The following is a 57,671-nucleotide window of genomic DNA, read 5'->3' as shown; positions in this document are numbered from 1 at the left end:
TGCTGGAACACACGGATGTCTTTTTAACCCATGGTGGGATGAACAGCGTGAATGAAGCCATTGATAAGGAAGTTCCGATGGTTGTTCTTCCTCGTGATAAAGATCAGCCCATGGTGGCAGCGAGGCTTGCGGAGCTGCATGCCGGTTATCCGATTTTCCCTGGAGACGTATCGGAAGAAACCCTGCACCAAGGAGTGGATCAAGTCGTGAATGATGGAACCTACCAGGAAGGCATCCGGAAGATTAAGGAAAGTTTTGATCACTGCGGCGGCCCGCAGGAAGCTCTCGCCGTAATCGATCGATACCTGGAACAAAGGATATAAAAAAGCCGGGACTCAAAAGAAGTCCCGGCTTTTCTCGTTCTTATTTTTTCTCTTCGGCAAATGTCTTGATGCGGTCAGCAATCTCATCACGGACACGCTGGAATACCGCCCATTTTTCTTCCTCTGTCCCTTCCGCTTTCGCCGGGTCATCGAAGCCCCAGTGGAAACGTGTGACGTGAGGAGGTGTCATCGGACATTTATCATTGGCATCACCACAGAGGGTGATTGCATAAGCTGCGTTAGTAAGGACATCGTTATCAATGATTTCAGACTCTTGGCCACTGATATCAATATCCACTTCATTCATCGCTTTCACAGCATTCGGGTTCAAGCCATGAGCTTCGATACCAGCTGAGCGGACATCAAATTCCTCTCCCAGGTATTCTTTTCCGAATCCTTCCGCCATTTGACTGCGGCAGGAATTTCCTGTGCATAGAAAGTAAATGACTGGTTTGTTAGACATAAAGCATTTCTCCTTTTTTAAATGGTCGTTATAAGATGAGCAGCCATACATAGAGACCGGCTAATGTAATGAATAAGGTGGGAACGGTAAGGATGATTCCGATCTTAAAGTAATAGCCCCATGAGATTTTCACACCTTTTGTTGAAAGGACGTGAAGCCATAATAAGGTGGCCAGGGAGCCGATCGGGGTTATCTTCGGTCCAAGGTCGGAACCGATGACGTTGGCATAGATCAAGGCTTCTCTCATCGTTCCCGTTGTATTCGTCTCAGCAATCGCCAGGGCATCAATCATCACTGTCGGCATGTTATTCATAATGGATGACAGGATTGCCGCAATGAATCCCATTGATACAGTACCGACAAACAAGCCTTGGTCCGCTGTGGCCTGAATCACATCAGCCAGGACGTCCGTCAAGCCGGCGTTACGCAGGCCGTAGACAACGACATACATCCCAACCGAGAAGAAAACGATGGCCCATGGGGCTCCTTTGATGACTTCTCCTGTTTTTACAGCGGCACTTCTGCGCGCCATTAACAAGAAGAAAATGGCCACAATGCCGGCAATAATCGATACTGGAATACCGAGCGGCTCACTCGCGAAGTATCCAACTAACAGAATCACCAGGACGGCCCACGATAAGCGGAACATTTTATGATCCTGGATTGCATCCACAGGCTTCTTCAGCTGAGCCAGATCATACTGCCCCGGAATACTCTTACGGAAAAACAAGAATAAAACGAGGATACTGGCCGCTAAGGAAAACAAGTTCGGTACAACCATACGGGAGGCGTATTCAATAAAACCAATGTCGAAAAAGTCCGCAGAAACAATGTTGACGAGGTTACTGACAATCAGCGGCAGTGAAGTCGTATCTGCAATAAATCCACTTGCCATAATAAACGGAAGAACCATCGCTTCCTTGAAGTTCAAATTTCGTACCATCGCCAGGACAATCGGCGTCAAAATCAACGCCGCCCCGTCGTTGGCAAACAAAGCAGCCACAACTGCACCAAGCAGGGTGACATAAATAAACATGCGCCGGCCATTTCCTTTAGCAGCACGCGCCATATGGAGCGCCGCCCATTCGAAAAAGCCGATTTCATCCAAAATCAGCGAAATGATGATAATCGCCACGAACGCAAGGGTGGCGTTCCAGACGATATCCGTCACAGCGAGAACATCCTGAAAATCAACGACACCAAAAATCAGAGCAAGTATGGCACCCGCACAGGCGGACCATCCAATCCCCAGATTTTTAGGCTGCCAGATGACAAAGATCAGGGTAAGTATAAATATAATCGTTGCTATCCATGCCAAATCCGAACAATCCTCCTACTAGTCACACTGGATGCGTCTGCCCGCTTTCTCCAATGCGATTAACTTTTCTTTTTGATCAGGTATTTGATTCAAAACTTCCTCAATAATCGGGTAGGTCTCATGACTGGTGTTCAAGGAGTAAAAGATCCACTGCCCTTTGCGCTTCTCCTTGACTAAGCCGGCATCCCGCAGCTTTCGTAGATGCTGGCTGACCGAAGGCTGACTCATCTCCAGGACATCTACAAATTCGCAGACACAACACTCTCCATCTTTCAGCAGTCCAACAATTGTCAGACGGGTTTTATCTCCAAGAAGCTTCAGCGTTTTTGCAGCTTCTTCCAACGTCATTATGGTTTTCTCCATACCATCACCTCAACCATCAGTGTATAAGTATATGCTTATATTTGCAACATAAAATTAACCCCTCTCCTTTTCATTATGCTTCCATGGGTGCCACATGTCCTCCATATATTTCGACCGGACGGGCCCACCGGCAAAGCGCAGCAGCAAATAGCTGCCTATCAGAACAGACCATAAAAACAGGAGGGAATAAACAGGAATCGTCATGATCTTTCCATCCCGCACTGTCCGGGATGATCGCACCACATACGCTCTTCAACTTCAGTGACATCCATGTTCAATCCATCAGCGATTCTCCGGATAAAGGATGATGATGGATAAAGCACCTCTTTTTCGAGGCGTTCAACAGAAGCAGCATCTGTACCAAGAACCCAGGCCAACTCTTCTACACTCATGCCCATTCCTTTTCTTCTCTGCTGCAATTCCACCCCATAACCCTCACAAGGTTTTTGAGTTACCATATACAGCCTCCTTAAAATAGTTATATAAGTATATACTTATAAGTTAATGAAAATATGTTAACTCAACATATATAGAAAGTAAATATTGAGTTAAGAAGGAACTTCCATAGAAAAACCCCTTCGGCATTCATTATGTGGCGAAGGGGTTGGTTTAGAATGAAATCCTTTTATCAAAACGGAGGGCTGACTGGAGTCACATAGTCAAATAAGACTAACTAAAACACATCTGTCATGACTTTCAATCCTATTGGAGTCTTTCCGTTTTATGAATCTTCCTATTGTAACTCCGTAGGAATGGTGATAGTATACTAGTCATAAATAGTATGTCACATTAACACTAAATACTTAATTAGTGTGTCATAATAAGTCGCATTCTCGAAAAGAACGGCGAAATCACTCGTACACCCCCGGGTTTTGCGGCCATCACAAAAACAAACAGGGAGAGGTCTTGTGACTAAACAAATGACTGTGTACATCGTATCGGACTCCGCAGGTGAATCCGCTGATCTTATGATCAAGACAATTATGAGCCAATTCACCGGACAAGACATCATCATCAAGCATTTTTCCTATGTACAGGATCATCAGGAAATGAATAATGTCATCACATTAGCCAAATACAACCCTTCCATCATCGCCTACACGATCGTGACCCCTGCTCTCAAGCAGTACTTGGATCAACGAGGGGAAGAAGAAGGCCTTACAGTTGTCGATTTGATGAATCCGCTCATGGATGTGTTTTCTCAAAAGTTTCAAATGGAACCCACCTGTGAACCTGGGCAGATCAGAAAACTGGACGAAGACTATTTCAAAAGAATCGAAGCGATTGAATTCGCTGTGAAATACGATGATGGGCAGGAAGCCAGAGGCCTGAACCAGGCAGACCTTGTTCTCGTCGGTGTTTCCCGGACATCCAAGACTCCTCTATCGATGTATTTAGCCAATAAGAAAATTAAAACGGCCAATGTCCCGCTGATTCCGGAGATTCCGCCACCACCGGAACTTTTTTCGATTCCGGGAATCAAATGCATCGGCCTGATCATTACTCCTGAGAAGTTGAACGACATCCGTAAAGAACGCTTGAAAAACCTCGGCCTTACCGGTCCTGCTAATTATGCGTCTCTGAACCGGATCCTGACTGAACTGGAATACGCTCAAAATATTATGAAACGTATCGGCTGTCCAATTATCGATGTGTCCAACAAAGCCATCGAAGAAACCGCTGATATTATTTTAGATCTTTATAACAAGAGGGGGAGTTTTGCGTGATGGATAAGACGTTTGTTTTCATGTTCGATGAGCTTAAACATGCAGGGAAAGAATTATTGGGTGGAAAAGGAGCCAATCTGGCCGAAATGACGAAGATCGGTCTGCCGGTTCCCTACGGGTTTACGATTACGACGGATACATGCCGCTCCTACTACGACTCCGGACAGCAGCTTCCAGAAGAAGTTGAGGATCAGGTTCTGGATGCACTGAAAAAACTGGAGGAGACCACAGGTAAGGAGTTGGGCAGTCCATCGAATCCCCTCCTCGTCTCTGTCCGTTCAGGCGCAGTTCATTCAATGCCCGGGATGATGGACACTGTTTTGAACCTGGGAATGAATGATGACACGGTCAAAGGCATGGCCGAACTGACCGGCAACCCTCGTTTCGCCTATGACTCCTACCGCCGCTTCATTCAAATGTTCAGTAATGTTGTGTTAAAAGTGGACCACTATCATTTTGAGCAGCGTCTTGAAAACGTTCGTTCTTCAAAAGGATACACATCCGATACACAAATCACCGCTGAAGATTGGAAAGGAGTGATCGAAGAATTCAAAGCCATCGTACGCACGCAGTCGGACCGGATCTTTCCGGAGGACCCGAAGGAACAGTTGTTTCTCACCATCCGTGCTGTCTTCGACTCCTGGAACAATCAACGCGCCATTTTATACCGCCGCATCCATCAGATTCCAGGTCACCTGGGCACAGCCGTGAATGTGCAGAGTATGGTGTTCGGAAACACGGGCGAAGATTCCGGTACAGGTGTAGCGTTCACCCGCAATCCGTCCACCGGAGAATCTGAGTTGTATGGAGAATACTTGATCAACGCTCAGGGCGAGGATGTGGTCGCCGGCATCCGCACCCCTCAGCCCATCGCAAGTCTGCACAACGACATGCCGGAAGTCTATCAACAGCTGGTGGACACGTGTAATCTGTTAGAAAATCATTATAAGGATATGCAGGATATCGAATTCACGGTGGAACGCGGAAACCTGTTCATCCTTCAGACCCGGACGGGTAAGCGGACGGCTCAGGCGGCCATTAGAATGGCTGTTGAAATGGTAGAGGAAAAGATTATGAATAAGCGTGAGGCGCTGTTACGTGTCGACCCCGATCAGCTCCACCAGCTTCTCCACCACCGGATTGACCCGGGGCATGGGAAGACACAGATCGCCAAAGGACTGCCGGCTTCCCCGGGCGCTGCCTCCGGACAGGTCGTTTTTGATGCCGATGAAGCCGAAGAACTGGCCGGAAACGGAAAGAAGGTTATCCTCGTCCGCCCGGACACGACACCGGATGATATTCACGGCATCGTAGCAGCCCAGGCCGTCGTAACGAGCCGCGGCGGTATGACAAGTCATGCGGCCGTTGTCGCCAGAGGGATGGGAAAAGCCTGTATCTGTGGGTGCGACTCCATCAAAATTGACCTGGAAGCCGGACAATTTACAGCAGGATCTGTCACAATCCATTATGGCGACCTGATGACCATCGACGGAGCCACTGGTGAGATTTTCTCAGGAAATATCCCAATGATTGAGCCGGAACTATCCGATGAATTCCAGCTTCTCCTCCAATGGGCGGATGAGGAAGCTCAGATGGGTGTGCGGGCCAACGCCGACAACCCCGTTGATGCTGCCAAAGCTCTGGAATTCGGTGCAGACGGCATCGGGCTCTGCCGGACCGAGCACATGTTCATGGACGCTTCCCGGCTGCCGACGGTACAGAGTATGATTTTGTCAGAAACGACCATCGAACGGAAAGAAGCATTGGATAAGCTGCTGCCGATGCAGCAGGAGGATTACGAGAAAATCTTTGAAGTCATGCAGGGACATCCGATTACGATCCGCTTGTTGGATCCACCACTCCACGAATTCCTCCCTGATAAGGAAGAACTGCTCGTCGACGTAACAAGACTTTCCTACACGGATCCTGACTCGCAGGAACTGCAGACGAAGAAAGACATGCTGCGTAAAGTGCGGCTTCTGGAAGAATCCAATCCGATGCTCGGCCACCGCGGCTGTCGTCTCGGTATGATCCATCCTGAAATCTATGAAATGCAGGTCAGAGCCGTCTTCCAAGCCGCGGCCAATGTTATGAAAAAAGGAATCACGGTCATCCCCGAAATCATGATCCCTTTAGTAACCCATGTCAACGAACTGAAAGACATGCGCCGACTCGTCCTGAACATCAGCCGTCAGGTGGAAGAGCAGGAAGGAGAGGCGTTTCAATACTCGATCGGAACGATGATTGAAACGCCGAGAGCCGCGTTAACGGCCGACCAGGTCGCACAGGAAGCCGACTTTTTCTCCTTTGGAACGAACGACTTGACCCAGACCACATTCGGGTTCAGCCGGGATGACGCAGAAGGGAAATTCCTCCACCATTACGTCGAAAACGATGTCCTTCCACAAAATCCGTTCGTATCACTGGATCAGGATGGCGTCGGGAAATTGGTAGAAAGCGGCGTGAAGCTGGGCCGTCAGACGAAGCCATCTTTAAAAACCGGCATCTGCGGAGAACACGGTGGCGAGAAGACATCCATCCAGTTCTGCTTTAACCTGGGGATGGATTATGTCAGCTGCTCCCCTTTCCGGGTCCCTTCCGCCCGGCTGGCAGCAGCTCAGGCATCCGTTCGTCATTCACTCCACGTTCCGCAATATCAATAATAGAAGAATCAAGATATTTTCCACAAAAGAAAGGACGCTGAACCGCCCCTCCGAGGTGTTTGTTCAGCGTCCTTTTTCTATGAAATTACCAGGATACCTTTTTCCCGCTCAGCTTCTTCACACCGATTTCTTTGGTTTGCTTTTTCTTCTGCTGTTTACTGAGCCAGTACTGCTCGATTTCTTCGAGTGTCTTCCCTTTCGTTTCCGGAACGAGCTTCCAGACGAAAGCAAAGGATAGAACACACATCAGGCCGTAGAGACCATACGTGAAGCCTGCACCCAATTCAAGAAGAGTCGGGAACGTCGTTGACACGAGCAGGTTACTTCCCCAGTTCACCGCAACGGTCAAAGCCATGACCTGCCCACGGATTTTGTTCGGGAATAGTTCTGATGCGAGCACCCATGTCAACGGACCGAAAGATAAGTTGTAAAATGCCACAAACACCAGGATGGAAATCAGTGCGCCAATGCCCATCGATCCGGCGAATGACAGGGCAGCAATGCCGAACATCCCCACTGCCATTCCGACAGAACCGATAAGAAGCAGTCGCTTACGACCAACTTTTTCAACGAACATAAGAGCAATCAGGACGAAGATGAAGTTTACAACACCAATCATGATCGTCTGCAGCATGGAGCTGTCTGAAGATGCACCCATGTTGGCGAAAATACGCGGCGCGTAATAAAGGATAACGTTGATTCCGACGAATTGTTGAGCGATTGCCAGCAGCAGTCCTACAGAGACGACCAATTTACCATAAGAGAAGATGCTCGTTTTCGTCTTATCAAGCTTGTCAACGGCCTGTCTGATATTTTTATAAATCTCCCGAGCCGCTTCTTCAGAGCCGTTCACTTTCTTAAGAATATTCATCGCTTTTTTATCCTTATTTTTCATAACCAGATAACGCGGCGTCTCCGGTACGAGGAACAATAATCCGAAGAACAACAGAGCCGGTATAGCTTCTGAAGCAAACATATACCTCCAGCCAATATCATTGATCCAGCTCATACTTTGTCCTGCAACGATTCTCCAGTTAATAATGTATACAACCAGCATCCCGAAAATAATCGCGAGGTTATACAGAGTGACCAGCTTCCCTCGGATTTTCGCCGGTGCCGTTTCACTGATATACAACGGCCCCAGTCCGGATGCAAGCCCTACGCCGATACCACCAATGATTCTATAAATATTGAACATAATGAAAAGACCCATGGTCGGTTCACCTTTAGTAAAGAATAAAAACTCCGGTGAACTGGAAAGGAGTGCGGAAAAGAAAAACAGGACAGCCGCAACGATCAGTGAATTCCTCCGTCCAATCCGATCGGAAATCATCCCGCTCATCAATCCACCAGCAATACAACCAATCAAAGCACTGGAAACCGTCAACCCTTGAAATAATTTACTCAATCCTAAACTATCTATGAAGTAGACTTCCAGAGACTGTTCTGCACCAGAGATAACAGCTGTATCATAGCCGAACAGCAGCCCTCCCAACGCTGCAATCACAGATAAGAATATAATGTACGTCCGACTTCGTTTCATCTGCTTGGAACATCCTCTCTTAAAATTTCGATTAATCTAACAGTCTGAACCTGAATAAAATGAAATCCATTCCATATGGATTATCTATCGAATACTCCTATTCCCTCCTTCAGTCTGATAACTTCTATAATTAGGTAAATGTGAATTCTTAGCTGTACATTTCTCTGAATCACAACTTTTAAAACATCCCCCGCAAAATGAAAGGGTTTACAATTGAATCTTTTATACGCTGGATGTGCCCGCACGCCTGGGATATATAATACTTAGAAAAAATTTACTATTGGTTGCTATTTTAGAATTTATAATAAATTTATAACATTTATAAAAAGTTTAGTTCTTTACGGAGAACGCACGGTTGTGATCGTTTACATATAACAAAAAAACGAATCCCTTTTGTTTAGGAATCCGTCTTTTTTTCAGCTCTCGAATAAGTAGGAATCATAAGGGTCCCTGTGATGAACACCGCATAGGAAAGGATACGGATAACGTCATAATAGTTCCCTGACCTGAAGTAGATCAAGTTGATTACCATTGTGGCTGCACTTGCCACGACAAATAGGATTCCCCATTTTTGTTTGGTCAAAGCTACACCTCATTTCCTAATACAGTAAGATATTACCACAAAATTCTTTTTCATGGACAAAAACTGTTGCCGTTTAATTTTCAAAACTTTCGTTAAAATACACTGAATTGTTGCTACAATAGACCTTATATTCCCTTTATATGGAGGATTACATATGAAAAAGCTTTTTCGAGTTTCCCTGCAAGTGAAAATTCTCGGCTTGGTTATCGTTCTCATTCTCCTGGTATTAAGTTTAACCACTTTCCTATTCACATCGATGGAATCCCGGGAGGATGTGGAGAATGCAGAAGATCTTGCTCTTCAGTCAGCCAGGACGCTTTCTCTTATCCCTGTCGTTCAAGAAGCATTTAAGCGTAATCGAACGTCAGAAAACCTCAATAACATAGTCGAACAAATGAAAGACGAGATAGGTGCAGATGCGGTTAAACTCGTGGATCGAGACGGCCGTCTTTACAGCTATGCCGGGAACACGGAAACGAGGACAGTGGTACAGGAAGACTATTATAAGACTGTCGTGTTTGGCAGCCGCTACTTATTAACTACTAGTCAAGGCGACACTCAGACACTAAAAGCCTTCGCACCTATTGTGGTGGATTATGAGGACTACAAAAAAGTAGAAGGCGCTGTTGCTGTAGAGTTCCAAATGAATTCCATCTACAACGAGATCAAGACAGATATGAAGAACATGGTATCCCTTTCTGCCTCTGTATTTTTACTAGGAATCGCAGGTAGTTTTTTACTGGCCAGAAGTATCCGTAAAGACACTCTCGGCCTCGAACCGTTCGAAATATCTGCGTTATTCAGGGAACGCAATGCAATTGTGCAGTCGGTGAAGGAAGGATTGATTGCCTTTGACCATGCAGGAAAAATTACGTTGATCAATGTATCTGCTAAAAACTTACTGAATGTACAGGGGGAAATGAAAGGACGATCAATCAAGCATATGATTCAGTCTCCGGAACTCCTGCGCCTGTTGAGCTCTGAGAAGGGACTCATCAATGAGGAATTGGAATATAAAAACAAAACAGTCATCGTTAACAGCAGTCCAATCATTGAAGAGGGACGCCGGACTGGTACGGTGGTGAGCTTAAGAGATAAAACAGAAATTAAGGAAATGGTTGATGCCCTCTCTGATGTACGTCAATACTCAGAAGATTTGAGAGCACAGGCTCATGAATATACGAGCAGACTGTACGTTATTATGGGTCTGATCCAGCTTGAAAAATACGAAGATGCGATCAAGCTCATTAAAGAAGAAGCTAATGATCAAAAACAAGTCTCCGACGTATTTTTTAAAGACATTCTAGACGAAAAGATACAGGCTATCCTTCTTGGGAAATTTGCGAAGGCATCAGAGAAAAAAATAAACTTCCAAATTGAAGAAGGAAGCTCCCTGGATGTACTCCCTCCCCACATCCCTTTGTCCCCAATGATTACGATTCTTGGGAACATCATAAACAATGCATTTGAAGCTGTAGCCAATGAGCCTGAAAAGCAGGTCACTTTTTTTGTTACAGATTTGGGGAAGGATATTGTTTTTGAAATCGAGGACACTGGAAGCGGGATACCTGAAGAAAAAGTAGAGCATATCTTTGAAAAAGGCTACTCCTCTAAAGGGGGGAATCGAGGCCTTGGCTTAGCCAGCGTTAAAGAAGAACTTGAAAAACTCCGCGGATCTATTGAGCTCACCAGTGAACCTTATAAAGGGACCGTTATCTCGATCATTTTACCTAAAACCATGAAAGGAGCATCCACATGATACATGTACTAATTGCTGAAGATGACTTTCGAGTAGCCCAGATCCACGAGAATTTCATAGATAAAATAGAGGAAATGTCTTTGATCGGAAAGGCTTTAAATGCTGAAGAGACACTGACCCTGCTGAATCAAACCCATGTCGACCTCATTCTATTAGACGTATATATGCCGGATGTACTAGGCACAGATCTCTTACATAAGATTCGTGAAATCCAGCCTTCTGTCGATATCATCATGATTACAGCTGCTACGCAGAAAAGTTTTCTAGAAAGAGCTATTCACTATGGGGTTCAGGACTACCTAATTAAACCGGTCACGCTTGAGCAATTCACAACATCCATGAACAGATATCAAAAGAAAAAACAGATGTTGAAGGAAATAGACGAAGTGGATGAAAACCTTCTTCATCAAGTCTTTCGAACAGAACATAAAAAATCCGAAACCACTTCCCTCCCCACAGGTATTGATGGAAGAACATTAAGTAAAATTAAAGCGATTTTAGAAGAGGAACAGGCTGGAATCACATCTGAGAAGGCCGGTGATAGAATCGGCGCCTCCAGGACAACAGCCCGAAGGTACCTGGAATATCTTGTAGGAACGGAAGAAGCGGCGGTGGAGCAGGTTTATGGAATTGTAGGACGCCCGGAACGTAGATATTATTCTAAAACTTCTTCGTGAATTTAATGAACAAAATGTTTTTTAAGTATTAAAAACACAATATTTTGTAAACGTTTACAAAAATGCACCTCCACGAGTAGGCTGTTAAATAACACTTAGTTGAACTCAGTGAATAACCCAAATCAAAAGGAGTGTATGTTTCATGCGAAAACTCGGATTAATTTCGATTCTCATCCTTACAGTGCTTCTGGCCGCATGCTCCAGTAATGCTTCAGGAAACGGTGGTTTTCCCAGCAAGAATATGGAGATTGTAGCCCCTGCCTCTCCAGGGGGCGGATGGGATATGACTGCGCGTTCGATTGAAAAAGTCCTTAGTGATGAAAGTCTCGTAGAACAGAATATTACAGTTGTCAACAAGCCCGGGGGTGGTGGTGAAGTAGGCTGGAAGTATTTACAGTCAAAAGATGCTCATACGTTATCGGTAAACTCCAGCCTTGTCTTAACAAACAATCTTCTTGGACAAAGTGAACAGTCCTACAAAGATTTTACACCGATTGCTACCCTTGCCACCGAGTGGCAGGTACTCGCTGTTCCAGCGGATTCAAAGTATGAAACAGCTACAGAATTATTGGAAGCTGTGAAAAAAGATTCTACCTCAGTGAAAATCGGTGTTGGTCCGGGACTAGGGAACGATGACCACTTATCTTTAGTACAGGCGGCAGGTGAATACGGCATCAATCCTTCAGAGTTGAATTTCCTTGTTTATGAGGGCGGCGGTGATATTGTAACCGCCCTGCTTGGCGGTCATGTAGATGCTGTAACTACATCCTTGTCCGATGTGAAAGATCAGCACATCGCTGGTAAATTGAAGATTCTCGCTGTATCCTCCGACAAGCCGGTCGAAGGAATTGAAGATGTACCAACATGGCAGGATGAAGGCGTGGACATGGTATTTCCTCACTGGAGAGGAATTATGGGACCACCGGATATGACAGAAGAAGAAATTGCTTATTGGGACGAAAAAATAAGTGAAATGGTCGAAACCGATCAATGGAAAAAGATCCTCGAGAACAATGACTGGGAAGATTTTTATAAGAATAGTGAAGAATCAAAAGTCTTCATGGAAGAACAGAATGAACTTTATCAGGAACTTGTCAACGAATCCGGCATGATGAAATAAAACCTTTCCTGCTGCCTATCCTGGCAGCAGGTATTCCCTAATGCGAGGTGAATCATCAATGAAAATCATGAAACTCAGTCTTCCTATTCTCACAACCATTTTTAGTATAGTTTTATTAATTTCATCCTTCAACTTAGAGAAAGCCACCCTGGGTAACCCATACGGACCCATCTATTTCCCAGCAGGGATAAGTATACTCATGTTCATTTTCAGCATCATTTATCTCATACAGGAACTTAAAAATATCCATAAGGAAAATCCCGATCTTATACAAATGCTGTCAGGAAGAACGCCAAAACTCATCGGCATAACGATTGGACTCGGGATCATCTACTCCCTGCTGTTTATACCCCTTGGCTTTCTACCTTCCACGATCCTCTTTTTAGGTGCCCTGCTGTTCTTTATCAATGGCTGGAGAAAGTGGCTCGTGAACTCAATTGTCGCCGTAAGCTTTTCTTTTATAAGCTGGTATGCATTCAGTGAATTACTCGGAGTCAGTCTACCTTAGGAGGTGTACCTATGGATGTTGGAAGTTTTCTAGATGGATTGTCTATTGCTGTAGATCCCGCCAACCTTTTATGGATCCTTATTGGCGGTTTACTAGGGACTATAGTTGGTATGCTGCCAGGCTTAGGTCCAGCGACAGCAGTAGCCGTATTGATCCCTATTACATTCGGAATGAACCCGGTAAGCGCCATTATTTTAATGGCTTCCATTTATTACGGAGCCATGTACGGAGGCTCCAGAAGTTCGATCCTGCTGAATACCCCGGGGGATGGATCAGCGATTGCCGCCACCTTCGACGGGTATCCGATGGCGAAGAAAGGACAGGCCGGAGAAGCCCTCGCCATATCTGCTGTAGCCTCGTTCATTGGCGGGCTGATTGCCGTAGTGGGATTCATTTTCCTTGCAGAGCCTTTAGCGAATTTCGCCTTGGAATTCGGCCCGGCCGAATACTTCTTATTAATGCTGCTCGCGTTATCTGCGATTGTAGCTTTATCTATTGGAAAAATGGTCAAAGGTTTTCTTGCTATGATGATCGGCCTCAGTCTCAGTACTTTCGGAATCGATACTCAGACAGGTGTCTATCGCTTTACTATGGGGGTTCCACACCTCAGTGAAGGCATCGATTTCCTCATTGTAATCATCGGAGTGTATGCCATTGGAGAAGTGCTCTACAACTTTTTGAATATCGATAAACAAAAGAAAGATAAGAAAAAAGTCGGGAAAGTCTGGTTCACCAAAGACCAGTGGAAACGATCCAAATGGCCGATTTTACGAAGCGGACCGCTCGGATTCCTAATTGGTGTTCTTCCCGGTGCTGGAGGTTCAATTGCTTCCATGATCAGTTATACAACAGAAAAACAGATTTCCAAGCGGTCTGAAGAATTCGGCGAGGGAGCTCCCGAGGGATTGGCTGCACCCGAATCTTCCAACAACGCCGCTTCTGTCGGCGCGATGATTCCTTTACTTACAATGGGAATCCCAGGATCAGGAACAACCGCTGTCATGCTTGGTGCCTTAATCATGCTCGGATTACGCCCCGGACCACTGTTATTTGAACAGCAGCCTGAAACGGCGTGGGCCTTGATCAACAGCATGTTTCTTGGAAACATCGCCCTGGTTGTCATTAACATTTTATTAGTAGGATTGTTAGTCAAAGTGTTGGACACACCGGCGAAAGTCCTTTACCCCATAATTGTCCTGCTGGCGTTTATCGGAACGTATACGTTAAGTTACTCAACCATGGATTTCTTCCTGCTGCTTATTTTCGGACTGCTCGGTCTGATGATGAAAATTATGGACATTCCCATTGCACCATTAGTTCTTGCCCTCATCGTTGGAACCGATATGGAACAGAATTTCCGTATGGCTGTTCTTTCCTCGAACGGAAGCCTGGGTATATTCTTCTCCTCAGGGGTAAGTGTTGCACTCGTCATCCTGACTATATTGTCCCTTTTCTACCCTTTGATTATGAAGCTGATTAAGAAGAGAAGCGAAAAGCAGAACGAAGAACCTGAAAACGTCTATAAATCTTCTTGAATTTTTCGGATCTATTCATGAAAAAGCCACCTATTCCAACGGTGGCTTTTTCAGTCTATGTAAGGAGTATCGGTATGAAAAAACAAACAGGCATCCTGCTATCCACATTCATTATATACCTTCTTTTTTTCCAGCCTTTCATAGACTGGGATGTAAAAGTTCAAGCCGTTGCTGCCCTGGTCATTATCCAGATGCTGTGGATTGGCCGGGTCTTCCCTTTAGCATTCAGTTCTCTCCTCTTTATCCTGCTCCTATCCTTTCACTTCTTCAGCTTTGAAGAAACGCTGTCCTATATCAGTTCTGAAATTGTATGGCTCCTTTTTGCTACGTTTATTATTTCCCATGCCTTTATTGAAACCGGCCTTGCCAGCCGGCTTTCTCTCAAGCTGATGTCTGCTTCCAGAGGATCCGGGAGAGGACTTATTCTTATTTGTTATGGGCTCATGCTGGTTCTATCCATTCTCATCCCTTCCAATATAGGAAAAGCAAATCTCATCACTTCCGTGCTTGATCGATTATTAAAGAGCATTAAGGGCATCAATAATATAGAGAACCTCGGAAAATCACTATTCATAGGCGTCAGCTATTTGACGGCTATTGCTGGTGCCATGGTCGCTACAGGTGCCAGTTCAACCCTTTACACGTTTGGTTTGTTCACTGATATTTCGAGTTCTATCAACTATATGTCCTGGGTCGTCTACTTCTCTTTCCCCATTCTTTTGTTTCTGCTGACCTTATGGGGAATCATGATCTGTATGTTTCCACCCGAAAATATACAGAGACATCATTTAAGACAGTTGATAGAGGAAAGATTAGCAGAATTGGGACCGGTAAAGATGTCCGAGAAAAAGGTCATTCTTATCATGAGCCTCACTCTTGTCTTATGGGCATCATCAAGCTACCACAGCTTCTCCATTCCACTCGTCGGCCTTTTAGGTGCTGTTCTCACCCTCCTCCCTTATATAGGTGTGTGGGAATGGGACCAGGCAAAGAAATCAATCAACTGGGAAATGATGCTCTTTTTCGCAAGCACACTGATGGTCTCAGGAATGCTTATTCAAACAGGGACTGTGAAATGGACAGCCTCCTTCATTGTCAGCTCCCTGTCTTCTCAATCAGGACTTTCTGTTATCTTCCTGTTGATGGCAGGCACCCTGCTCATCCGGATCGTTTTTGTTAATGTTCTGGGATTCTTAACCATTATCATTCCACTAGCCGTTCAAATTGGTTACAACTTAGAGGGATTTTCTCCTTTAGCTGTAGGTATGACCGCATTCTTAACAGGGATTCCTGGTTTTTTCTTAATCACTCAATCCCCCGTCCATTTGATCAGCTACTCCTATGGATACTTCACCGATCGGGATCTGCTTAAAGCTGGCCTCCCTGCTTCCCTGTGCTGGGTAATTGTCATTCTTCTCTCTCTTCAGCTTTTTTGGAGATCAATATAAGGTACCTGAAGTGTTCAAGTACTCTTCAGGTTTCTTGAGTGGTTCTTAAGATTTTCTAATTTACAATAGTGAAGTAAATCAGCTCAATAACTTATGAGGACAGTAACCAAAGCTCTCCATCATGCTCAGCAACCCCTGTAATTAGTTGTTTTCCATTCTATGATTGATATTGATGTCAGGCAGACGTTTCTTTTCACGGCTCTAAACAAAGTTTCCCCTTCTTAATCTTCTTGTTTCACACTTCATTCACCCTCTTAAATTGTAATCAATACGAATGAACCTCACGTTTCTATCATATACATTTCTTGTATCTAGTATTGACAAAGTCTATGAAATTCCGGTTAATAATATAGGTATATAATCGAAACCATTACGATTTATTTGCGGAGTGTAAAGGAGGACTTTATTTGTATCAGGATCATTCTCCACCATCCAGTATGATTTATTTTTTATTAGTGATTTCTTTCGCTCTTTTTTTATTTGGGGATACCATCCCTTTTGAAAACATGTTTTCCATCCCGGCCTCTTTATTAGATTTAAATACGATGTTCATCAGCATTGTGTTGGAAGCCATCCCCTTCGTACTTCTTGGTGTATTTATATCTGCAGTAATCCAAACATTTTTAAAAGAAGAAACGCTTAAAAAATTCATACCCGCCAACCCTTATCTGGCTCTGTTCCCTGCCGTTGCCATTGGCGCTGTCTTTCCGGTATGTGAATGCGCGATTGTTCCGATTGTACGAAGACTGATTCAAAAAGGGATGCCGCTTCATGTAGGGATTGTCATCCTTGTCTCCGCCCCTGTCCTTAATCCCATCGTCTTTTTGTCGACGTTTTATGCCTTTCAGACGGACCTTAGTATTGCCTGGGCAAGAATGGGACTGGCCTTCATCGTTTCCTTGCTTGTGGGAGCTGTCATTTATCAATTTTTCGGCAATCGCTGGCAGCTGAATAAAAAAACAACAGAAGCTGCGAAGCACCAGCATACCCATGACAACGATCGGTCAGGTAAAATTGCCGAAACATTCCAGCATGCCAGTGATGAATTTTTCGATATGGGGAAATTCCTCATTATTGGAGCCTTATTCGCCGGGATCGTTCAAACTTATGTTGCACGGGAAACATTGATGGATATTGGGAATGGAGCACTGGCCGGACCAGCGGTGATGATGGGACTGGCCTACATTCTATCCTTGTGTTCAGAAGCTGATGCTTTTGTGGCTTCTTCTTTTAAAGGACTCTTTTCTTCGACCTCTATTCTTGCTTTTCTCGTTTATGGACCAATGACGGACTTGAAAAACACCATTTTAATGATGGCTTATTTCAAGAAAAGGTTTGTCCTTGCCTTTTTAGTGATCGTAGCGGTTGTCGTATACGCCGTGAGCCTGTGGTATGACGCATTCTTTATATAAAGGAGGAGGATCATGAACCGACCTTCCCATCAATTTCTGAGAAGCATTATTTTATTCGGATTTGTATTATTTCTTGTGAAGCTTATGATTTCCGGAGATATCCAAAAGTTTATTGCGCCCCGTATGATGCCTTACATGTATTTCACCTTAATTGTGCTGGGAGTTCTTGGGAGTATTCAATTCTTTAAAAGTGGGTTTGAAGAGCAGGATCATGACTGCGGATGCGGGCACGACCATGATTACTCCAAATCCAGACTCCGCTCCACTGTTATTTACTTATTATTCATCATCCCTGTGATGACAGGAATGATGTTTTCCGACCATGTGATCGGAAGTTCAGCAGCTTCCAATAAAGGATTCAAATATGAAATGCGTGCAGCCTCTGATCAGTCCAATCTGAATGATCCTTCTTCTATGAATGATACTGGCGAAGGAGAGGGTTTAAACCAGGAAGATGCGGGCGGAGAGGCTGAAAACACGGCCGTTCTGACGCCTGAGAAAAGATATCCCGAGTTATTTAAAGAGCTGCAGGAGACAGAACATCTCCAGATGACTGCCGACAACTACATTGGTTCAATTACATTAATGGAAGACGATATGGACCCTTACGCGGAAAAAAAACTGACGACCCATGGATTCGTATTCCGGGATGACAACTTTCCGGATGATTAGATCGTCGTAGGGCGGTTCGGAATCAGCTGCTGTGTAGCTGATGCAGGGATTTACGGCATTCTTGTTCAAGGGGAGAACCTTGGTCAGTACAAAAATGATACATGGGTGGAAGTGACAGGAACACTTGAAAAAGTACAGATGAACGGATGGGAGCTTCCTCTCATTCAACCGGAAGCGATCAAACCGATCGAGACACCTCCGGAACCGTACGTCTATGAAGACTTAGAATTTGGCGGATAACAAAAAGTCACAGCCCCTGACGGCTGTGACTTTTTATATCAGGCAGACGTTACAATCCGCTCCGCTGACTTTCTCGCACCAGCTATATTCCTCGCGGCCGGTCCGATTTCCAGTTCTGCAAGAGCCCCTGCAACATATAACCCTTCCTTCCATTCCAATGACGTCGACACTATAGGGAATCCGCAGGGCGCGCACGGCAGACCGCACTGTTCAATGAGAGGCTCCAGCCATTCCTTCCCAGGGAGACATGCTTCCGCTCCTGTAGCCAGAATGATAGAGTCACCTGACACAAGCTTTCCACCCCTCAATCGAAGATCGAAAATACGGCCCCCCGTCACAACTTCCTCTACTTCCCCTGTATATATTTTTAATCTGGAAGCGTTCACCTGCCGTTTCAACTGAACATGGAGATCTCTTGTAATAGAACCTTTATGTCTTGCCTGTTGAATGAACCTCCGGCGTTGGTCATAGCAGGTCAGTTTCTCATAGTCGTTTAAAAACTTCGGACCAAGCCACCCAGGGTCGCTGTCAAAGTCCTCTACCCGGAAGGGGTGACGCTTCACTAGAGAAACAGATGCTATCGAGGTTTTGTTGGACAATGTATTAGCCAGGTGAGCCGCCGTCATCCCTCCTCCAACAACGACAACGCGGCCTTCGTCAGGCACAGGGGTCTGCATATCAAACACGTGACTGACAGAAATCCCGTCTTCATGAGCCCATTCAGGATAATGCGGGGAGTGATTGACGCCCACAGCCAGTACCACCTTCTCCCCTTGGACGAGAGAACCATCTTCCAGAGACACATTCCAATGTTGATGTTCTTTGGAAATACCATTGACCATCCCCTGCTTCCAGCATTCTTTAAGGCGGACATCATCAAATACATCCATGCTGTGCTGATTAAACAGGTCCAATTGAGGTCGCGCACACCTCCCTCTGAAAGGCTGGGCAAAGTCATGGCCTTTGGAGTATTTGCTCAGACTATATGGATCTGTGTCCAGGTGGTGGACAGAAGGGGATCTTAAATGAGACATCCCAATCTTTTTCGTTAACGTCTGCCACACGTGCATAGGTCCGGGAAATGGATCAATCATTAACAATTCCTCATTCCCTGCTTTTTCTTCAAGAAGCCGCCGGGCCACACAGCAGCCCTGAACACCACCACCAATAATCACCCATTTGTACATAACCTTTAAGCTCCTTTATCTTACCAGCTGGAATTTTTCATGCCCAAGGACGGCTGATGTTGATGTTGAATAACAACAGCCGCCCATCTTCTGACTTTAATTTGCCAAAATTAAAACTCTCCTCTATATATAAATAGCATCACGAACAAAACGTAATGATTACTATTTATTGAAGGGTAAATTTTTTTGAGCCACTCTTTGATTCGCACTTATGCTTAAACCGTTCACTGATTAAATAGTAACGGTTACTATTTAATGGCGTACTGATATTAAATCACAGGATCAAAACGTTGGCAAGAAGAAAATGCAGGTTGGGGGCTCCCTACTCGTAATCAGTCCATACATAAAGACCCGGTTATAAAAATAACCAGGTCTTTATTCATTTCCTCCGAATACCGATCGTACGACCGGCCTGCTTCGGATGCTCCTGATCCGCATGCATCTGATACACAGAACGAATCCTCTGCTCCACTTCATCAGGAAAAACAGATGGGCGGCCTGTATTTTGATCCATACCCATCAGCATTTCTTCAAGCGTGGCAGTTATTTCACCATGTTGATTCATCATCGTTAGAAATAAATGAATACGTTTGGCATCATAATCCAGAACGCGGGCGGTGATTTCAAATGGCTCGTCCTCATGCATTTCCTTCAGATAGCAGATGTGCGTTTCCAATGTGAAGATCGTATACGCGTAGTGGCCTCGCGCTGTTTCGTCCAGTCCGATATAATCGATAAACGCATCTGTCGCTAAGCTGAAGGCGCGGTTGTATTCAGCATCGTTCATGTGCCCGTTATAGTCCACCCACTCCGGCAGCACGCGGTCTTTATAATGAAAGGATTGTTCCATGAATCCCCCTCCTTTACCGTTTGACAGCGGTCTGTTCTTCCGGCCAGTATTCCTGTACAAGATCATACAGCTTCACTAAAAATTCGTTGCGGTTCTGATCAAGTTCAGCCATCGACATGCCATTGGACTGATGCTCACACCCGGACACGACTTTGTCATACAATTCGTCCGTAAGTTCCGGTGCCTCAAGCTTTGTCCACGGCTTTTTCAAGGCCGGGCCGAACTGCTTCAGCATGTGACGCATACCACCTTCTCCTCCCGCCAGATGGAACGTCAGGAATGGACCGTACTGGGCATAGCGCATGCCCGCACCGTGGGTGAAGGCTTTGTCTACTTCTTCCGTTGTCGCAATCCCTTCATTAACGATATGAAGAGACTCTCTCCAAATCGCTTCAATCAGGCGGTCTGCAATATGACCTTCAATTTCATGGCGGACGAGCAGGACACTCATATTCAAGCTTTCATAAAAAGCTTTCGCTTTATCTACATTCTCGTCTGTTGTCTGTTTTCCTGCTACGACTTCTACAAGAGGCAGGATATACACAGGATGGAACGGGTGTGCCACGACAAATCGTTCCGGATGCTGTAGATTCTCTTGAAGTTCAGAAGGCATAATGCCCGACGTACTTGAACCAATAATCGCCTCCGGTTTGGCGTGTTTGTCAATCGTCTGCAGCACAGACTGCTTCAATTCCTCCACTTCAGGCACATTTTCTTGAATGAAGTCTGCGTTTTTCACCGCATCCTCTGTATCTTTTACGAATGTTAAACGATCTTTGGAAGCCCCCTCAGCAAGGCCGAGCGCTTCCACATAAGGCCAGGACTGCTCAACAGCCCGGCGCATCCGTTCTTCTGCTCCTTCTGCTGGATCTGCTGCGATCACATCATATCCTTGAGCAAGCATACGAACGATCCAGCCGTTTCCGATAACTCCTGTTCCGACAATGGCCGCTTGTTTAATAGACAACATTATTTCCCTCCATGTGGGTTTCTTAGATTGAGATATTCACGCGCTTCCTGCGGGCTCATCGGTTCAAGATCCAGGCCGCGGAGCATACCTACAGCCTTGTCGACCAGCTGTTCATTCGTTGCAGGAACACCTTTGGAAAGATAAATGTTATCTTCCAGGCCGACACGGACGTTTCCACCGAGCATCGCTGATTGAGAAGCCATCGGCATCTGCATGCGCCCGATTCCAAACGCTGACCAGTGCCCATTCTCCGGAATACGGTTCTTCATATACATCATCGTTTCTGCATCAGCCGCCGCTCCCCATGGAATTCCAAGACAGAATTGGTACATCGGATCGCCGTCGATCAACCCTTCTTGCACCAATTGATTGGCAAAACGAATGTGACCGGTATCAAAACATTCCAGTTCCGGCTTCACACCACTCTTCTGGATCATTTCGGCCTGATCTCGAAGCCAATCTGTCGGACTCATATAGATCATGTCTCCGAAATTCGTGCTGCCGCAGTCGAGCGTACACATTTCAGGAAGCAGTTCACCGACAGGCGCATGACGCTCGGTCGGCGTCTGGATATCTGTACCGTCTCCGCCCGCGGCAGGTGTGCTCAAGCTCGGGATGAAATCCCCGCCTCCACCGGACGTAATATTAATGATGACATCCGTTTCCGATTCACGAATCCGATCGACGATTTCACGATAGTGGTCCACATCATGACTGATGCCTCCCGTCTGCGGATCCCGTGCATGCACGTGGGCAACCGTAGCTCCCGCTTTAGCTGATTCAATCGCAGATGCTGCAATTTCCTTCGGTGTCACAGGGACGTGGGGGTTTTTCTTCATCGTATCTCCCGCTCCTGTGACCGCAGAGGTTAACAATACTTTATTTTTCATTCCAAAGGTCCTCCTTTGAATTGGTTTGTTTGATCATCCAGTTGAAACTATACCATCCGGACTGTTTAGTTTCAAATCCCTTTCAAGAATTCTCTTATCTATCAGGAATCAAAAATCCCCTTCCATCCCTTCTGCACCAATGATTCAATCGTACAAAAATTTCTTTATAAACTTTTAAAACTATTATCAAAGCACATACTAAATAAAAAACATCAAATAAACGGACCCAGATCGCCATTCCTTGAATATGTACGGACATTCTCCTTTATACGGCCCTATCCATCCATTGAAACAAAACCGTCTGGATTGTAAAGTTTACATCGGATTATCAAATTCATAACGGACTTTTTCTTAAGGGGGATTTCTATATGAAAAAACAAATCATGGATTGGAAAACATTCGGAGGGGCCCTGGCACTTCTGTTGTTCGTTTCGCTGCCTCTTCTGATCTTTCCGGAACAAGGAAAGGAAATCGTCCTGGTTGCCAACGAAATTGTTACCCAGCGGCTCGGTTTCCTATTCTTATCCGTAGGCTTAGTCATGCTGCTTTTCCTCTTATTTATAGGGGTGAGCCGCTATGGAGATATCAAGTTGGGAGATGCGGATACCAAAACAGAATTCAAAACCGGCTCCTGGGCAGCGATGCTGTTCACGAGTGGGATTGGAACAGGGATTCTCTACTGGGGTGTCATTGAGTGGGCCTACTACTATCAGGGACCCCCATTCGGAATTGAAGCGGGATCCAGCGAAGCGATCCAGTGGGCATCGACCTATGGTTTTTTCCACTGGGGACCGATCGCATGGGCAATGTTTGCCATACCCGCCCTTCCTATCGGCTACATGTTTTATGTCAAAAAAACCGATGTATTCAAAATCAGTGAAGCTTGCCGTCCCGTTTTAGGTAAGTATACAGACACATGGGTCGGCCGACTCGTGGATATTCTCTTCATGTTCGGACTGCTTGGCGGAGGGGGAACCGGTCTCGCTCTGTCTGCTCCAATCATTTCATCCGGACTCAACCATCTTGTCGGCCTGCCGGATACGATGATGACGAAATCCGTTGTGCTGGTGATTTGTACACTGATCTTCGGACTCAGCGCCTATTCCGGACTGCAGAAAGGAATCCGGGTATTAAGTGACATCAACTTATGGCTGGCCTTTCTACTTCTTCTATTCATTTTCATCGTTGGACCGACCACCTTCATCACAGAAACGACCGGCACCGCCCTCGGCCGCATGATGGATAACTTCTTCCTCATGAGCATGTGGTCGGAACCCTTTAATGACCTTGGCTCCTTTACACGGACCGGTTTCCCGGAAGGCTGGACCGTATTCTATTGGGCCTGGTGGATCGTTTATGCCCCATTCGTCGGCTTATTCATCGCCCGGATTTCCAAAGGACGGACCATCCGTCAGGTCGCTTTTGGAACGGTCTTATTCGGAAGCCTTGGAACGATTCTCTTTTTCGGGATTCTAGGAAACTACTCGATGTATCTGGAGCTGAGCGGGCAGTACCCTGTTATTGAAACGTTAAATAATGAAGGGGCACCTGCAGCCATCATCGGCACATTAACCGAGCTGCCATTAGACACATTTGCAATCGTTGTGTTTATTTTACTTGCGACGATCTTTTTATCGACAACCTATGATTCCGGTTCGTATGTCATTGCTTCCGTCGTCCAAAAACGGGTCGAAGGAGAACCACTTAAATGGAACCGCCTGTTCTGGGCTCTGGCATTGTCCATCCTTCCAATGATCTTCATGAATATGGGTGGATTGACGACACTACAGACCATCAGCATTGTCGGAGGCTTCCCACTGCTTGTCATCCTGCCGATTCTTGGATGGTCCTTTATCAAAATGGTTAATGAAGACCAGGCAGCGGAAGAAAAAGAAAACAAGAAGGCATCTTAACGGAGGAATACGATGAAATCACGTTATGAACAAGGATTAGAGATTTTAAGAGGATATACAGACGAAGAAAAAGGAACCAATCACTTTGAACTGATGAAAGCATTGGAAGATATTTCCCCGGATCTCGGGAAATATATCATTGAGTTTGCTTACGGGGATATTTACAACCGGGATCACCTGGATAAGAAAGGGCGTGCACTTACAGTCTTATCCAGTCTTGTCACTCAGGGCAGCGGCAGCCTCCCCCAGCTCGAACTTCATATCAATACGGCTCTCAATGCGGGGCTGTCTGAAAAAGAAATCGTAGAAGCGATGATGCAGTTGATTCCTTATGTCGGATTCCCCTCTGTAATCAATGCGCTGACGCAGGCTCAACAGGTGTTCAAGGAACGCAAAAACAAACAAAAAACGCACGCATAAAAAAATCACCAGTCCCTTGTTGGGATCTGGTGATTTTTATTTAGGCCGGCTTTGTTCTTCCAACCGCTCCAGCACCTGCTCTCGAAGCGTCTGAGGCAGAACGCCGAGGCCGAAAATTTCAGACAGCCATAATCCGTCTACAGCAAGACGCAGAATGGTGGCATCGACAGGATCGAGTCCATCATGTTCCATATGATACTGCCAGTCAGCATAGGTCTCCTGTAAAGGCTTCATGAGTTGAGGATTGATGCCTTGAGCGGCCAGCATTCCCCCACTGATCGTCTGGTTTTCTATACTTTTATCGTGGAGCACTTTAATAAATGCCCGTGCCCACTTTCCGACTTCATCCTCTTCTTCGTCCACAAAGCTTTCCACGTTCTCTTTGTAGATGTCATTCATGTGCTGGACAAGCGCTTTCACTAGAGCTTCCTTTGTTGAAAAGTGATACAACAGCCCGCCCTTGCTGACTTCTGCTTTTTTTGCAACGGCATCCAATGTCAATGCATCGCTTCCCTGCTCCTTCACAATCAATGCCGCTGCTTCCAGCAGTTTCTGCCGTTTTGATACTCTTGGCATATACGTCCCCTCATTTTTGTTCATTTTCCCATAATGTTATCAGTAGTCATACATTTTATCAATTTGGGATACAGGGATGAATGGAAAGGCGCTGTCTGAACAAGAGGCGTAATTCTCTTCCCCGTTCAATAAACTAGAATAACCAAGCAACGTTTAGGAGCGATTCGTATGTTAAAAAAGTTCGTCGATCCCCTTCCCATCATGAAAACCATGCGTCCGGCAGGCTGTCTCCACGGTGACCCCTATTTTGAAGTCACAATGAAGGAAACATTCCAGAGGCTGCACCGAGACTTCCCACCTACAAAAGTGTGGGGCTATAACGGGCAGTATCCCGGACCTACATTCCACGTCTGGAAGCATCAGCCGATCCACGTCTTATGGAAAAATGAACTTCCTGAACGTCATTTTCTCCCCATTGATACGACGGTTCATGGAGCAGAAAAAAGTCAGCCGGAAGTACGGACGGTCGTACACCTGCATGGAGGAGTGACGCCGGATACCAGTGATGGCTACCCAGAAGCGTGGTTCACCCGTCACTTTAACAAAGTAGGCCCTTACTTTTCTCATCGAATGTACACTTACCCCAATCATCAAGACGCTGCCAGCCTTTGGTACCATGACCATGCCATGGGGATTACCCGTCTCAACATTTACGCCGGTCTTTCAGGCATGTACATCGTCCATGATGAAAATGAAGCCCGATTGAACCTTCCCTGCGGTCCCTTCGATCTCCCATTGATCATCCAGGACCGTTCGTTCCGGGAGGATGGCAGCCTTTTCTATCCATCGAGGCCAGCCCAGCCTCAAACGGCACCCACTCCTTCGGTCATCCCTGATTTTTACGGAGACACCATTTTAGTGAATGGGAAAGTCTGGCCCCATTTAAATGTCGAACCTAGAAGATACAGATTCCGGATTCTGAACGGATCCAATGCCCGGATCTACCGCTTATCCCTTTCCAACGGAGCTCCTTTCATCCAAATCGGCACCGATCAGGGACTACTTGAGACCCCGGTCCGCGTACCTGCTCTCGTATTAGCACCTGCCGAAAGAGCGGATGTGATCATTGATTTCTCCACTTGTTATGGAAAAACCATTATCTTGGAGAATGATTTCGAAACCAAGGGTGAAAAAGCGGATCCAGAAACGACAGGAACGATCATGCAGTTCCGAGTCAATCAGCGTCTTTCCTACATCGATCACAGCTCTATTCCTGCGTGGCTCGCTCCTGTTCCAAGATATACATATGTGGACAGAACCCGGACACTGAAACTGAACATGCGGAAAGATTCCTACGGACGTAATATTCACTTGTTGGATGACCACTTATGGTCAGATCCCGTTACTGAAGTTCCAAAGCTCGGACAGACGGAAGTGTGGAGCATCGTCAATGAAACAGAAGCGATCCACCCGATCCACCTTCACTTGGTCCGTTTCCAAATCCTTGACCGCCAGCCTTTCGATGTGGATGTTTTTAAACAGGAAGGAAAGGTCATCCTTACAGGACCGCGTGTCGCTCCGGATTTGAATGAAAGAGGCTGGAAGGATACCGTTCGTTCCCGTCCCGGAGAAGTAACAAGGATGATCATGCGCTTTGGCCCCTACCCTGGTTTGTTTGTGTGGCACTGCCATATTTTAGAGCATGAGGACTACGAAATGATGCGTCCATACTTTATTCGGACATAAAAAAACGCATGGTTTCTTCCGCTTCAATAAAACGGGAGAAAACCATGCATCTTCCATTACCAGCTGGCTTTTTTCACACCAGGGATCTGGCCTTTGTGGGCGTAGTCTCTGAAAGCAATACGGGACATATGGAACTTTCTCATATACCCCCGGGGCCGGCCGGTTATTTCGCAGCGGCCTTTCAAACGTGTCGGGGAAGAATCACGCGGCAGTTTTCGAAGGGCTTCATAATCGCCCTTCTCTTTCAACTCTTTCCGCAAGTCTGCGTATTTCGCTACCATCGCCTGTCTCTTTTTCTCTTTTGCTATCTTTGATGCTTTCGCCATAGTTTATATCTCCAATCTTTTATAGAAATGCTCGTATGTCCAAAAGTGTAATCATTACTATTTAATTTAAAGTAAATTTTTTTGGAAATCTCTCCTTTAAAAAGGATGCCCAAAACCAAAACGTAACGATTACGTTTTAAATTGTGTAATCCTATTAAATCATAAGATCAGCCATTTGGCAAATGTCATGAACCCCCCGCCAGTTCTCTTCTATATCATCCCAAATTTCAGCACTTGGTCCGGTTACGAGACGAAAACAACCTCCATAAACTAATAGAAGCATCAAAGTCTATAATAATAAGGAATGATCCTATGGAGAATCTATTTAATGGGAAAATCACTAAAAAGGACCTGGCCCCCTATGAGATGATCGGTGATGGAAAAGATGGGGAGATTTACAAGGTCGCCGACGACAAAGTCGTCAAATACTTCTTTAAAGAGGAAACGTGGCAGCGGGAACTGGAAGCGATGAAAATCGGACAGACCTCGACCATTATGCCCCGCCTTTATGAATATGGAGAGCATTATATTGTCATGGAGTTCGTTCAGGGCATCTCTCTTGCCCGGCATATGAAACGTCATGGATACATCGATGATGAAATGACGGAAAAAATCCTGTTCGTTTTGGCAGAGTTCAAGCGGTTGGGGTTTACCCGCTGGGATACAGAAGTCCGCCACATGCTGATGGATGGCTCCGGCGATTTTAAAGTGATCGACCACAAACGTGCCTTTACATCGAACGCCCCTTATCCAACGAAGCTGATGAAGGGTATGAAGAAGTTTGGTCTCTCCGGAGAATTCATGAAACATGTAAAAACGCTGAGTCCGGATGTCTATCAAGCCTGGAAGAAAGCCAAATAAGTAAGAAAGCACTCGAGATCTTTTTATAGCATCGAGTGCTTTCTACTAGATTCCCCATAAAAAAAAGACTGGATTTATCCCAGTCTTTTTTTCCGTTCAATTAGATTTTACGAACCGTAACATTATCAAGGTTCGTTGTGTTGATGTGGCCGTTATCATCAGCCCATACTAAGAAGTGATCGTCCGCATATACGTAGGAACCTTCATCCAGCTCTTCATCGCCGGATAGAACTTCAATTTTATCACCCATGGACAAAATCTTGTTAAGGAACCCAGCCATGCTTTGGCCTTTATCTTTTTCTTTATCTTTATACATATCATTTCCCTCCTTTTCACTGTTTACTCTATTTCTATGCTGAGTCAAGGAATGCGTACAGGCATATCGCTCAATTTGAGAATGTTTTCCTATTAGCCCTTGATAGATTTTCCGTTTCGGCTGCCGGACAGGATATACGTTGATAGATAGATGACCACGTTTACGTGTATTCGTTCTCGTACGTATCAGAGGATAGGCCGCCTTCTGATTGACTCTGCTCGATTTTGACGAAGTTCAGAAGCTCTTTATCCACCGAAGAAGTGTCGTGCCTCTTCCTCCCGGCGTGTTCGGTCTCCTTTTTATCACAGGAGTGGTTTCCCCTGTCCTTCCGCATGGAACATGGATCAGCCTGCTTTTTGGATTTCTCCCGTTTTTTTCTGTCCCTTTTGATTTTTCTTACACTGACCGGACCGCTTACATTGGTTACATTGATATGTCCCTTACGATCCACCCAGACGAGAACATTGTGGAACGCTGTTATATAGGTACCTCCCTCTCCGAGCACTTGATCCCGGAAGAAGACTTCTAGATCGTCCCCCAGTTTAAACATGGACGTTAAAACATCATCCATGGCTGGGACATTGTTGTGCGGCTTTCTGGGAGCATGATCTTCCCGCCCCTTATCTACAGGGACCTTCCCAGCGTTCGATGGACTGTGATTTTTTCTCATCGGCTCACCTTCTTTACATTAGAGCTTTCGTTCCTAATCAATATATGATGCCGGAAAAAGGTTGTAGAGCCTATTTTCAGGGCAGCCCCCGGCTCCTCTCTCTATTTTTTTATTCTGAGGCTGCATTCCAATAGGGGAACAAACAGTCAGGCGCCCTGTGCTCGTGTCTGTTTCGACTATCATTCGGAAGACATATAGTAACGTAATAGAGATTAGAATGAGGTGATGAAAATGAAAGATACTGTATTGGTCATCGCTGCCCATCCGGACGATGAACTCCTTGGCACAGCAGGAACGCTGAAAAGATTCGTGGACCAGGGAAGTAGAGTCGTATCGATCATTACAGCAAACGGAAGAAAAGAAGAGGCTCATCACATTCAATATCTTGCCCGCAAGGCAAACCAAGAGATCGGAATTCAGGAAATGGTATTTTTAGAACACCCGAACTTGGAATTAGAAATGATGCCTCTCCATCTATTAACAAAGGAAATTGAAAGACTGATTGAGATTTACCAGCCATCGATCGTATTCACCCACCACTACGGGGATGTGAATATCGATCATCAGATTACGTTCCAGGCTGTACTCACAGCCGTCCGTCCCCTTCCTGGTAAACAGCCGATCGAGCTGATCACCTTCGAAACCGTATCTTCAAGCGAGTGGAATGCCCCGGGCAGTGATAAGCAGTTCAAGCCCAACTATTATGTGAATATATCTACAAAGATTGAAGAAAAAATCGCTTCCTTGAAACATTACGAAGTTGAAATGCGCGCCTTTCCCCATCCGCGTTCCTATGAAGGAGTCAAACATCTGGCGAGTGTCCGCGGGATGACTATCGGTGTTCCATACGCGGAAGCCTTTGAAGTAATCAGGAGGATATGGATATGAAGGAATCCTATTTTCCATACCCCCACCTGATCGCCGCTCTCGATGATTATTATGGAATCAAATCGAAGCCGCTCCACGCTTTCCTCGAAGGAAAAAGTAAAAAACCACGGCGGAAGAAGAAAACAAAACACAAACCCGGACAGAAAAAATTATCCATACTTCTGACGACCTTTTGGGATTATCCACATACCGGCGGACTTTCCAACTACATCACCACATTAAAAGAAGGCCTCGAATCTATGGGACATAAAGTCGATGTTATCTCACCCAGCCAATTTTCACCTAAAAAGGTACAAAAGCTCCGGGAAGCGATCGTCCCTGAATTAAAGACTTTCTTTGAACGGCGTTATGGCAGCAGTACAAGTAAAATCATCCAAAACTCACGTCTCCTTTATATCTATGAACAGATGATATCATCCGTCAAAGTGGAGAAATACGATATCCTTCACGCCCAGGATTTATTTACAGCCAACATCCTGGGAAGATTGAATGAAGGCATAGGAAAGCCGCTTCTTTTTACGCCCCACGGCATGTTCACCTTCAGCAGGGTCAAATTCAACCGCATTGAGGCAGGATCCGTCGAAGAAGTGTATTACAAAAAAATCGAGGAAAAAGCCATCGACTACGCCACCCACATGGTCATTTTGAGTGATTCCTTCCGTGAACCGTTGAGTGCTCTCGGAGCCAAACCGAACAAACTGACTACAATTCATACCGGCATTGAATTTAAAGACTTGAAGCGGAGGGACAGGAATGAGAAAGTTGTCATCGCCTGTATCGCAAGGCTGGGGCCCCGCAAAGGACATACGCATCTTTTCAAGGCACTGTCGATGATCAAGCGGATCGGCCAGCAGGCAGAGGTGTGGATTGTCGGGGACGGGGAAATGCGGGAAACGCTTGAAGCGGAGGTCCAATCGTTGAAGCTCTCCAACGTGAAGTTTCTAGGTAAGCGCGGGGACATTCCTGCCATTTTGAGTAAAACCGATATTTTCGTCCTTCCCACCGTCAACGACAACCTTCCGATTTCCATTATAGAAGCGATGCACAGCGGGGCAGCTGTCTTGACTACCGACTGTGGCGGCATCACGGAAATTGTCCACCACAATCAAACCGGTCTCGTGGTGGAACCGGGACATGTCGGCCAGTTAACCACCGAGCTCCAACGACTGCTTGGAGACGAAGCCTTACGAAGAAAGCTTAGCGGCGATGCGTATGACTATGCCAAGAAGCACCTGACACGGGAAGCAATGGTCGGCCGCGTAGAACAACTCTACTATAACCTTCTCGATTCGGAGGGAGAATGATGTTCACACACCCAGCTGTCGTGCTTGATTTAAGTGCTAACGGCGTCGGAATCATCCACACTCTTGCCCGAAAAGGAATTGATGTGTACGCCTTCGATACAGAAGGGCCCTATGCCAAAGGAAAATCACGGCTCGCCCACTGCGCTGTCTGCCCAAGTCCCTTGACCCAGGAGGAAGAACTGCTTTCTTTTTTAATCCAAACCTCCGATTCTCTCGATCATAAACCCGTTCTCTATGCCGGGTCGGATGATTATGTGGTGTTCATTTCCAAGTACCGCCGTGAACTGTCCTCCTACTATCTGTTCTTATATCCCGATCATTCAACCATCATGGATCTGCTCGATAAAAAGAGAACCTATGAATTGGCCGTCCAGCATCACGTACCGACAGCGAAAACTTTTTTTATAGAAGATGAACAGCAGCTGGATGAAGCCATTGCACAGTTGGAGTTCCCGTGTATTTTAAAGCCCGTATTCAGTCATGAATTCCGGAAACACGTCAATAAAAAAGCGATTCACATAGAGGATGCTGACATGCTGAAGGAGGTCTATCCGGCATACCGGGCCTTCGGAGAGCTGATCATACAGGAAATCATCCCCGGCGATAACCAATCCTTCTATAAAATCGCCACCTTTTTTGATGAGAACATGCGGTTACTCGCCCTTTTCACCCTGCAGAAAAATCACCAGTTCCCCGCCCAGTTTGGAACAGGCGCCCATATTGTGAGCAGGAGAATTCCCGAACTCGTGGAGGAAGGTCTGCCGCTGTTGGAAGCGTTGAACCTTAAAGGGATCGGGATGATCGAATACAAAAAAGACCCGCGCGACGGCCGATACAAGCTCATTGAAATCAACCCTCGTTTTTGGCTCACACACAGCTTAACCGGCGCTTCGGGCGTTGATTTTGCCTATTTTTACTACCTGCACCTGACAGGGCATCACCCCGCACCATCCTTACAGCAGACAGACGGCGTTCAGTGGATCTATCTTGTCCGCTATTTCCTGACCTTCCTTGAAAAAAGAAAGCACGGCGAAATGAATGTTATAGATTTCCTAGAGGGGTTCAGGGGGAAGAAGGTTTTTGCTCTCCTTGCCCTCGATGACCCGATGCCTTTTATACGCAGCACCTTGTCCCATTTGAAGAATGCCTGGAAGAAGAACCGAAGGAGTGAGTAACCATGTATTCCGGCGCCGAACTGACGTCGATGTTTCATAAAAACCGTATTGAAGAGAAGCTCACTGCCTCTCTTGGAAAAAAAGTGTCGCTCATAGAGAATTCGGTACAAAACCTGAAGTCCACGAAGCGAAGCAGCATTTATCAGCTCGACCTTCAAACACACAACCAAACCTTTCCGATCATTTTCAAAATCTATCACTCGACCAAATATAAAAATGAAATTGAGATCAATATCTACAGCAGGGCCTATCCTTTCCTGAAAGAATTCCTCCCCAACATCTATTTAGTCGAGAGACACGGGCCCGATACGTGGGTGTTTATGGAGTTTGTCCGGCAGATCCGCGGACAATTGACGTTCACCCCCGATCATTTCGATCTCATCATCCCTGCCCTTGCCAAGCTGCACGCCCACACGTACGAGGAAAAGTTCAGAAGGGAGTCCGCGGCTCTGCAGCCTTGGTTTCCCATGTACGACTCTCCCGAAATGAAAAAAGACCGGGAAAAATTCATGTCCAATACACTAACCATGCTGACGAAGGCCAAAAAGGAAAAGCAGTGGAAGGACGTCATCAAGCCTCATTACAAATCATTGAAAAACATGTATAAGCAGGGCCCTGATTTTTTCCCTGAACTTCTGGAAAGCGGGTTCTCCATCACCCACGGTGACCTTCACATGCAGAATATCTGTTCAAAGGATGTCCAGAAACCTACTGCCTGGCCCATTCAATTCATTGACTGGGAATCAGCGAAATTCGCCCCGTCCTGGTTCGATATGATTGTCATGGTCGAGATTTTGATCGCCTTCCGCAAAGACTGGCAGAACGACGCTGACAACATCCGCACTCGAGTCGTGGATGTTTATACAAAGGAAATGAAAAAGCATGGCATTGAGTTCCAAACACCGCCCATGAAGCTTTATAAAATGGCCTATCTCCAGCGGACCCTTGAAAAAGGACTGCACACCCAGCTGAGGCGCATCCTTGAAAACCGTGGAGGGGAACTCCTGCCCTACCATCTGGAGAAAATAGCTGCATGGGGGAAAGAGCTGGGAATTTACAAATAGATAAGAAAGGACGAGGAAACGTGAGTGAAATGCCATCCTTCCGCATTCATCCCGCTCTTACTGCTGTGATGGATCAGTATTTTTTAAAGAATAAAAACGCCGCTCCCAACTCCCCCCATTCCTTCCACCAGCAGCCAATGGAATACCGGCCGCCGAAGCCTTTGACCATCTTATATGTAACGTTTCTTCGATATCCCAATACCGGCGGGCTGTCCCATTACATCACCTCATTAAAAAACGGCATGGAGGCAGCAGGGCATCACGTTGATGTACTGGCCCCCGGGCACATGTCTTCCGTGCAGCTGGAGGAGTGGATTCCGGAAGCCGCAGCCGCCGCCGGGGCGTTCATGATGGACCGTTACGGATCAACAAACGAAAAAATCATAAAGAACCTCAGCTTTCTTCATGTGTTTTCAGCGTTTCTCAAAACCCAGAACCTTGAGAAGTATGACGTTATCCACGCCCAGGATCTGTTTGCCCTTTTCCTTCTTGGCGATCTGAATCAAACGTACCAAAAACCACTATTTTTCACCCCGCACGGTTTTTTTACGAAAAGCCGCCTGACATTCAACAAAATCCATAAAGGGTCCCTTGAAGAAGCCTATTTTACGTGTATTGAAAAAAGCGGGATAGCAGCCAGTACGAAAATTATCATGATCGCTGATTCCTTCCGCCCCAACCTGATGAATTTTGGAGCAGAGGAAGAAAAGCTGGTGACCGTTCATACCGGCATCGATTTTCAACCACTCCCGAACCGCCCCCGCGAAAAACTCACCATAACCTGCGTTTCCCGACTGTCCCCACGGAAAGGTCATGGGTACCTTTTAGAAGCGCTGGCACGTCTGCGGGAGTATAGAAATCATATGGACGTATGGATTGTCGGAGATGGTGTCATGAAAGAAATCCTGATGAAACAAGCGGAAGAACGGGAGCTGGATAACGTCACCTTCTGGGGCAGACGAGACGATATCCCGTCCATCCTCTCGCAGTCAGACATCTATGTTCTGCCTACGATCAATGACAACTTCCCTTTATCCATCATCGAAGCTATGCATTCGAAGCAGGCGGTCATCTCCACTACATGTGGGGGCATACCGGAAATGGTCCATCCTGAAAAAACCGGCATTCTCTGCGAACCGGGGAATGTAGAAGAACTGGTCCGGGCGCTCAGGCGTTTTATAACCAGCAAAGAAGAGCGCAGGCGGTTTGCCGCGGCCGCCGAGTCTTACGCACGCAGGCACCTTACCAGCGATATCATGACTAAAAAAATCGAAGCCGTTTACCAGAATCATTTATATAGAAAGGAGGGTTTTCAGTGAAAGTATTAGTGACCGGCGGAGCCGGATTCATTGGCTCCCGAATTGTCCACCTGCTATTGTCAGAAGGTCACATTCCCATTGTTTTAGACGATTTCTCCAACGGACGGAAAGAAAACCTTCCATGTGGAGTGAAGGTTTTCAAAAGACACCTTTCATCAAAAAAAGTGAAGGATATATTCGAAAGGGAGAGGCCCGATATCGTGATGCACCTCGCTGCTCAAGTGAATGTGACGGAATCCCTTAAAAAACCAGCGGAAGACGCTGCCGTTAACATTTCAGGCACCGTAAAACTGTTGGAATACAGCAGCCGTTATGGCGTGAAAAAATTCATCTTCTCCTCCACCAGCGCCGTTTATGGGGAGAGCTGTGACACCCTCCACGAGGAAAACCTAACCAGCCCCCTGTCCTTTTATGGGGCCTCAAAATCAGCAGCCGAAACGTATATCCGATTGTTCCAAACACTTCACGGCCTTCCCTACACCATCTTCCGCTATGCGAATGTCTATGGTCCCGGGCAGCGCTCCGACGGGGAAGGTGGTGTAATCAGCATTTTTGTTGAGCAGCTGTTAAAGAACCAACCCCCGGTCATTTTCGGGGATGGCAGCCAGACCCGCGACTTTGTCTACGTCGATGATGTCGCGCGGGCCAACCTGCTTGCCATGACGAAGGCAGATAACCAAACCCTTAACATCGGCAGCGATACACAAACGTCGATCAAGGATCTATACTCCCGGCTTTCCGAGAAGTGTGGGATATCAACGGAGCCTGTTCATTATGAAAAACGGGAAGGTGACATCCGGCACAGCCGACTTTCCAATGCAAAGGCACGGAGCGAACTCACATGGACTCCAGCGCATGATTTGAATGAGGGGCTGGAGAAGACGGTCGATTATTATAAAGGAATATAGAAAACCCCGGAAGCCTCCCTGACGCAGAGGAGGCTCCCGGGGTTTCCATATTCCTGTCTACATCGTTTTAAAGGCATGGAAAAACTCCGCCATCGTCCCGGCTTTAATAAATGGTTGTACAGTGGATGGACGATCAATCATCTGCCCGAGTTTTTCATATAATACTTGCAGATCCTCCTGGCTGTCCTTTTTCACACAGAGAAAACAGATCAATTGGACAGGCTTTCCCTCCCATAAAACAGGATTCTTCAGCGTACAAAAACTTAAGAACGTTTCCGATGATTGAGGGGTAATAGGATGAGGAATCGCGGTTAAGTTTCCAAAAGAGGTCGGTGCGACTGCTTCTCTTTCAAGAACGGCCTTGAGGAAAGTATCGTCTACCAAACCCTTATTCATTAGTTCGCCGCTCATAAATTCAAGGACTTCCTGTTTTGACTGACATTCTTTTTGTAAGTAGACGAGATCTTCACGTATATAATCGACGAATGCCTTTTTTCCTCCCACCACGGTTTCTTCAATCCTGAGCAGGTCGGATTCACTTACAATGGTATTCACCTCGATCACAGGAATCTCCAACCTTTGAATCGGAATGGAACTCACCACAAAATCAATGTCTGCTAAGTTATATTCGTCCAGTTTATAGTATTCCGTCGTTCCGGTAATATCCAGCTGACTGCCGAAATGTGATTTCAATTTATAATAAATCAGTTTCGCTGTCCCCATTCCAGAAGCACAGACGATCAGACATTTCTTTGGTCCTGTTTCCAATTTCCTTCTTTCTATAGCTGCCCCGAAATGGAGGGCCAGGTAGCCTACTTCGTTTTCATCAATACTGACCCCTGTATGCTCTTCAATGACCACGCCGGCTGTCACTCCCGTCTCAAAGGCTAACGGATAATTTTTTTTGATATCCTCCAGCATCGGGTTGCGGATGTTCATTTCATACTTGAAGCGGTTGATGGCCGGTTTCAAATGGAGGCGGAGAGCCACGATTAATTCCTGATCTCCTCGGATTCCTAAATTGAATTCCCCATCGATCTTTTCCAAAATAGCTTTAACCAGATCGATGACCTGCTGATCCATAACCTGTTCTACAACCTCACTGGATGTGGTCAATAATTTCGTTCCAAGAAGGTGCAGCCCTATATAAGCGATCTCTATATTCGGAAACTCGACATGAAGGGCATCCTCCACCTCTTTTAAAATTTCTGCGGCTACCTGATACTGTTCCTGTTCTTCAATTTCCATCAGGTCATCCTGATACATCTCTACGTAGTTGCCACTTTGGACACGTTTGTAAGCGATCAGGATATGAATCAGCAGATTGTTCACCGCGATGTCGGATAGCGTCATGTCATGCTCATTGATTTTTCGGATGAGAATAGCGAATACCTTCTCTTTATCTTCTTTAGAAAAAGAATCCAGCTTGTCCGGAATACCTGTATTCTGCTGGTTAAATAAATATTCACTCAGGCAGAATCGGACCTTCATTTCTTCCCCCTTGATTTTCAGCCCATAATTCGGGACGGATTCTAATGAAAGATCATAATTGAATAACTGCTTTTTGACTTCCTTCAAATCATTTTGAATCGTAGACTTGCTGATGAACATTTCCTCGGCAAGATCATCCAATTTGACGTACCCTTCACTTAATAACAACTCTTTCAAAAGATAAGCGGCCCGGCCTTCCGGAGATTCCGGCAGTCGATTCCCAGCCGTTTCACCAGGATCATCCGTCCTCTTTAAAAACTCATGGAAACGGGAAACATCATGGATCTCCATCTGATATCCCTTTCCCATAATGGTATGAATCTCCGCCCCGTTCTCTTGTAACCACCCATTCAGAGCTTTAATATCTTCCCTTGTGGTACGTGGAGTTACGTGATTAACACTGGCTAAGTAAGAACTGGAAAGCGGATAATCCACCGCCATTAATTTACGCAATATATTTTCCAATCGAGAGTTCAGCATATCGCTTCTCCTTACTGATCCATACTGCGGTAACCGGTTGAACTACGCTTCACCGCGCAGAAGAGTTAAAACCCATTATTAGCCGCCACATTTTTAAACCAGTGCGCACTCTTTTTCAAGCTTCGTTCCTTCGTTTCCACATCGATGGAAATAAATCCATAACGGTTTTTATAGGCATTGGACCAGGACCAGTTATCCATCGTCGTCCACATATGATAACCTTTGGCATTGCACCCTTCCTGAACAGCTTTATGGAGCCACTTCAAATGCTCCGATACAAATTCAATACGGTAATCATCCTGGATTTCTCCGCCTTGCAGGAATCTCTCTTCGTTTTGTACCCCCATGCCATTCTCCGAAATAAATGACGGGATGTTTCCATAGTGATCCTTCAAATTCATCATAATATCATAGATTCCTTTTTCATAAATCTCCCACCCGCGATAGATGTTCATCCTTCTGCCCGGCATCTCGTAATGGTCGAAATACCATTCCGGAAGAAAAGGAGCATAAGGGTTTGGCAGATTTTCCTTAGCTTTCACACGACGAGGCTGATAATAGTTCACTCCTAAAATATCGACCGTATTGGCTTTCAACAGGGCTTGATCTTCCGGCTGCGAATCTGGGAGACAGCCATGCTCGGATAAAAGTTCGATCAATTCCTGAGGGTATTCACCAAGGACAGCGGGATCCAGAAAACTGCGGTTAAAGAATAAGTCAGCGATTCTGGAAGCACGCAGGTCAGCAGGGTTTCCGCTACGCGGATAAGAAGGAGTGAGGTTCAGGATGATCCCGATTTCCCCCTGGTGCTCATTCCTTTTAAAAGCTTCTACAGCTTTTGCACTGGCCAAAGCTGTGTGGTAGGCGACCTGGGCTGCCCGCTTCGCGTCCACGACGTTTGGATAATGGAAGTCATACAAGTATCCACCTTCTACAGGTACAATCGGCTCATTGAACGTAAACCACTTGGAAACCCGGTCTCCGAACAAACGGAAGGCTTCTTCTGCATATGCCCTGAATGCTTCGACAACCTGACGACCCTCCCAGCCCCCTTCCTCCTGCAGTTTCATCGGCATATCAAAATGGAATAAGTTCACGAAAGGTTCGATATCGTTTTCGATCAATTCATCAATGACATCATTATAAAAAGCAGCTGCTTCCTCATTGACCGAGCCGCGCCCTTCAGGAATTAGTCTTGACCAGGAAATCGACAGCCGGAACGTATTATGGCCGATTTCTTTCATTAACCCGATATCTTCTTTGTAGCGGTGATAAAAATCTGAAGTTGTCTGCGGTCCTACATCCTGAAAAAAACGATGGGGCTCAGTTTTATACCAATGATCCCATATATTTTCTCCTTTCCCGCCTTCCTTTGCTGCACCTTCGATTTGCGTGGCAGAGGTGGCACTCCCCCACCAAAACCCTTCTGGAAATGAATAATCTACACTCATCATGATCTCCTCCTTTATTTCAAACGGTAAATTTCAATAATTTCCACAGCTAGATCTCTCACCGTCATGGAAGTCATTAAGTGATCCTGCCCATGGATTAAAAACACATTGATTTTTGTTTCCCCTCCGCCCGCTTCTTCTTGAAGCAGCTTTGTCTGAAAGCCGTGAGCCTTTGCCAGTTCATCATTGGCTTCCTCGATCAGCCGGTCGGATTCATCGAACTTTCCTTCCTTAGCGGCTTGGATCGCTTCCATCGCACTGGACTTTCCGTTCCCTGCGTGCAGGATGATCTGGAAGGCTGTTTCTGTTGCCGGATTCATTTCTTCATTCATTTCTCATCAATCCACCTTATATCATTCTGAAATTACCCCTGATCCTTTATTCAACCATGTCTCCCTTACCTTCATCTTCATAGTATTTTTTATCTAATATTTTCAGAAACGGCCACCAGATGATGAAGACGATAAACAGATTGAATGCTTGAAGCGCTGCGCCCTGCCACGCATTCCCTGTTGCCAGAAAACCACTGAGAAGCGGCGGTGTCGTCCATGGCACAATGATTCCTGCAGGTTTTGGCACCAGTCCTGTCGACATTGCAAAAAATGTAACCAGTGTTATAACAACAGGAGCTACTAACCATGGGATAAGGATCAATGGATTCATGACAATTGGTAAACCGAAAATAATCGGTTCGTTCACATTAAACAATCCCGCTGGTGCCCCTAATTTACCCAGTTCTTTCAACTGTCGGCTTTTACCTATAACAAAGATTAAAATAATAACGGCAAGCGTCATCCCCGTTCCACCCATACCGACAAGAAATGTATCGATGAATTGCTTTGTAACAACGTTCGGAAGTTCATTTCCAGCCTGGAAGGCATCAAGGTTCTGTTCATTCAAGGCATACCAGATCGGGTCGAATACAGAGTTGACGATAATCTGACCATGCAGCCCGAAGAACCAGAAGACCTGAATCATAATAACCGCTACGATTGTAGCCGGCAGTCCGCTTCCCAACGCTGTCAATGGTTCCTGGATCAACGTATAGATAAAGTTCTGAACCGTATCGAATGGTGTGAAGCTGAATAAAATACGTACGAGCAAAAACACGGACAATGTCAACGTTATTGGAATCAGTGCGCTGAAGGACTTGGAAACCGCACCAGGAACACCCGAAGGCATCTTAATCATCCAATTCTTCTGAACGAAGAAGCGGTAAAGCTCTGCGGAGATAAAGGCAGTGAATATTCCCAGGAACATTCCTTCTGCACCTAGACTGGAGGTCGGAATAACGCCGTTGACGCCCTCCAGAATCTGAGGGGTCAAAATGAGAAAGGAGGCCAAGGCTACGACGCCTCCATAGATGGACTCCAACTCATAATGCTCGGTCAATTTATAACCGATTCCGACAATGACGAACATTCCCATGATACTCAGGGTGGAGGCCGAAGCAGGTCCCAGTGCATTTTGATACGCTGCAAACGCCTCTTCACTGATCATTTTGTCAAGGAATGGAAAGTTAGCTATAACTACAAAGATCGAACCGAAAATGATTAAAGGCAGAGCTACCATGAAGCCGTCTCTTAACGCAGTTAAATAGCGGTTGTTATTCAGCTTATCTGCAATCGGCAGCAAAAACCCCTCTAAAAACTCCATAAATTTATTCATGCTGGATGCCCCCTGAATGGATATTAATGGTTCTCGATCGTACCAAGCGCGTTTTCTAAAACAACTTTACCATCGACTCTTCCGTAGGCGACTGGATCGATCACCTCAACAGGGATGCCCACTGCCTCAGCAGCTTTGGAAAATTTCTTTTTCATGAAGCGCATCTGCGGACCGATAAGCAGGATATCGGCCTGCTCCATTTCTGTTAAAGCCTTATCCTGACCGACCGCCCATATGTTCACGTCCAATCCTTTTTCTTCAGCGACCTTCTCCATTTTTGAAACCAATAAGCTTGTAGACATGCCTGATGAGCAGGCTAATAAAATGTTCTTCATTTGTGCGTCCCCCTTGATTCGTTTGTTTTACCTTAATTCCATTGTATTTTAAAAGCGCTTTCATTTACACGCATGCTTTTTCCTCTATAGGTAGGAAATAATTAATGGCATACGTGTCTTACGTACCATTGATACCAATAAAAAAGGAAGCTGTGGCCAGCTTCCCTCTTCCTATCTATAGGTTTCCTTCAATGAGCCCGGGTATCGATCATCATCGTTAAACCTACTTCTCCAATCCAGCCACGCCAAATCCTCCGGGACCTGAATGTGTTGAAATCATGGCCCCCGCCTGTATCCATGTAGTATGGTGGAACCCATACTCTTCAGCGATTTCCTCCATCCGTTGCTTCACCTTTTCATCAAGTCCGATGGAATAGATCATATAAAGCTGACGAGTATCCAAGTCGAATACACTCAGGTAATCTCTCAGGAGCTTTTCAGCCGCTCCCATCACCCTTCCTCTGTACTTTTTAGTGGACATGAGGTTTCCATCTTTCAACTCTATGCAGGGCTTTATTTTCAACAACGTGCCTACAAGAGAAGCGGTATTGCTTACCCGGCCTCCAGCTTTCAAAAATTCAAGGCTGCCGGGAATGAAGGACAGCCTTGTTTTCGGAACCACTTCCTCGATTTCCTGCAATAACTGCTGTGCATTCACGTCAGGATTCCGGCCTAATAACTCTGCGGCATACAGGACGATTGCGGCTAATCCGCCAGTCACATTTAGAGCATCAATGAGATAGAGATCCTCGAATTCTTCAGAAGCGATGACGGCATGTTGAAAAGAAGATGACGCTTTTGATGTGTAACCAATATGAATGATCGTACAGCCAGGGTACTGCTCTCTTATCTTTGTAAAGAATTGCTCATATTCATAAACATTGGTGGAGGTCGTCGTGGGAATTTGTTTCGTGCGGGTGTAATAATCATAAATCTCCTGAACAGGCAGAGAGCCATCTAAATAATCCCTGCCGTCCATAATAATGTGCATAGGAACCACTTGGATCTTGTGCTTGTCCGCTAAATCAGAGGGGATATCGGCCCCGCTTTCTGTCGATAAGACGATTTGTCCCATACTACTGCCTCCTGAATGATTAGAGATTCTTACTATCTTCCCTCCACACATTCCCTCCACGTTCCAATTCTAAAAGCCATTTCTTTCTCGCGCTTCCTCCCCCATATCCGCCGACCGTCCCATCACTGAGAATGACTCGGTGGCACGGGACAATAAGGGCGAGCTGATTAGCCCCGTTCGCTCCAGCAACGGCACGGACAGCCGCAGGCTTCCCGATGGCACGGGCAATTTCTGTATATGTGCGGGTTTCTCCTGCAGGAATTTCCCTTAGTTCGTCCCATACCCTCGTTTGAAAAGGAGTGCCTGTGAATGCCACAGGTGTTGTGAATTCGGTTAATTCTCCATCAAAATACAGATGCAGTTCTTCCTCAATGGCTTGCATAGGCGGCGTTTTCCCTGGGATGATAACAGCCTTCTTTTTTCTCCTGAGCACTTCCACTTCTTTTTCCAATCCTCGCCGATCCACAAACTCCAATAAGTACAGATGCGTTTCATCCGCAACAGCAATCATCGGTCCCATCCTGGTGTCCAGCCACGATGCTTTCAACAGTTGGTTTTCCTGAGCAGAGGCCGGGGACTCCCCCATGATCCGGGAAAAAGCGTCCCTAAACCCGCTGCTGGATTCGTAACCGCTGTTCAACTGCGCATCAATGACTGATTTACCTGCTCGGATTTCCTTCATCGCAAGGCCCATTCTCCGAGCCCGGGCATACTGCACAAAGGTCATGCCGAAACGTTTTTTAAACTGACGGCGGGCGGTGGACTCATCGACGGAAAGCTCGCGGAAGTCCTTTTCTCTCCATTTCTTCTCCGGGTTCTCCTCCACCGCCTGGACCAGTTTCTGCACAAGCGCAGAGACTTGGTCAGGGTGGGAAAGCGGGGTACATCTTCTGCAGGGACGAAACGATGCAAGAAGCGCTTCCTGCGGGGTAAGGAAGAATTCACAATTCTCATACTTCGGTTTCCTTGCCGGACAGGTGGGACGGCAGAATACTCCCGTGCTTGTGACCCCTGCAAAGAAGACCCCTTCATAGGCTGCATTTCTTTCGAGTAAGGCTTGGTAGAATTCTTTTCTCTTATCATCACTTATCATAAGAACACCTCTTTACGATTGATCAAAGACAGGATCCTGCTTTTAATTATAGAGGGAATTTCACCATCCGCAGCCGAAAATCAGGCATTGATTTGTTCTTCAAAGGCTCCTGTCTTTTTATATTCGGCTCCAGAACAGGCTCGTCCTGTCTATCCCAAAAAAAATGCCTCTCAAGAGGACGGTAACTCCTGAAAGGCTTTTAGTAAGGAGGACCGATATCCACGTCTACTCTTCTTCATTCACTCCAAGCGTCATACCGCCATCCACCACAATTTCCGTTCCGGTACAGTAGGAACTTTCATCTGAGGCTAGAAAAGCAGCCACACGGGCAATTTCAACCGGCTGGCCGATACGCCCAAGGGGGACCGAATCATAAAACGAGGGAACTCCCTGCCCCTGGGTAGCCATTTCCGTCTCAATACCGCCGGGATGAATCATATTCACCCGGATTCCCTTCTTACCGAGCTCAATCGCTGCCGCTTTGGACATCGCGACCACCGATGCTTTCGTCGCGGCATACGCCGATGACTTGGCAATCGGAGAAAACGAGGAGATGGATAAATTGTTGATGATGGATCCTTTTCTCTGTTTTTCCATTTGAGGCGTAACAGCCTTCATCCCTCGAAAGACCCCGAGCTGATTCACATCAATCATTTGCTGGTATTCATCCATCGTAATCTCTTCAAATGGTTTGCGGATCAAGACACCTGCGTTATTGATGAGAACGTCAATGGCTCCGAACTTCTCTACAATTTCTTCTACAGCCACGTCCCAATCCGAATCTTTCGTAACGTCCAGTTTTATGGGATAGGCCTCATCGATTTCGTTCGCTGTTGCTTGAGCATCTTCCCATTTCCTTGCGCCTACCATCACCTTTGCCCCAAGAGAGGCAAGGTGCTCCGCCATCGCTTTTCCTTGTCCGCGATTGGCTCCCGTGATCAAAATGACTTGGTCCGTTAAGTCAGCCATGCATATACCTCCATGTGTTCTTTTATGATTGAAGCTTTAACTTCAGCTTCAATCTTATACGTAAAACATGATTATACGGACAGACGCCGTTCTTGTCTAATTCAATATTTTCGTACATGAATCATATCCCCACACTCAAGAGGAACACCAATCAAAAAAGCTGGAGACCATTATTATGGTCTCCAGCTTTTCCTCGCATATATATTTATCGTGAACAATGATGATCAATGCGCCATCATTTCATGAGCGATCTCCTGACCATCCATGTCTGATGGATAATACGTCGGCCAGTTTGTCACTTCGTCCAATAGTGCTTCACGGTCATCTCCCCAGTAAAGGTGGTAGTGATCCGCGTCAGTCGGAGTAATACTGTGATCACTGAACTGGATGTATTGAGGAAGATCCCCATCCTCTTCCGTTAACTCATAAATATAACGGACCCCTCTATTACCCGCTTCATAGGTAAGGATTTCATACCCATCATAGGTATAGGTTCCCGACGACTTTTCTCCATTTTCGAAGAACGTTACGTCATTTCCCTCAAAAATAATGCGGTCCACATCGGTTTCGTAACCGATCTTATAGTACTCTTTATATTCTTCCGCTGTCATATCTCCGTCATTCTCAGCCTTATGAGCAAACACTTCATCAAGTGTTCCATCCTGAAGGTATGGATATACAGACTGCCAGTCCCCTTCCCAGTCTGTCAGTTTACGATCCTTCACCTGCTCATCTTCAAAGTACCCATCATAAATCTGCTGGGCTTCTTCGTCATCCGCATGGCTGTGATTATGAGCGTGGCCGCTGTGCTCGTCTGATTCAAAAGAGTCCCCGGCATCAGACGGCTCGCCGGCCAAACCTTCAGTTAATACTTCTAAATTTTGCTTCATGAGGGTGAAATAATCTTCTTCATTGTCTATATCTTCTTCCGTCAACACAGACAAATTATGAAGACGCAGAGATTCTGCCCCGATTTCTTTTCTAACGACATCCGCAACTTTAGGTGTAACATTCTGCTCAAAGAATACATGATTGATGTTATGCTGTTCAGCCGTTTCAACTATGGCTTCCAAATCTTTTTGAGAAGGTTCATTGGTTGGACTTAAACCAGAAACAGAAACCTGCTCAACACCGTAGGATTGTTCCCAATATCCATAAGCGGCATGAGACACGATGAATTTATTCTTTGGTGCTGCTTCCAATTGATCGTGGAATTCCTGATCCAGCCCTTCAAGGTTGCTTTTTAGTTCCTCGAAGTTTTCATTATAGGTATCTTCCTGCTCAGGATTCAGTTCAACCAGTGTATCTTTAATATTCTCAGCTACCTGAATAGAAAGGATGGGATCAAGCCAGACGTGCGGGTCCTGGTCCCCGTGGTTATGTCCAGCGTGTTCATCTTCGCTGCTTCCTTCTTTCTCCTCATGAGCATGTTCGCCCTCATGATCTTCTTCTTCATGAGCATGTTCCTCCTCGTGAGTTCCTTCTTCTTCCTCATGGTTATGGGCATGCTCTTTTAATTCAATCCCCGTGGATGCTTCCAGAATTTTCACATCTTCAGATTTAATAGAATCTGAGATTTTTTCTGCATAGGGTTCCAATCCGGCACCGTTGTAAATAAATGCGTCTGCTTCTGCCATTTCAATCATTTCTTTTGATGTTGGTTCATATGTGTGAGGGTCTGAACCGGGAGGAAGAATCGATTGCACATCCGCCTGCTCCCCTGTAATCTGCTCCGCAAAATACTGAAGGGGATAAACCGTCGTATAGATACTCAACTCTTCAGAAGCATCGGATTGTTCCCCTTCTTCACTACTGCTTGATTCTTCTTCTACACATGCTGTAAGTAATAAAATGAATGCAAACATGCTAACTGCACCAATCATTTTTTTCATTGTTTCTCCTCCTCCTTATGTACCTCAATTATTCTATCGTAATGATTACTATTTGTAAATGATAATCATTACGATTGATTGACAAAAAATTGGTCTTCCTTATGTGTTAATAATTAAGGACTGAGCAACGAACACATTTTCACTTTTTCAGAAAAGTTTGATAGTATCTGTAGTACATCATAAAGGAGGGATAATCATGGAAGTCATATCAAAAGAAGAGATTACGAGGAATTTTTCTATGAAGGAAACGATGGACAGCATCGAATCTTTTTACACCAAAAAAGAAAGCGAATTCATATCACCGGACCGGATGCACATAGAGGATGGAGAGAATACCGCTTTGCTGATGCCGGCCTTTTATAGAAACTATTACTCCACGAAACTTGTAGGCGTTGCTCCTGAAAACAGGAATGCTGGAAAAGACACGATCCACGGCTTAATGGTTCTGAATGACCGCAAGACGATGGAACCCCTTTTCTTGTGTGATGCCATTGCTATTACGGCCCTGCGTACAGGTGCTCTGGGAGGACTCGGAATCAAATACCTGGCTAAAGCAGACGCGGAAACGTTAGGCATTATCGGAACCGGCACACAAGGATGGAGTCACTTAGAATCGGCCCTTGCTGCCAGAGACATCAAGCATGTACATATTTATAACCGCACCGAAGAGAAAGCCCATCAGTTTAAAGCGAAAGCAGAGACCCGCTTCCCACAAGTCACGTTTACCGTTTCCTCTGTCGAAGAATTAGCCAGAGAGTCAGACATCATCGTAACGACTACAACTTCCACCACCCCTGTGCTTCCTGAATTACACGATTCAGATTGGAAAGGCAAACTCATCGTAGGAGTGGGCTCCTTCCGCCCTTCCATGCAGGAAATCTCTGATCAAGTTATGAGAATCGCTGATGAAGTATTTGTAGATGCCAGATCCGCCCTGCATGAATCCGGGGATATGATCCAGGCCGGGCATTTACGTTCGGGCTTAGAAAACTCCTGGGACCTCGAAAAAATCATCACCGAAAATGATCCGCCGCAGGATTTAGAAGAAAAGACGATCGTGTACAAATCTGTAGGGGCTGCCATATTTGATTTGGTTGTCGTTCAATCGATTTATGAAAAGCTTTATAAGTAAGAGATATCTGTCATTATTTTTGTCGATGCCTCTCCCCCCATTTGGCTGAAGCTTTGCTGGACTGGGGATAAGTGCCATTGCAGTAAACCCTCTTTCTTTTACCCGCTGCGCACAAGTCTTCATGTGTGCACCAGCAGGGGTACTGATGTAGATTCCCCTTCCCCATGTTCTTTATAGATCTAAAATGATCAGTTCCAAAAGCTCGGGCTCCGCTCCGGGCTTCTTTTACATTCGCGTCCATCTCATATGATAAAATTGAAATAGAAATCGTGATTTCATACACACCTAAGGGAGGAGCAATCATGGATCAGTCATTCATTCAAACGAGAGAAGAATTGATCAGTTTGCTAAGGCACTTAAATGATTACGATATAAATACTGCTACGGAACTGGGAGGTTGGACGGTTGCACAGGTGGTCGAGCATCTAGCAGTGGCTGAGGTGAATTTTCTAGGGCTGGTGGAGAACGCTATGAAGCAGAAACACATAGGACATGCTGAGGAAAAAGATTTCTCCATCCTGCGGGATCGTTCCGTGAAAATGAAGGCACAGCAGGAGCCTTCCACTGTCCACAGAAATGCAGAAGACTGCATCCAATTGCTGCAGAACTCAAGAAACGCAACCGAAGCTTTTTTAAATGAGAACAAATACATCGAACGATATGTCGTGTCCCATCCGCGATTTGGAGATATTCCTGCCAACAGCATTTTCATTCTCATAGCCGAACATGAACGACGCCACATTGAGCAGATTGAAGAGATTTTAGAGGCTATTAAGTAAATCATTGTTCACATGTTATTTGATCATACAGTGATGCGTCCCCATGTTTTCTCGCCTTTTAAGTAATGGAATATCCTTTACGCTGCTCGGCAGTCATACATGCCTGCAAACTATTATAGCTGAATGCCAAAACAAGGATTAATACAGTGGATTTTAAAGGAAAACAAAAGCGCAAGTGAGGCTCACCCATTACCTCATTTGCTCTTTTGTTTGTCTTATCTTTTTTATAATCTGGTTAAGCACTTCCGAGAACACGAGCCCAAATGCTATAGCACCAGATATCATAAAAGCTTTCGCTGCAATAGAGATTGCGGCGCTGTAGTCATTTTGTACAAAGTTCCGCATCGCGTCATAAGCGAGACTTCCTGGTACGAGAGGAATAATCCCTGGTACGCTAAATATAATCATAGGCGTTTTGTTTATCCTTGCCAGCATCTGGCTGACCATGGCAATAACAAAGGAGGCGATGAGTGTAGCTGGGACACTGTCGACTTCTCCCCATACTAAGGATATGTAAATGACCCAACCAATCATGCCGACAAGACCGCATTTGATGATTGTATTTCTTGGCGCCTGATAGATGATCCCAAAGGCAGCTGATGCAAAAAAGCTTGCTATGGCGTATTCAATCAACATAGTCATTCCTCACGATCTCTAAAATAGTGCAAACATCACAGCAATACCTGCCCCAATTGCAAAAGCTGTTAAAAAAGCCTCTGCCCCCTTGGCGAGTCCTGAGATCAGATGGCCTGCCATCAAATCTCTTACAGCGTTGGTGATGAGCAGACCAGGGACCAACGGCATGATTGAACCGATAACGATCTTATCCACTTCCTTCCCAATACCGAATGAAAAAAGGGAGAAGGCTGTAAAACCGATCAACAACGAAGCAACGAATTCAGCAACGAATTTAATTTCAAATAATCGAATGAAGTTAATCAATGCAATAAACCCTAGTCCTCCTGCTAAGCAGGCTGGCAGGAAATCGTACCAGCTCCCCTGAAACATGATAGTAAAGAAACCACTTGCTAACGTGGCAGCGATGATTTGCATGCGCATGGAATAGTCTGTAGGACTGGTTTCAATCTTCCTGAGCTCTTTATACGCTGCTTGAGTAGACAATTCCCCACTTGCAATCTTTCTGGAGACATTATTCGCAAGGTTCACTTTCTCGAGATTTGTCTCTCGTGCCGAAACTCTTACTAATTTTGCATGGGCACCAGGGCTGATCGTAAACATAATCCCAGTAGGTGTTACATAACTTTGGGATTCATCCCGTCCGAAAGATTGGGCAATCCGCGTCATCGTATCTTCCACACGATAGGTTTCCGCTCCATTTTGCTGCATGATCTTCCCCATTAATAAACATAACTCAATCAAGTCCTCTGTATCCTCCACTCGGTCACCTCCATTCGTATTCCAGTATGTTTAGTGTATCTATTCCTATCCTAAAAGCTTAAAACCCTAAAGATTTCCACAATCGCGAAACTTCTTCACTTTCTTTTGAAAGAATGGCTGGATCTTAGCTCCATATTATTCTTTACGGCTTCCCAATGTGGATGTTCATCAAAGAATATTCGTCTCCATACAAGTACAATATCACATCACCCAGGGCTGGAGTATTGTGCATTCTTTACTTTGAACAAAACTAATAAAAAAACTATAAGGAAAAGAGGTGTGCATCAGCCCCCTTCTACACCTAAGCTTCTTTACTGTATAAACCATTCGGCAATAAGAACTTTAGATATTCATAATATCTGCTCTTTTTTCTGTTGGCTGGAATTTACGGTCTTCTAAAAAACCTGAAATGAAAATAAAAAAGCAAAAAAGGACTACATCCTTTATTTAGGATTTAGTCCTTTTATTCCTAACTATTTATACATGACTTCAAGAGTTCCAGAGACTTTTTGTGTGTTTCAAACTGTTTATAGAAAAAGCCCTATTACTTAAGTGGTTGGAGCGTTATTACATCATGCCGCCCATGGTTTCTCATTAATAAATAGGGTATATTATTCTCCTAAACAACTTGGATATAAAGCTATTAAGGGAATTGATTAAAATGCTTTATCCAATGGAACCCAAATGTTTATGAGAAATAGTATGTCAAAAAGTATGCCAATTCCAGGCTATATGAATATTATACCTATGTGAATTCTTGAATTAGCTCTTTATATCCTTTAATCATTTTTTTCCTTAGACTATAGATATACCTATACTCAATTGGTTTAGTATAATTTCCCGTGTTCTTATGCAAAGGATGTGATATATCACATTCTAACCTTTTTTCATGTACTTCCTTACATAAGGACCAAAGTGAGGGGTATTTATTTTTGAATTTTTTATTATTTGGATTTAATACGCTTCCTATTTTCCCCAGATTGTAACCCCCAATACCACCATCTTTTTCAAATAAACTATTTAATAATATATCGTGAAAGACGTCTAAAATATTTACAAAAGCAGACATATCATTTTGAACATACCCACATGCACGTGCAATTTTATTTTCAGCTTGTGTATGTTGCTTAGGTCCAAAGAATCTTTTCCAATTCATTTCAGGGAGCTTTTCTTTGCAAATAAGGCTTAAGTACTCTCCGATTATACTTGGTGTAGAAGCTGACCTTTTAATTACCCCCACTGACTTCAATGACTTTTGAGCGATGTAATTTGATGATGAAAAAGAATTTTCAGAAGATATATCTAAAAGAATATATTCCCTAGCAGCAGATAAAGCAACATCTACTGAATCATTTTCTAACAGTATATTAAGTAACTCAATATACGAAGGTTCACCCAAGAAATCCTTATTAATTGACTTTATTAAAGCTTTCAAAACCCACCAGCTTTTTTCAGTACTTAATATCTTTTTTATTTCATCATACTGAAAGTAATGGTCTTCTAATAGAATTGATAAAATTGTGTACCTATAATAAGGATCTTTAATTTCTTCAGTTTTCAATCTTTTTTTAGCGAAATCTACTAACATCCCTTGGTTTTTTTTAGAAATATTGTTATGAACGGACGCAAGTAATCGTCCATTAATTACCTGATATACTTCGGGGCTTTCCAAATATTTAAGGATTTCTAGAAAGACTTTATCAGAAATTTTTCTTTTATAATTCCTAAAGTAATTAGATATTTCATTATATAAAAAAGGTTGGTGATATAATAATTCAATTAATTGTTTCGAGATATTAAATTTAGGTTTAACATGGGGAAGAACGATCTTAAAAGAGGTTACGTCTGCAAGGTCATTTTTTCGTATTATCTTTTTTAATTCTTTTTCTGCTTTATAAGGATTAATCATTCCATCATGTTTTCTAACTTTAGCAAATGGATCACTTAGATTCTTTATTTCTTCATCCATATCTTTAATCTTGTGTATATTTATCTTTGAAGACTGAGGTAATAAACCAACTCTTTTCGAATAATAGTCTAACCTAACTAAACTTTTCCTTAAGTTAACTTCATCATTTGCCATTAGTTTTATATCGTCTACATAACGAAAATATTTCACACCAGTTTCAAATTTTTTGTATTTATACTTATTGTCAATATAAGAAATAACTACTTCTGATATTAGCCCAGAACTCAAAGGACCTTGCGGCAACCCCGTCCCTTGAATAAATGAACCATCTGCTGTCCATATAGACATATAATTTAGAAACCTATCAATGAACTCCTTATCCATTCCATATTCCGTCAAAAAATTAGCCAATATAGTATGGTCAATACTGTCATAAAAAGCTGTAATATCAAAAGATGCTATGTATTTATTTCCATCATTATATGCTTCTATAATATTACGATTCATTATCTTATAACTTTCTATCCATTTTTGATAAAAGAATCTGCTACTTTTTGTAGAATAAAGATTCCCATAAACAAGTTTATTATAGTTTTTACGATTTTGTTTTTTATGGTACTCAGCTACTATATTAGTAAAGGCTTGGTACACAATTTGATCCTCTATAGGGAGTAAAGATATAGGTCGTAAAATCCCACTTTTCTTAGGAATATAAACTCTTTCGGGCTTATTAGGTTGGAATGTATTGTTTCTTACTCTACCCCGAAGATCCTTTAAATTTTCTTCCTTTGAAAAAGAGTACGCTTGATATAAATCTCTAAAATAATTCTTATACCGGTGGTCACTACTAGAATTAATCCATCTCCATGCTCTCTCAAAATTCCCGGATTGTATCAAACTATTTAAATCACTCTTCATAGACCTCACCCATATTTAATATATCATAAACATCCTAAAATTACCTTTTTTAATAATATGTATATATTTCCCCCTGGGTCTAGGGACCTTACAAATAACTCCTCTTATAAACTCCCCTCTATGTAAGTTTATATCATTCATTCAAATTATTAAGGTGCTCGAACATGTCTCTTCTTTTATCTTTCGAATGCAATGGGTAACTTTTTATATGAAAATAGGAAGGTGAAATTTTTTTTGAAAATAATCGAGTAATAATAGATTTAGTATCTAACTCAAAAGCTACTGAATTAACATCAATGGCGTAGCACTGGCTATAAGAAGAATGTGAGCTTAATGGAAAGTTAGTTTTATAAATACTGTTATAAACAGGCTCAAAATAGCGAATAAGAGCTGCTTCTGTAAAAGTAATTTGTTGATCTAAAGTAATTGAACTATTTAATACATTATAAAGGTGCTCAATAGAACTTTCTAAATCATACAAAGCGCTTTGAAAGCCACTACCTGTCATGGATATAAGATAAGGTTCAAATTCACAGAGTATTATCCAGATCTCTTCATTTGGATAAGATTCCATAGTATCAGCGTAAATCTTCTGTAAGGTAGCATGGGAAGCAAGTCGGTCAGAAGCTAGTCGTTCACCTTGCTTTCCAAATGCCTGCCCAACATACAGTACTTCCAAGTCCAGGCATGGATTATACTCTGTTCTGAGACTTGTATATAAAAAAGAAGCTAGTCCTTCAGAAACAACTTTCCCACTTTCATTTAAAAATTTAATATACTTATAGGGATATTCTAGCTCATAGCTTACTATCGATAGTTCCGGTGGATTAGAAACACTAAATGGATGTTCCTCTGTATTAGTACCTTTATTAATTAAAAAACAACCTTTGATTTCATTTTCTTCAATACAAATTTTATTAGGTGAAAGGGTTATACTCGGCCTTGAACATATCATATATATGTGACAATCTTCATTTTTTACTTTTTCCATTATTTCTGGATTATCAAAATCGCGTTGTTGTAGCAATCTTGTAAACTTCCCTCTCATTGCTACAGTGTTTTCAATTTGATATTTATAATTACCCAATAATTTCCCCCCCAATAACTCAATTAGTAATATAGTTCTATTCAAAACTATAGATTCCTCCTTGAACTAAAATCAGCTTTGGGAATTCGTACACTATTTGAACTGTAACCTAGAAATTGGACCGTTTAAAAAATAGCCTATGATACTATTTAATTTCAATTATTGAGTTAGTATCAAAGCTATTACACTTCATTTCAAGCGAATTCCTCTAAAACTTGAATTTTTATAATTTCCTCACACTAAAAAACCTGAACCGTAGCGGTTCAGGTCTATATTATTCGTGAATAACCCTTAACTCAGGATATAAAATTATTATTCAGTGTTTTTCTTTTCAAATGCTTTATAAACATTCATAGTAGGGAGTATTACAGGTGAAATACCTGCTTGTGAAGTGAAGCTTGTTATAGTTGATCTTAAATAGGGCAATAGTATTGCAATAGCATTGTATTGATATTTTTCAAAATCAATATCTCCTTCGCAATCAAAAAAACCCGTTAAGCTAGTAGAGATATAAAAAGGAGCCTCATCTTTATCAAATTCATCTTCAAAAATAACACATTTCACTGTTACTTTAGCTTTATCTTCTTTTTCAGTGAGTGAAACTTCTGCGCCCAAATCAAACTTCAGCTCAACTTTATCTTCTTCCTCACTATCAAAATTATAATTTCTAGTAAAATCAAAGTAATCTAACGAATAATGCTTAAAAATCAAAGCACTTTTGGAGGAATCTTCCATTCATATCGCCCCGTATAAAAAATAGTAGTATTTTAATAGATTTGAAAAACAAATTAATAGATTACACTGCTGTTAAAACAGGATCAAAATTGTTTAATCCTTTGTCACTCGTTTCGGTTGTATAATATTTAGCATTCATCTCAAAGTAAACTTTAGTGCTTTCTGTCATTACATACTCTTCATTATTACTTTTAGTAAGTTCAGACGTATAGCTAATAGAGCCATCTCCGTCCATCACTTCAAATCCAACATCTTCTAACAAATCAATAAATTCATTTCTACTCATACTTTCAAACTTTTCACTTATTTGTTTTTTTATATTCTCTTTTTGTTTTCTAATTTCTTCTGTCATAATCCACCCTCCTATTGGGGGAAATAATTTAATTTACGTGTTTAGTTTGGACATAACGAGCTTCTTTTAAACATAGTTCTATGCCGTTAGGCACTCTAGATTCTTTAAAACCATATTTAATATCGTCTTCATCCGGTGTGTACGTATACGACCTTATTAGTTTATAGCCCTCTTCCCTACTAATTATATCATAAACTTTACCGTCGAAATCACTGCCATTTCGCACAGAAACAGAAGTTCCTTTTTTAATAAACTGTTTTTTTAATTCTTTTCTATATTCGTGAAATGTAAATCGATTTAATTCAGTGGTACAGTCAAAGATCTCTTTTTCAGGTATTTGAAGTTCACTTCTTATAACTTTTATGATTTTCCCTGGGTGTCTTCTTGTGGCATATTTATGAGCCAAATCTTGATCCTCTTCAAAAAAATAAATACCCGAACCCAACCAACCAATATGTTGACGATTTATGCTGAAATTAGTTCTCTTTATTCTTTCAGCATTATGCTTGTGGGTTCCATGAAATCCAATTAATTCAATTTTGTCCATCTAAATACCCCATATATTTATCTTATGTATAATCCATCATAAATATTTTACCATTTTAATGCAAGCATTCCAGTTTTATAGCGAAATTTCTTTATGTAACTAGATTTATAAATTGGCTAATTGATTGCTTGGCTTATAAAAGAAAGATTTACATTCAGTAGTAATTTAACCAAGAGTTCTGTAAACTTCTAGCACAATAAATGTCTTATCACCTATTGAAAATTCATTAATCAATTTCCTATACATATTTACGCCATCTAATCAGTCTCTTGAAGCTCCAGCTTAATTATTGACAAAGACGGATAATCAAGTTTACTTTTTAATCTTCTCTTATCATATGAAGATTTCCCCCACTACATTAGGCACTTAGATTTCCTAACCCTTAAAGCTTTCCTATTGAGAAGTGCGGATAAAATCAGAAAAGCCTAAATATTCACTTAAACCTGCTAATTTCTTCTCTATAACCCCTTTTTATTTCGAATTTTCTTTTAAGCACCTCATTCCAATCTTTAAATTTTGGAAAATCGGTTCTAGCTCCCATTAATCGGTGATATTTGTAGAAAAACTCCCTCCCAGGCTTATCATTATCCGTACAGAAAGTTATTTGGTTCACTTTATGACCTTCCTTACCCATCCTTTTGATTTCATCAATCATTGTCTGCCGCTTTAGCCCACCCATAGAAACTAATCGAGTGTTTTGCAGCTTTTCTTTCTTAATACTCCAATAAGAAAGTGCATCAATTGGGCTTTCAAACAAATAAATTGAATTCGGTTTACCTATATCAACTGAGACCCCACCCGAACCATGGCTGTTCTTATCAATCCCTTTAAATATGCGTCCATCTTTCATTGGGGAAGTACCTTGTCGATCTGCTCCTACGATTTTTCCCTGCTGTTTCCACTTAAACACTACATTCCCTAGCTTGTCCTGTGCGATTAAATCTTTATTATCAAGCCAATCAACAATCATAGGATGAATCTTTCGCTCTTTCGTAAGATAACCTTTAGCTTTTGTCCTATCGTTCACTTCATAATGAGAAGGATATTGATAAGGTTCTTTAGGCTTTTGCTCATGAACAGTGTCTTTCACTTTATAACCTTGCGCATTCAAATCATGGACAGCTTCTGGAAAGCTCATCCCATAAAACATTTTGGCAAAGTTAATAACTCCAGCTCCTTTTTCGTCTCTGGAGTTCCAGGCATACATTTGATCTTTAATCACTAGGCTGTCATGGACTTGATGTCGGTAATATCTTCCCTCTTTCTTCAATGGCTCTCCTTTACGCTCAAGATAGTCTATGAGATCCACATTACGAGCAACCTCCACTTGATCCGCGCTTACATGTTTGGCCATGCAGCACTTCCTCCTTTCTAAAATTAGATATGAAAAAAGACAGGGAGAAAACTCCCTGCCTAGCGTTCAATCTCTACTTTTTCTTTTTGCTTTTCCTTCTGCTGAAAAGCCTTCTTATCCTCATTTCCATTTTTCATTTCCGAAGTGGTGCTTTCTTTTTCTTTCTCTCCATGAAATTCTCGATCCAGCTTACTTTCGATTTGAGATAGTCGCTGATCTCCACGATCTGTTAAAGGTAGCTCTTTTAATTCTTGAAGAGATTCCTTTTTAATTTGGTACACCTCTTCTTTACTGTGAGTCTCTTGAAAAGCACGCATCTGATTCAAACGTTCTTGTCGGTCATTGTTTTCTTCTTTATCTAATTCTTTTCCGACTGTCGGTTCAATAAAGTTCATGAGCTCCTTTTTATAAGCTTCTTTGAAATCTTGATGAGAACATTCCTTTTCGGCCTTTTCTTCGTTACCAAAAGGCCCGCTATCCTTCTCCCTCTTGCTCACTTGGCTTCTGTACATCTCTCGAAGCTTTTCTGAAGGTAATATCTCTCTTTCTTGTTTCTCCTCTTCCATTTCATGTTTTGGTTCTTTAACACTCATATCTTTCTCCCCTTCCTTTTCTTGGCCCATAGATTTCTCAATAGTCGTAATAAATTCTTTAGCTGTTGACTGAACTTCTTGTAACAAGTTTTCGTGTTCTTTAAATTCATGATCTTTGGTCCAGTGATGCAAATAGTCTAATGAGTAGTCACTAGTATCAATATTGAAATAAGAGGCAACGGTATAAGCTGTCATTTCCGCCTGAAATTCTTTCTCCGGCTTGGTATAGTCATTCATGTTTTCCTTAGTATGAAGCTTGGCATGAGTCAGTTCATGTAACAGAGTCTTTGTATCTTGTCGTTCAGAGTTACGCGGATTCAGAGCGACTTCTCCTCTTCCTGTGTAACTTACACCTTTAGCTGCCCCTAACTCTTCATAAGGCTCTACAATTTGAATGTTATTGTTATCAGCTATAGCCTCCATCCCTTGTCGAAGCTGAGTGTAATTTTGAACCTCCCCATCGATCCATTTGTTTGGAAAGATTTGAGGCAGATCTTTTTGAGTGGCTGTTGTCTGCGAGACATCGAACACACTTCCGGTAGAATAAACAAGACGGCCATCTCGTTTGTCGAGTTGACCGTCTTTAACTTTTTGCTTTTCTGTTTTCGTCGCATATTTCAAAGGCTTCCATTCGCCCTCTTCATCTTGGAACTGCTGGCCTAAACGATTGGGCACGAGAACCTTTAGACTTTTCTCTCCTTTGTTCACGGAAAAACCTTTGTCTTTCCAGAAGGCG

The 57,671-nt window shown here is 44.0% G+C and carries 54 protein-coding genes and 1 pseudogene (2 of these 55 running past the window's edge); 23 read left to right on the top strand and 32 right to left on the bottom strand.

Annotated elements, in window-relative coordinates:
• Window positions 1-323, top strand: the 3' end of a protein-coding gene (locus tag ACXAD6_RS01340; protein WP_474967298.1) for a macrolide family glycosyltransferase. It extends 862 nt beyond the left edge of the window; the window shows 323 of its 1,185 coding nt (coding positions 863-1,185); its start codon lies off the left edge, out of view; the stop codon is at window positions 321-323.
• Between the two features lie 40 nt (window positions 324-363).
• Here ACXAD6_RS01340 and arsC read toward each other — a convergent pair whose 3' ends face one another.
• From arsC to ACXAD6_RS01320, 4 genes are all read right to left on the bottom strand, one after another.
• Window positions 364-786 carry an arsenate reductase (thioredoxin) gene (gene arsC, locus ACXAD6_RS01335; RefSeq protein WP_474967297.1) on the bottom strand — a complete coding sequence of 141 codons (423 nt, stop codon included), beginning with the start codon at window positions 784-786 and terminating at the stop codon, window positions 364-366.
• 28 nt (window positions 787-814) lie between these two features.
• Complete coding sequence (locus tag ACXAD6_RS01330) at window positions 815-2,104, bottom strand: arsenic transporter (RefSeq protein WP_474967296.1); 1,290 nt, start codon at window positions 2,102-2,104, stop codon at window positions 815-817.
• An 18-nt stretch (window positions 2,105-2,122) separates the two neighbouring features.
• Window positions 2,123-2,467, bottom strand: a complete 345-nt coding sequence (locus ACXAD6_RS01325) for an ArsR/SmtB family transcription factor (protein ID WP_474967295.1) — start codon at window positions 2,465-2,467, stop codon at window positions 2,123-2,125.
• Window positions 2,468-2,667: 200 nt separating this feature from the next.
• Window positions 2,668-2,925 carry a helix-turn-helix domain-containing protein gene (locus tag ACXAD6_RS01320; protein ID WP_474967294.1) on the bottom strand — a complete coding sequence of 86 codons (258 nt, stop codon included), beginning with the start codon at window positions 2,923-2,925 and terminating at the stop codon, window positions 2,668-2,670.
• A 450-nt stretch (window positions 2,926-3,375) separates the two neighbouring features.
• Between ACXAD6_RS01320 and ACXAD6_RS01315 the strand changes: the two genes are divergently transcribed.
• Complete coding sequence (locus tag ACXAD6_RS01315) at window positions 3,376-4,194, top strand: pyruvate, water dikinase regulatory protein (protein ID WP_474967293.1); 819 nt, start codon at window positions 3,376-3,378, stop codon at window positions 4,192-4,194.
• Window positions 4,194-6,857, top strand: a complete 2,664-nt coding sequence (gene ppdK, locus ACXAD6_RS01310) for a pyruvate, phosphate dikinase (protein ID WP_474967292.1) — start codon at window positions 4,194-4,196, stop codon at window positions 6,855-6,857. Before ACXAD6_RS01315 ends, ppdK begins: the two co-directional genes overlap by 1 nt.
• A gap of 85 nt (window positions 6,858-6,942) precedes the next feature.
• Here ppdK and xylE read toward each other — a convergent pair whose 3' ends face one another.
• The gene (xylE, locus tag ACXAD6_RS01305; RefSeq protein WP_160839473.1) at window positions 6,943-8,400 is read right to left on the bottom strand and encodes a D-xylose transporter XylE; all 1,458 of its coding nucleotides are present in this window, start codon (window positions 8,398-8,400) and stop codon (window positions 6,943-6,945) included.
• 397 nt (window positions 8,401-8,797) lie between these two features.
• A complete protein-coding gene (locus tag ACXAD6_RS01300; RefSeq protein ID WP_474967291.1) occupies window positions 8,798-8,983 on the bottom strand; it encodes a hypothetical protein in 186 nt (61 codons plus the stop codon).
• Between the two features lie 154 nt (window positions 8,984-9,137).
• On the opposite strand from ACXAD6_RS01300, the gene ACXAD6_RS01295 reads away from it, so the two are divergent.
• The 8 genes and pseudogenes from ACXAD6_RS01295 (at window position 9,138) to ACXAD6_RS01260 (ending at window position 18,354) form a co-directional block, all read left to right on the top strand.
• Window positions 9,138-10,742: a sensor histidine kinase gene (locus tag ACXAD6_RS01295; protein ID WP_474967290.1), complete on the top strand. Its 1,605-nt coding sequence runs from the start codon at window positions 9,138-9,140 to the stop codon at window positions 10,740-10,742.
• Window positions 10,739-11,419: a response regulator gene (locus ACXAD6_RS01290; RefSeq protein ID WP_474967289.1), complete on the top strand. Its 681-nt coding sequence runs from the start codon at window positions 10,739-10,741 to the stop codon at window positions 11,417-11,419. Before ACXAD6_RS01295 ends, ACXAD6_RS01290 begins: the two co-directional genes overlap by 4 nt.
• Before the next feature lie 142 nt (window positions 11,420-11,561).
• Complete coding sequence (locus ACXAD6_RS01285) at window positions 11,562-12,539, top strand: tripartite tricarboxylate transporter substrate binding protein (RefSeq protein ID WP_474967288.1); 978 nt, start codon at window positions 11,562-11,564, stop codon at window positions 12,537-12,539.
• Window positions 12,540-12,597: 58 nt separating this feature from the next.
• Window positions 12,598-13,047 (top strand): tripartite tricarboxylate transporter TctB family protein, encoded by a 450-nt coding sequence (locus tag ACXAD6_RS01280; RefSeq protein ID WP_474967287.1) that lies wholly within the window; start codon window positions 12,598-12,600, stop codon window positions 13,045-13,047.
• A gap of 11 nt (window positions 13,048-13,058) precedes the next feature.
• Complete coding sequence (locus ACXAD6_RS01275; RefSeq protein ID WP_474967286.1) at window positions 13,059-14,582, top strand: tripartite tricarboxylate transporter permease; 1,524 nt, start codon at window positions 13,059-13,061, stop codon at window positions 14,580-14,582.
• Window positions 14,583-14,656: 74 nt separating this feature from the next.
• Window positions 14,657-16,030: an SLC13 family permease gene (locus ACXAD6_RS01270; RefSeq protein ID WP_474967285.1), complete on the top strand. Its 1,374-nt coding sequence runs from the start codon at window positions 14,657-14,659 to the stop codon at window positions 16,028-16,030.
• Window positions 16,031-16,467: 437 nt separating this feature from the next.
• Window positions 16,468-17,442 (top strand): permease, encoded by a 975-nt coding sequence (locus tag ACXAD6_RS01265; RefSeq protein WP_474970336.1) that lies wholly within the window; start codon window positions 16,468-16,470, stop codon window positions 17,440-17,442.
• Window positions 17,443-17,454: 12 nt separating this feature from the next.
• Window positions 17,455-18,354, top strand: a pseudogene (locus tag ACXAD6_RS01260) (TIGR03943 family putative permease subunit).
• 38 nt (window positions 18,355-18,392) lie between these two features.
• On the opposite strand, the gene ACXAD6_RS01255 reads toward ACXAD6_RS01260, so the two are convergent.
• The 4 genes from ACXAD6_RS01255 to ACXAD6_RS01240 form a co-directional block, all read right to left on the bottom strand.
• Window positions 18,393-19,541 carry an FAD/NAD(P)-binding protein gene (locus tag ACXAD6_RS01255; protein WP_474967284.1) on the bottom strand — a complete coding sequence of 383 codons (1,149 nt, stop codon included), beginning with the start codon at window positions 19,539-19,541 and terminating at the stop codon, window positions 18,393-18,395.
• 379 nt (window positions 19,542-19,920) lie between these two features.
• Entirely contained in the window at window positions 19,921-20,391 is a 471-nt protein-coding gene (locus tag ACXAD6_RS01250) for a thioesterase family protein (protein ID WP_474967283.1), read from the bottom strand.
• A 13-nt stretch (window positions 20,392-20,404) separates the two neighbouring features.
• Entirely contained in the window at window positions 20,405-21,352 is a 948-nt protein-coding gene (locus ACXAD6_RS01245; RefSeq protein WP_474970335.1) for a 3-hydroxyacyl-CoA dehydrogenase NAD-binding domain-containing protein, read from the bottom strand.
• Between the two features lie 8 nt (window positions 21,353-21,360).
• Window positions 21,361-22,251 carry a beta-keto acid cleavage family enzyme gene (locus tag ACXAD6_RS01240; RefSeq protein WP_474967282.1) on the bottom strand — a complete coding sequence of 297 codons (891 nt, stop codon included), beginning with the start codon at window positions 22,249-22,251 and terminating at the stop codon, window positions 21,361-21,363.
• Between the two features lie 368 nt (window positions 22,252-22,619).
• Here ACXAD6_RS01240 and ACXAD6_RS01235 point away from each other — a divergent pair, with 368 nt between their 5' ends.
• Together ACXAD6_RS01235 and ACXAD6_RS01230 are read left to right on the top strand one after the other, a co-directional pair.
• Window positions 22,620-24,164 (top strand): BCCT family transporter, encoded by a 1,545-nt coding sequence (locus ACXAD6_RS01235; RefSeq protein ID WP_474967281.1) that lies wholly within the window; start codon window positions 22,620-22,622, stop codon window positions 24,162-24,164.
• A 12-nt stretch (window positions 24,165-24,176) separates the two neighbouring features.
• Complete coding sequence (locus ACXAD6_RS01230) at window positions 24,177-24,584, top strand: carboxymuconolactone decarboxylase family protein (protein ID WP_474967280.1); 408 nt, start codon at window positions 24,177-24,179, stop codon at window positions 24,582-24,584.
• A gap of 36 nt (window positions 24,585-24,620) precedes the next feature.
• Here the strand turns inward: ACXAD6_RS01230 and ACXAD6_RS01225 are convergent, their stop codons facing one another.
• Window positions 24,621-25,160 (bottom strand): TetR/AcrR family transcriptional regulator, encoded by a 540-nt coding sequence (locus tag ACXAD6_RS01225; RefSeq protein WP_474967279.1) that lies wholly within the window; start codon window positions 25,158-25,160, stop codon window positions 24,621-24,623.
• Between the two features lie 168 nt (window positions 25,161-25,328).
• On the opposite strand from ACXAD6_RS01225, the gene ACXAD6_RS01220 reads away from it, so the two are divergent.
• Window positions 25,329-26,846: a multicopper oxidase family protein gene (locus ACXAD6_RS01220; protein WP_474967278.1), complete on the top strand. Its 1,518-nt coding sequence runs from the start codon at window positions 25,329-25,331 to the stop codon at window positions 26,844-26,846.
• Window positions 26,847-26,902: 56 nt separating this feature from the next.
• Here ACXAD6_RS01220 and rpsN read toward each other — a convergent pair whose 3' ends face one another.
• Window positions 26,903-27,172 carry a 30S ribosomal protein S14 gene (gene rpsN, locus ACXAD6_RS01215; RefSeq protein WP_474967277.1) on the bottom strand — a complete coding sequence of 90 codons (270 nt, stop codon included), beginning with the start codon at window positions 27,170-27,172 and terminating at the stop codon, window positions 26,903-26,905.
• Between the two features lie 312 nt (window positions 27,173-27,484).
• Here rpsN and ACXAD6_RS01210 point away from each other — a divergent pair, with 312 nt between their 5' ends.
• Complete coding sequence (locus ACXAD6_RS01210; RefSeq protein ID WP_474967276.1) at window positions 27,485-28,033, top strand: RIO2 family protein; 549 nt, start codon at window positions 27,485-27,487, stop codon at window positions 28,031-28,033.
• Window positions 28,034-28,133: 100 nt separating this feature from the next.
• On the opposite strand, the gene ACXAD6_RS01205 is transcribed toward ACXAD6_RS01210, so the two are convergent.
• A complete protein-coding gene (locus ACXAD6_RS01205; RefSeq protein ID WP_035532206.1) occupies window positions 28,134-28,349 on the bottom strand; it encodes a hypothetical protein in 216 nt (71 codons plus the stop codon).
• A gap of 160 nt (window positions 28,350-28,509) precedes the next feature.
• Window positions 28,510-29,019: a hypothetical protein gene (locus tag ACXAD6_RS01200; protein WP_474967275.1), complete on the bottom strand. Its 510-nt coding sequence runs from the start codon at window positions 29,017-29,019 to the stop codon at window positions 28,510-28,512.
• A 231-nt stretch (window positions 29,020-29,250) separates the two neighbouring features.
• On the opposite strand from ACXAD6_RS01200, the gene ACXAD6_RS01195 reads away from it, so the two are divergent.
• Genes ACXAD6_RS01195 through ACXAD6_RS01170 form a run of 6 tightly spaced genes read left to right on the top strand, consistent with a single transcriptional unit; the run spans window position 29,251 to window position 35,677 of the window.
• The gene (locus ACXAD6_RS01195; RefSeq protein WP_474967274.1) at window positions 29,251-29,907 is read left to right on the top strand and encodes a PIG-L deacetylase family protein; all 657 of its coding nucleotides are present in this window, start codon (window positions 29,251-29,253) and stop codon (window positions 29,905-29,907) included.
• A complete protein-coding gene (locus tag ACXAD6_RS01190; RefSeq protein ID WP_474967273.1) occupies window positions 29,904-31,211 on the top strand; it encodes a glycosyltransferase family 4 protein in 1,308 nt (435 codons plus the stop codon). The genes ACXAD6_RS01195 and ACXAD6_RS01190 overlap by 4 nt, the downstream gene beginning before the upstream one ends.
• Window positions 31,208-32,386 (top strand): carboxylate--amine ligase, encoded by a 1,179-nt coding sequence (locus ACXAD6_RS01185; RefSeq protein WP_474967272.1) that lies wholly within the window; start codon window positions 31,208-31,210, stop codon window positions 32,384-32,386. Before ACXAD6_RS01190 ends, ACXAD6_RS01185 begins: the two co-directional genes overlap by 4 nt.
• Before the next feature lie 2 nt (window positions 32,387-32,388).
• Window positions 32,389-33,450 (top strand): phosphotransferase, encoded by a 1,062-nt coding sequence (locus tag ACXAD6_RS01180; RefSeq protein ID WP_474967271.1) that lies wholly within the window; start codon window positions 32,389-32,391, stop codon window positions 33,448-33,450.
• 29 nt (window positions 33,451-33,479) lie between these two features.
• Window positions 33,480-34,769, top strand: coding sequence for a glycosyltransferase family 4 protein (locus tag ACXAD6_RS01175; protein WP_474970334.1), 1,290 nt, complete (start codon window positions 33,480-33,482; stop codon window positions 34,767-34,769).
• Entirely contained in the window at window positions 34,766-35,677 is a 912-nt protein-coding gene (locus ACXAD6_RS01170; protein WP_474967270.1) for an NAD-dependent epimerase/dehydratase family protein, read from the top strand. Before ACXAD6_RS01175 ends, ACXAD6_RS01170 begins: the two co-directional genes overlap by 4 nt.
• A gap of 57 nt (window positions 35,678-35,734) precedes the next feature.
• On the opposite strand, the gene ACXAD6_RS01165 is transcribed toward ACXAD6_RS01170, so the two are convergent.
• From ACXAD6_RS01165 to ACXAD6_RS01125, 9 genes are all read right to left on the bottom strand, one after another.
• Entirely contained in the window at window positions 35,735-37,648 is a 1,914-nt protein-coding gene (locus ACXAD6_RS01165; protein ID WP_474967269.1) for a BglG family transcription antiterminator, read from the bottom strand.
• Window positions 37,649-37,713: 65 nt separating this feature from the next.
• Window positions 37,714-39,099 carry a glycoside hydrolase family 1 protein gene (locus tag ACXAD6_RS01160; protein ID WP_474967268.1) on the bottom strand — a complete coding sequence of 462 codons (1,386 nt, stop codon included), beginning with the start codon at window positions 39,097-39,099 and terminating at the stop codon, window positions 37,714-37,716.
• A gap of 14 nt (window positions 39,100-39,113) precedes the next feature.
• A complete protein-coding gene (locus ACXAD6_RS01155) occupies window positions 39,114-39,431 on the bottom strand; it encodes a PTS sugar transporter subunit IIA (protein WP_474967267.1) in 318 nt (105 codons plus the stop codon).
• A 46-nt stretch (window positions 39,432-39,477) separates the two neighbouring features.
• Window positions 39,478-40,767: a PTS cellobiose transporter subunit IIC gene (gene celB, locus ACXAD6_RS01150; protein WP_474967266.1), complete on the bottom strand. Its 1,290-nt coding sequence runs from the start codon at window positions 40,765-40,767 to the stop codon at window positions 39,478-39,480.
• A 23-nt stretch (window positions 40,768-40,790) separates the two neighbouring features.
• A complete protein-coding gene (locus ACXAD6_RS01145) occupies window positions 40,791-41,102 on the bottom strand; it encodes a PTS sugar transporter subunit IIB (protein ID WP_474967265.1) in 312 nt (103 codons plus the stop codon).
• 223 nt (window positions 41,103-41,325) lie between these two features.
• Window positions 41,326-42,177 carry a DegV family protein gene (locus tag ACXAD6_RS01140; RefSeq protein WP_474967264.1) on the bottom strand — a complete coding sequence of 284 codons (852 nt, stop codon included), beginning with the start codon at window positions 42,175-42,177 and terminating at the stop codon, window positions 41,326-41,328.
• A 19-nt stretch (window positions 42,178-42,196) separates the two neighbouring features.
• Window positions 42,197-43,270 (bottom strand): bifunctional transcriptional activator/DNA repair enzyme AdaA, encoded by a 1,074-nt coding sequence (locus ACXAD6_RS01135; RefSeq protein WP_474967263.1) that lies wholly within the window; start codon window positions 43,268-43,270, stop codon window positions 42,197-42,199.
• 225 nt (window positions 43,271-43,495) lie between these two features.
• A complete protein-coding gene (locus ACXAD6_RS01130) occupies window positions 43,496-44,239 on the bottom strand; it encodes an SDR family NAD(P)-dependent oxidoreductase (RefSeq protein ID WP_474967262.1) in 744 nt (247 codons plus the stop codon).
• A gap of 224 nt (window positions 44,240-44,463) precedes the next feature.
• On the bottom strand, window positions 44,464-46,131 hold the full coding sequence (locus tag ACXAD6_RS01125) for a metal ABC transporter solute-binding protein, Zn/Mn family (protein ID WP_474967261.1): 1,668 nt from the start codon (window positions 46,129-46,131) through the stop codon (window positions 44,464-44,466).
• A gap of 196 nt (window positions 46,132-46,327) precedes the next feature.
• Between ACXAD6_RS01125 and ACXAD6_RS01120 the strand changes: the two genes are divergently transcribed.
• Together ACXAD6_RS01120 and ACXAD6_RS01115 are read left to right on the top strand one after the other, a co-directional pair.
• Window positions 46,328-47,263 carry an ornithine cyclodeaminase family protein gene (locus ACXAD6_RS01120; RefSeq protein ID WP_474967260.1) on the top strand — a complete coding sequence of 312 codons (936 nt, stop codon included), beginning with the start codon at window positions 46,328-46,330 and terminating at the stop codon, window positions 47,261-47,263.
• A gap of 302 nt (window positions 47,264-47,565) precedes the next feature.
• Window positions 47,566-48,042, top strand: coding sequence for a DinB family protein (locus tag ACXAD6_RS01115; protein ID WP_474967259.1), 477 nt, complete (start codon window positions 47,566-47,568; stop codon window positions 48,040-48,042).
• A 189-nt stretch (window positions 48,043-48,231) separates the two neighbouring features.
• Here ACXAD6_RS01115 and ACXAD6_RS01110 read toward each other — a convergent pair whose 3' ends face one another.
• The 9 genes from ACXAD6_RS01110 to ACXAD6_RS01070 form a co-directional block, all read right to left on the bottom strand.
• Complete coding sequence (locus tag ACXAD6_RS01110; RefSeq protein WP_474970333.1) at window positions 48,232-48,678, bottom strand: threonine/serine exporter family protein; 447 nt, start codon at window positions 48,676-48,678, stop codon at window positions 48,232-48,234.
• Between the two features lie 18 nt (window positions 48,679-48,696).
• Window positions 48,697-49,440, bottom strand: coding sequence for a threonine/serine exporter family protein (locus ACXAD6_RS01105; protein WP_474967258.1), 744 nt, complete (start codon window positions 49,438-49,440; stop codon window positions 48,697-48,699).
• Between the two features lie 745 nt (window positions 49,441-50,185).
• Window positions 50,186-52,267, bottom strand: coding sequence for a reverse transcriptase domain-containing protein (locus tag ACXAD6_RS01100; RefSeq protein ID WP_474967257.1), 2,082 nt, complete (start codon window positions 52,265-52,267; stop codon window positions 50,186-50,188).
• A 133-nt stretch (window positions 52,268-52,400) separates the two neighbouring features.
• Window positions 52,401-53,399 carry a hypothetical protein gene (locus ACXAD6_RS01095; RefSeq protein ID WP_474967256.1) on the bottom strand — a complete coding sequence of 333 codons (999 nt, stop codon included), beginning with the start codon at window positions 53,397-53,399 and terminating at the stop codon, window positions 52,401-52,403.
• Between the two features lie 267 nt (window positions 53,400-53,666).
• On the bottom strand, window positions 53,667-54,089 hold the full coding sequence (locus tag ACXAD6_RS01090; protein WP_474967255.1) for a protein-export chaperone SecB: 423 nt from the start codon (window positions 54,087-54,089) through the stop codon (window positions 53,667-53,669).
• A 61-nt stretch (window positions 54,090-54,150) separates the two neighbouring features.
• Window positions 54,151-54,441, bottom strand: a complete 291-nt coding sequence (locus ACXAD6_RS01085; RefSeq protein ID WP_474967254.1) for a hypothetical protein — start codon at window positions 54,439-54,441, stop codon at window positions 54,151-54,153.
• A gap of 28 nt (window positions 54,442-54,469) precedes the next feature.
• Window positions 54,470-54,988 (bottom strand): hypothetical protein, encoded by a 519-nt coding sequence (locus ACXAD6_RS01080; protein WP_474967253.1) that lies wholly within the window; start codon window positions 54,986-54,988, stop codon window positions 54,470-54,472.
• 433 nt (window positions 54,989-55,421) lie between these two features.
• The gene (locus ACXAD6_RS01075) at window positions 55,422-56,342 is read right to left on the bottom strand and encodes a toprim domain-containing protein (RefSeq protein WP_474967252.1); all 921 of its coding nucleotides are present in this window, start codon (window positions 56,340-56,342) and stop codon (window positions 55,422-55,424) included.
• A 59-nt stretch (window positions 56,343-56,401) separates the two neighbouring features.
• Window positions 56,402-57,671: the 3' portion of an ImmA/IrrE family metallo-endopeptidase gene (locus ACXAD6_RS01070; protein ID WP_474967251.1), read on the bottom strand. The gene runs 224 nt beyond the window's last position; only the last 1,270 of its 1,494 coding nucleotides appear in the window; the start codon falls outside the window, past its right edge — the gene reads right to left on this strand; it ends in the stop codon at window positions 56,402-56,404.

This window comes from Halobacillus sp. ABH2_015, from assembly GCF_056158945.1.
This window is presented reverse-complemented; position numbering and strand designations above follow the sequence as displayed.

Excerpts from the sequence above, each read along its gene's own strand:
- arsC (WP_474967297.1), bottom strand. The coding sequence starts at position 786 with ATGTCTAACAAACCAGTCATTTACTTTCTATGCACAGGAAATTCCTGC.
- ACXAD6_RS01325 (WP_474967295.1), bottom strand. The coding sequence starts at position 2,467 with ATGGAGAAAACCATAATGACGTTGGAAGAAGCTGCAAAAACGCTGAAG.
- ACXAD6_RS01320 (WP_474967294.1), bottom strand. The coding sequence starts at position 2,925 with ATGGTAACTCAAAAACCTTGTGAGGGTTATGGGGTGGAATTGCAGCAG.
- ppdK (WP_474967292.1), top strand. The coding sequence starts at position 4,194 with ATGGATAAGACGTTTGTTTTCATGTTCGATGAGCTTAAACATGCAGGG.
- xylE (WP_160839473.1), bottom strand. The coding sequence starts at position 8,400 with ATGAAACGAAGTCGGACGTACATTATATTCTTATCTGTGATTGCAGCG.
- ACXAD6_RS01295 (WP_474967290.1), top strand. The coding sequence starts at position 9,138 with ATGAAAAAGCTTTTTCGAGTTTCCCTGCAAGTGAAAATTCTCGGCTTG.
- ACXAD6_RS01290 (WP_474967289.1), top strand. The coding sequence starts at position 10,739 with ATGATACATGTACTAATTGCTGAAGATGACTTTCGAGTAGCCCAGATC.
- ACXAD6_RS01285 (WP_474967288.1), top strand. The coding sequence starts at position 11,562 with ATGCGAAAACTCGGATTAATTTCGATTCTCATCCTTACAGTGCTTCTG.
- ACXAD6_RS01280 (WP_474967287.1), top strand. The coding sequence starts at position 12,598 with ATGAAAATCATGAAACTCAGTCTTCCTATTCTCACAACCATTTTTAGT.
- ACXAD6_RS01275 (WP_474967286.1), top strand. The coding sequence starts at position 13,059 with ATGGATGTTGGAAGTTTTCTAGATGGATTGTCTATTGCTGTAGATCCC.
- ACXAD6_RS01270 (WP_474967285.1), top strand. The coding sequence starts at position 14,657 with ATGAAAAAACAAACAGGCATCCTGCTATCCACATTCATTATATACCTT.
- ACXAD6_RS01265 (WP_474970336.1), top strand. The coding sequence starts at position 16,468 with ATGATTTATTTTTTATTAGTGATTTCTTTCGCTCTTTTTTTATTTGGG.
- ACXAD6_RS01255 (WP_474967284.1), bottom strand. The coding sequence starts at position 19,541 with ATGTACAAATGGGTGATTATTGGTGGTGGTGTTCAGGGCTGCTGTGTG.
- ACXAD6_RS01250 (WP_474967283.1), bottom strand. The coding sequence starts at position 20,391 with ATGGAACAATCCTTTCATTATAAAGACCGCGTGCTGCCGGAGTGGGTG.
- ACXAD6_RS01240 (WP_474967282.1), bottom strand. The coding sequence starts at position 22,251 with ATGAAAAATAAAGTATTGTTAACCTCTGCGGTCACAGGAGCGGGAGAT.
- ACXAD6_RS01235 (WP_474967281.1), top strand. The coding sequence starts at position 22,620 with ATGAAAAAACAAATCATGGATTGGAAAACATTCGGAGGGGCCCTGGCA.
- ACXAD6_RS01230 (WP_474967280.1), top strand. The coding sequence starts at position 24,177 with ATGAAATCACGTTATGAACAAGGATTAGAGATTTTAAGAGGATATACA.
- ACXAD6_RS01225 (WP_474967279.1), bottom strand. The coding sequence starts at position 25,160 with ATGCCAAGAGTATCAAAACGGCAGAAACTGCTGGAAGCAGCGGCATTG.
- ACXAD6_RS01220 (WP_474967278.1), top strand. The coding sequence starts at position 25,329 with ATGTTAAAAAAGTTCGTCGATCCCCTTCCCATCATGAAAACCATGCGT.
- rpsN (WP_474967277.1), bottom strand. The coding sequence starts at position 27,172 with ATGGCGAAAGCATCAAAGATAGCAAAAGAGAAAAAGAGACAGGCGATG.
- ACXAD6_RS01210 (WP_474967276.1), top strand. The coding sequence starts at position 27,485 with ATGGAGAATCTATTTAATGGGAAAATCACTAAAAAGGACCTGGCCCCC.
- ACXAD6_RS01205 (WP_035532206.1), bottom strand. The coding sequence starts at position 28,349 with ATGTATAAAGATAAAGAAAAAGATAAAGGCCAAAGCATGGCTGGGTTC.
- ACXAD6_RS01200 (WP_474967275.1), bottom strand. The coding sequence starts at position 29,019 with ATGAGAAAAAATCACAGTCCATCGAACGCTGGGAAGGTCCCTGTAGAT.
- ACXAD6_RS01195 (WP_474967274.1), top strand. The coding sequence starts at position 29,251 with ATGAAAGATACTGTATTGGTCATCGCTGCCCATCCGGACGATGAACTC.
- ACXAD6_RS01190 (WP_474967273.1), top strand. The coding sequence starts at position 29,904 with ATGAAGGAATCCTATTTTCCATACCCCCACCTGATCGCCGCTCTCGAT.
- ACXAD6_RS01185 (WP_474967272.1), top strand. The coding sequence starts at position 31,208 with ATGATGTTCACACACCCAGCTGTCGTGCTTGATTTAAGTGCTAACGGC.
- ACXAD6_RS01180 (WP_474967271.1), top strand. The coding sequence starts at position 32,389 with ATGTATTCCGGCGCCGAACTGACGTCGATGTTTCATAAAAACCGTATT.
- ACXAD6_RS01175 (WP_474970334.1), top strand. The coding sequence starts at position 33,480 with ATGCCATCCTTCCGCATTCATCCCGCTCTTACTGCTGTGATGGATCAG.
- ACXAD6_RS01165 (WP_474967269.1), bottom strand. The coding sequence starts at position 37,648 with ATGCTGAACTCTCGATTGGAAAATATATTGCGTAAATTAATGGCGGTG.
- ACXAD6_RS01160 (WP_474967268.1), bottom strand. The coding sequence starts at position 39,099 with ATGAGTGTAGATTATTCATTTCCAGAAGGGTTTTGGTGGGGGAGTGCC.
- ACXAD6_RS01155 (WP_474967267.1), bottom strand. The coding sequence starts at position 39,431 with ATGAATGAAGAAATGAATCCGGCAACAGAAACAGCCTTCCAGATCATC.
- celB (WP_474967266.1), bottom strand. The coding sequence starts at position 40,767 with ATGAATAAATTTATGGAGTTTTTAGAGGGGTTTTTGCTGCCGATTGCA.
- ACXAD6_RS01145 (WP_474967265.1), bottom strand. The coding sequence starts at position 41,102 with ATGAAGAACATTTTATTAGCCTGCTCATCAGGCATGTCTACAAGCTTA.
- ACXAD6_RS01140 (WP_474967264.1), bottom strand. The coding sequence starts at position 42,177 with ATGGGACAAATCGTCTTATCGACAGAAAGCGGGGCCGATATCCCCTCT.
- ACXAD6_RS01135 (WP_474967263.1), bottom strand. The coding sequence starts at position 43,270 with ATGATAAGTGATGATAAGAGAAAAGAATTCTACCAAGCCTTACTCGAA.
- ACXAD6_RS01130 (WP_474967262.1), bottom strand. The coding sequence starts at position 44,239 with ATGGCTGACTTAACGGACCAAGTCATTTTGATCACGGGAGCCAATCGC.
- ACXAD6_RS01125 (WP_474967261.1), bottom strand. The coding sequence starts at position 46,131 with ATGAAAAAAATGATTGGTGCAGTTAGCATGTTTGCATTCATTTTATTA.
- ACXAD6_RS01120 (WP_474967260.1), top strand. The coding sequence starts at position 46,328 with ATGGAAGTCATATCAAAAGAAGAGATTACGAGGAATTTTTCTATGAAG.
- ACXAD6_RS01115 (WP_474967259.1), top strand. The coding sequence starts at position 47,566 with ATGGATCAGTCATTCATTCAAACGAGAGAAGAATTGATCAGTTTGCTA.
- ACXAD6_RS01110 (WP_474970333.1), bottom strand. The coding sequence starts at position 48,678 with ATGTTGATTGAATACGCCATAGCAAGCTTTTTTGCATCAGCTGCCTTT.
- ACXAD6_RS01100 (WP_474967257.1), bottom strand. The coding sequence starts at position 52,267 with ATGAAGAGTGATTTAAATAGTTTGATACAATCCGGGAATTTTGAGAGA.
- ACXAD6_RS01090 (WP_474967255.1), bottom strand. The coding sequence starts at position 54,089 with ATGGAAGATTCCTCCAAAAGTGCTTTGATTTTTAAGCATTATTCGTTA.
- ACXAD6_RS01085 (WP_474967254.1), bottom strand. The coding sequence starts at position 54,441 with ATGACAGAAGAAATTAGAAAACAAAAAGAGAATATAAAAAAACAAATA.
- ACXAD6_RS01080 (WP_474967253.1), bottom strand. The coding sequence starts at position 54,988 with ATGGACAAAATTGAATTAATTGGATTTCATGGAACCCACAAGCATAAT.
- ACXAD6_RS01075 (WP_474967252.1), bottom strand. The coding sequence starts at position 56,342 with ATGGCCAAACATGTAAGCGCGGATCAAGTGGAGGTTGCTCGTAATGTG.